Source organism: Peribacillus alkalitolerans (assembly GCF_010882125.1).
In the GTDB taxonomy this organism is placed as follows: Bacteria; Bacillota; Bacilli; order Bacillales; family DSM-1321; genus Bacillus_BN; species Bacillus_BN alkalitolerans.
Window position 1 is genome coordinate 1 of record NZ_JAAGVZ010000009.1, and the last position, 57,671, is coordinate 57,671.

The following is a 57,671-nucleotide window of genomic DNA, read 5'->3' on the forward strand; positions in this document are numbered from 1 at the left end:
GAATACAAAATAAACACGGCATGAGTCCTGTTGAATATAGAACTCATGCCGCGTAAACGGCAGTCTTTTAAAAGTGTCTACTTGACGGGTATACGTTCAAAATCGCTGTTTCTTTTTTTCTTTCACTAATCTTTATTATGTAAAGTAGTGCATTTTAGATGAATGAAGTCTTATGTATTTGGAAAAAATTAATTATGGGGCTTAATAGGAATCAAGCTTTTATTTTTTTCGGATAAACATTACATATAAACCAATAGCAATCAAAACAAATGGCCAAAATTTCAATGCTGTATCCATCCCATTTTCTAGGACTCCCATCATCTTAAAGATTCGATCGTAGAACAGGAGAAGGATAGATACAATGAGGAGTAATATCCCATGGAACATCCCCTTTTTCGTTTTATTTCCGCGCAAGATGAATCCTAGGGCAATAATTAATATGAATACACCGATGTCATTAGGCCAAATTTCTAGCTTTCCGACTACGTGAAAGTGAAGTCCAAATCCGAATAAGATCACCCCAGGTAGAATTGAATCGAACTCTTTACCCATATACGCTTGTAATAGAAAGGCTATTCCTACAATCCCAAGCAAAGTTGGCCAAGAGTAAAATCCATCGAAAAGGGCAATTGAGTTTTGCTGCATGAAAAAATAGAGACCAAATCCTATTAAAATGACTCCAGGAAATATATGTTGGGATTTCATAAATTACCTCCATTAAAATCAATTGTAACTGCTTGCAACATCAATACTTTTTTGGTACGGTACATTAGTGGGTTTGTGTCGAATATTGGTGATTAATTTTTGATTCTTTTATGAATGATTAGGGAAAACATTAACTGTTTCCATGTTAGCATATGAATTCATATTATGTTCATAATTTTTTCAGGTACGAAATATTGTCCATGATATAATAGTCATGTAACTTTTATAGTCAAATTTATTGGGGGGTGCAAAGGATTTATGCATATATTAGCAGTTGGTCTCAACTATAAAACTGCCCCTGTAGAAATTCGTGAACGTTTATCATTTAATGAAACTGAGCTTGCAGATGCAATGCGAGCATTGAATAATAAAAAAAGCATTTTAGAGAATATCATTATTTCGACATGTAACAGAACGGAAATTTACGCGGTTGTCGATCAAATTCATACAGGCCGTTACTATATTAAAGAATTCCTTTCACAATGGTTCAATATTGAAGCAAGTGAATTTTCTCCATTCCTATTCATTTATGAGGGAGATGGGGCGGTTGAACATTTGTTCCAAGTGAGCTGTGGGTTGAATTCAATGGTGCTTGGGGAAACTCAAATCCTTGGTCAAGTTCGCTCAAGTTATTTTCTTGGACAAACTGAACAGACTACCGGTACTGTTTTCAATCACTTATTCAAACAAGCGATTACTTTGGCGAAAAAAGCACATGCTGAAACGGAAATCAATACCAATGCTGTTTCTATCAGCTATGCTGCAGTAGAGTTAGCCAAAAAAATCTTTGGTTCATTGGCGAATAAGAATGTACTTGTTCTAGGAGCTGGAAAAATGGGTGAGCTTGCCATTCAAAACCTCTATAGCAACGGTGCAAAAGATGTCACAGTAATCAACCGTACGTATGAAAAAGCTTTGAACCTTGCTGAACGTTTTTCAGGTAAGGCGAAACAGCTCCAAGAATTGCAATGCGCATTAGTTGAGGCGGATATCCTTATTTCATCGACTGGGTCCAAGGATTATGTCATCACAAAGGAAATGATGACGCACGTCAATAAAATGAGAAAAGGTCGTCCAATCTTCATGGTGGACATCGCAGTACCTCGAGACCTTGATCCTGAATTAGCAAAGTTGGATAGCATTTTCCTTTATGATATTGACGATCTTGAAGGAATTGTGGAAGCGAATCTACAAGAGCGTAAAAAGGCAGCAGAATCTATCTTGATCATGATTGAAGGCGAAATTGTAGAGTTTAATTCATGGCTTAACATGCTCGGTGTAGTCCCAGTTATTTCTGCACTGCGTGAAAAGGCTTTAGCTATCCAATCTGAAACGATGGACAGCCTTGAAAGAAAACTTCCTCATCTTTCTGAACGTGACATGAAAGTCCTGAATAAGCATACAAAGAGTATCGTGAACCAAATGCTAAAGGATCCTATCATGTTTGCTAAGGAGCTTGCTGGCAATCAGCCTGATAGTTCTGAAGCTCTACAGAATTTCATTAAAACTTTTAATATAGAAGAATTGGTGACTAAGCAAACAGCCACCGAAATACAGGAACCAAGTGTATCAAAAGTAGGAATGAAGCCTGTTCAGGCTCATGCGTAAGAGAGGCTTCCTCCTATGCTAGAAATGTACATGACAAGATTGCATGAGTTTACGGTTGTACTGTATGCGGTTAGTGTGCTCTTATACTTTATTGATTTTCTTCATAATGACCGGAGGGCAAACCGCTTTGCCTTCTGGCTGCTTGCGATTGTTTGGGTGCTTCAAACAATCTTTTTGTTTCTTTATGTCAAAAAAACTGGAAGATTCCCAGTCTTGACGATTTTTGAAGGTTTATATTTTTACGCATGGGTATTGATCACACTTTCCTTAGTGATTAATAAATTATTGAGGGTTGATTTTACTGTCTTTTTCACGAATGTTCTGGGCTTCATTGTCATGGCTATACATACATTTGCACCAGTCCAGGTAGAATCTGAAGTTCTTGCCCAAAAACTAGTTTCAGAGTTGCTTTTGATCCATATTACGATGGCTATCCTTTCATACGGAGCATTTTCTCTATCATTCGTATTCTCCCTTCTATATTTATTGCAATATGACTTATTGAAACGGAAAAAATGGGGAAAGCGATTGATTAGGTTGGGTGACTTATCAAAGTTGGAACATATGTCTTATGTATTAACAGTGATAGGAGTGCCGATGCTTATACTAGCATTAATTCTTGGTTTGCAATGGGCCTTCATAAAGGTTCCTGACGTGAGTTGGTTTGATTCAAAAATTGTAGGGTCTTTTATTGTGCTCATTTCATATAGTAGTTATTTATATTTGAAAGTCCGTAAGCAAGTCTATGGAAAGACTCTTGCATATTGGAACATCGCTTCATTTTTTATCGTATTAATAAACTTTTTACTATTTGGAAGCTTGTCAGCTTTCCATTTTTGGAACACTTAGGAGGATCCCATGAGAAAAATTATTGTTGGCTCCAGAAGAAGCAAATTGGCTATAACACAAACAAATTGGGTTATTGACCAATTAAAATCCCTTGGACTCCCTTTTGAATTTGAAGTTAAGGAAATCGTGACAAAAGGCGATCAAATATTGGATGTCACACTTTCCAAAGTGGGAGGTAAAGGTTTATTTGTAAAAGAAATCGAGCAGGCGCTTTTAGATAAAGAAATAGATATGGCTGTACATAGCATGAAAGATATGCCTGCAGTATTGCCTGAGGGATTGACAATAGGTTGTATTCCAGTAAGGGAAGATCACCGAGATGCTTTAATTTCAAAGGATGGAAAAACATTGGATGAGCTTCCTGCAGGTTCGATTATTGGAACTAGTAGTCTTAGACGCAGTTCGCAAATCCTTGCTAGAAGACCGGATTTAGAAATTAAATGGATTCGTGGAAACATTGACACTCGCCTTCAAAAATTAAAGGACGAAGATTATGATGCCATCATTTTAGCAGCTGCTGGATTATCTCGTATGGGATGGAAATCTGAAGTGGTTTCAGAATTTTTAGATCCAGATTTTTGTTTGCCTGCTGTTGGTCAAGGCGCATTATCCATCGAATGTCGTGAGGATGACCATGAACTACTAGAGCAGCTTAGCAAATTTACTTGCAAAAAAACGAAAATTGCTGTTGAAGCTGAACGAGCATTCCTTGATAAAATGGAAGGCGGGTGCCAGGTTCCCATTGCTGGTTTTGCTACAGTAAAAGATACGGTTAATGTTGAATTAACAGCACTTGTAGCCTCACCGGATGGAAAGGTCATCTATAAAGAAATGATATCAGGAATAGACCCGGTAGCAGTTGGTCATGAGGTAGCAGCCCTACTATCAAGTGTAGGCGCAAAAGCGTTGATTGACAAAGTAAAAGAGGAGCTGGATAAATAATGGATGAACATGGCTTTCTCCATCATAAACATGTGTTGATCACAAGAGGAAGCAATCAGTCCAGCGAAATGTCCAGTATGATTAAACAGCACGGAGGGATTCCTTATGTAATCCCTCTCTTGTCGTTTCAAAAATCAGAATCTAATCAAGATAAAATCTCGGCAGTTTTGCAAAGACTCCCGAATTTCGATTGGTTGGTTTTAACAAGTAAAAATGGTGTAGATTTTTTATTCGAATGGTTAGATTGTCTAAATATCCAACCTAAACTACCGAAGATAGCAGTTATTGGGGCAAAGACCCTATTTTATTTACAAACAAAGGGACATGAAGCAGATTTTGTTCCTACTTCATATGTTGCAGAAGTGTTTGTTGAGGAATTTATTACTATTCTACAATCCAATGAACAGGTTTTGATAGCGAAGGGAAATCTAGCACGGGATGTCATCGCCACAGGCATACGTGAAAGTGGTTATCTTTGCGAAGAAATCATCATTTATGATAACGTAATCCCTGAAGGTAGTGAGAAAGCCTTAAAAGATTGTTTAAGTGAAAACAAGATTGATATCATCACTTTTACCAGCTCATCATCGGTCGACCATTTTATGAAAATCGTAAAACGATATCAATTACAAGAATACATACTAGATTCAGCCATCGCTTGCATCGGTCCAATAGCGAAGGCGAGAGCTGATAAACATGGATTAATAGTTGAAATATGTCCAGAAGTGTATACCATTGATGGTATGATTGAAGCTATGAAAAACTATTATTCGAATAACATTTAGGAGGGGCTTGGAATGAGAGACTTACAATTCACACGTCACCGTAGATTACGTCAAAACGCGAATATGAGAGCGCTTGTAAGAGAAACATTTTTACGTACGGAGGATTTAATCTATCCCATCTTTATCGCAGCTGGCGAAAATGTAAAGAATGAAGTTTCTTCTATGCCAGGAGTATATCAATTATCCTTGGATCAATTCATGAATGAAGTGGACGAAGCGGTAGAGCTTGGTATAAAATCTGTCATTCTTTTTGGGGTGCCTTACGACCGTGAAAAAGATGAAACAGGTACTGGTGCCTTTAGTCACAATGGATTAGTACAACAAGGTACAAGATTGGTTAAAGAAAAATATCCTGAATTATTAGTCGTAGCTGATACATGTCTATGCGAATACACGAGCCATGGTCACTGCGGCATTGTTGAAGAGGGGAAAGTCCTTAACGATCCTACACTGGATTTACTTGCTAAAACGGCTGTCAGTCAAGTAGAGGCTGGTGCGGATATCATTGCTCCATCGAATATGATGGATGGATTCGTAGCTGCCATTCGTGCAGGTTTAGATGAAGCGGGATATCATGATGTCCCTATCATGTCTTACGCAGTAAAATATTCATCTGCTTATTACGGACCTTTCCGTGATGCAGCTAATAGTGCTCCCCAATTTGGAGACCGTAAAGCTTATCAAATGGATCCTGCAAATCGAATGGAAGCATTAAGAGAAGCTGAATCCGATATGATGGAAGGTGCCGACTTTCTTATGGTAAAGCCTGCACTTGCTTATATGGATATTATTCGTGATGTGAAAAACAACTTTAATTTACCTGTTGTCGCTTACAATGTTAGTGGAGAGTATTCCATGATTAAAGCGGCTGCCCAGAACGGTTGGATTGATGAGAAGGGCATCGTCATGGAAACATTGACAGGATTAAAACGTGCTGGTGCGGATTTAATCATCACATATTTTGCAAAAGACGTTGCCAAATGGGTGAAAGAGCTGTAATTAATTCTAGGAAGTTTATAAGGAGACGTTGAAATGAGATCTTTCGAAAAGTCAAAGCAAGCGTTTCAGGAAGCAAAGTCATTAATGCCAGGAGGAGTAAATAGTCCTGTCCGTGCCTTTAAATCAGTGAATATGGATCCTATTTTCATGGAAAGCGGCAAGGGATCGAAAATTTATGATATCGATGGCAATGAATACATCGACTACGTTCTTTCTTGGGGGCCTTTAATCTTGGGCCATACGAATGGAGAAGTTGTAGAGGCAATTAAAAAGGTTGCTGAAACAGGTACTAGCTTTGGTGCACCAACCCTGTTGGAAAATGAGCTTGCAAAGCTTGTAATCGAGCGAGTTCCTTCCATTGAAGTGATTCGTATGGTTTCCTCTGGAACAGAAGCTACCATGAGCGCCCTACGATTGGCACGTGGATATACCGGAAGAAATAAGATTCTAAAATTTGAAGGATGCTACCATGGTCATGGTGATTCCTTATTGATCAAAGCTGGTTCTGGAGTGGCGACACTCGGACTACCTGATAGCCCTGGTGTACCAGAAGGTGTGGCAAAGAACACGATAACGGTTGCGTACAATGATTTGGAAAGAGTGAAATATGCTTTCGAGCAATATGGAGATGACATTGCAGGAATCATTGTTGAGCCGGTTGCAGGGAACATGGGTGTTGTTCCTCCTCAACCAGGATTTTTAGAAGGATTGCGTGACATTACGGAGCAGTATGGTGCATTATTAATTTTTGACGAGGTTATGACTGGATTCCGTGTAGGATATAATTGTGCGCAAGGTTATTATGGAATCACACCTGATCTAACTTGCCTAGGCAAGGTTATTGGTGGTGGACTTCCTGTTGGCGCTTACGGTGGAAAAGCTGAAATCATGGAGCAAATTGCTCCTAGTGGTCCTATTTATCAAGCAGGTACACTTTCTGGGAATCCATTAGCCATGGCAGCGGGTTATGCAACTCTAAGTCAACTAAAACCTGAACACTATGAAGAGTTCAATAAAAAGGCAGATCGCCTTGAAGAAGGTATTACAGAAGCTGCACGTAAATATGATGTTCCTGTCTCCTTTAATCGAGCAGGATCTATGATTGGGTTCTTCTTTACAAATGAAGAAGTAATTAATTACGAAAAAGCAAAAACTTCTAACTTGGAATTCTTTGCAGCGTACTATCGTGAAATGGCTGAGCAAGGCATCTTCCTTCCTCCTTCACAATTTGAAGGAATGTTCCTATCCACCGCACATAGCGATGAGGATATTGAGAAAACGATTGCTGCAGTAGAAAAATCATTTGCTACTTTAAAAAGATAATGAACGAAACGTCCTGTAGCCCAGGGCGTTTTTTTTTATGGAAAGGAGTGATAGGAGCGTAGCTCACCACTATAGATGAGACTGGTTTTATCACATGGTTGCTTGAATGAATAACGAAGTTTAAGAATCCTATAATGAACAAGTGTTTTTCAGTCATATTCCTGTCGCATGGTTCATAGAGTTGTAATGGTATAAGTATCGTTTTGAGCCACGAGGGGAGGAAATTATTTTGACGAATGATCAATCGTACTTACGATTTTCATTAGAGGAGTCTGTTTGGTTTCAAAAAGGACAGGAAGTAGGAGAGTTGTTTAGTCTAGCCATAGATCCAAATGTCACCATTGTAGAAAATGATCAGTATGTAAATATAAAAGGGTTTCTAGAACTGTCAGGTGAGTATAGAGGCAGTGGGATTAGTCAAGTTCGGGAGACTGGGGATATATCGCCAAGTAGCTTCCATAAAACGATTCAGAATGTTTTAAGGGATGAACAGGGAATCAGCACTTTCACCCATGCCTTTCCTGTTGATATATCCATTCCGGCCAATAGGATCAGTTCTCTCGATGAAGTAAACGTGATGATTCAAACTTTCGATTATACAATGCCAGAAAATAATTGTTTAAAATTGTCGGCTGATTTATGCATTACTGGTATATACGGTGAGCAACAATTTACCCCAAAACCAGAACCAGAGTCTTATCATCCATTCCAAGCCTTCACTCCAGAAACGCAAGAAGTATTTGCTCATCGAACCTATGAGGAAGAGGATGTTGAAGAGTATGAAAATGAAGAATCAGCCCAGGCTGTTGAGCCGATTCTTTACCGTGAAGAGTATGAAAATGAAGAATCAGTTCAGGTGGTGGAGTCGATTCTTTACCGTGAAGAAGATGAATATGAGCCATTCTCAGCTGAAGCTACGAAACTACCACGTGAAGACGATGATGAGGAAGAATCTTATACAGAGTCTACTTTTGTATATCAAAATGAGAATCTGGAAGAATCCACTCAAAAAGAGGTATTTACTGAGTTTCCAGTCTTCCATTATGAAGAGGAAGAATTGGAAGACGAAGAGCAAGAGTTTCAGGTAAGGCAAGACTACCAGGTTTGGCAGGAGACTCCAACTGCTAATCATCCATACTATCAAGAGGACTATAGCCAAAGGATTGAAGAGGCAGAAGAACAGCGTATTAGCAATCAGGAAACATCAGAGGTAGACGATGTTGAGGTAGAAGAAGTAGAAAGATTTGAAGAAGTAGAAGTAGTAGATGAAGTAGAGGAAATATCTTATCAGGAAAGCCCAAGGGTCAATACATCTTTTTCAGTCCAGCAATACGCTGAAAAAGCTTCTAATGCAGAAGTCGAGAATCAAGCACCAGTTGAAGAAAAGCGGAGTCATTCGGCTAGTGTCTCGCTTACTGACTTTTTCGGTAAAAAGGAAACTCAGGATAAAGCGATACTGAAAGTTTGCATTATTCAGCATGGAGAAAATTTGCATGAAGTAGCAAGTCGATATCAAGTTCCTGTCCAGGTTATCATTAAGAAGAATGATTTAGATGATGAAAATGATATTTATGAAGGTCAAGTCCTCTACATTCCACAAGTTGTAGCCAATCGTAAATAGAATTCGTTAACAGTTTGGGCCTGGCTCAAACTGTTATTTTTTCGAAAATATCAAAGGAATTGGAGGTGTGGGGATGGACCTGAAAAATGAAAAGGAAACACCTGTTGAAGAGATCATGAAATACTACATGTTAGAAGTTAGATATCATGAAAAAATGGGGAATATCGTAAAAATTTATACCGATCAAGGCGTATTTGCTTTGAAAAGCATTGACCCTAAAGTAGGCATGGATTTTATCCGAAATGTTCAGAGATTGTATCAAAGAGGCTATAATCGAATCGTGCCTATATTTATGACTATGGATAATCGATATGGAATTTTGAATAGTGGAAAACTGTTTTATTTGATGCCATGGCTTTTAGATGATAATAATAGCGAACGCAATGAAAAGCATAAGCATATGTTTAGGGAACTAGCAAGGATGCATACGTTGACGTCAAAGGAAATCGAGGTCAAAAAAGAGGACCGAGAAGTGCATTATGAAAAAACACTAGAGCTGTGGAACAAACAAAAGGAATTTCTGGAGGAATTTGTTCAAGCTAGTGAACGTAAATGGTATATGTCTCCTTTTGAGCTTATGTACTGTTCCTATTATAACGACATTTCACAAGCGCTTAACTTTTCAACCAAAAAGTTAGAAGAATGGTACGAAAAGACGAAAGATAATGAAAAGCTCCGGACTGTAGTTACGCATGGCAAGGTGTCAATCTCCCATTTTTTATATGATGACAGGGGATATGGGCATTTTATTAATTTTGAGGATTCAAAAACAGCACCAGCTCATTTCGATTTATTGCCTTTTTTAGTGAGTTCATGCAAGACATATCCCATCCGTCATGATGATGCAATCGATTGGCTATACACGTATTTAAAATACTTTTCATTAAAGGAGGATGAGATGCTGTTGTTCTTAAGCTATCTTGCTCATCCAGGAGCCATGATATCTTCAGTGGAACATTATCATGAAAAACGGAATCAAAAAGCTGAAATCGCTTATTTAAAGAACCTGCAACGCAACTATTGGACTTTGAAAAATGTGGAATATGTCGTGATGAGGATAGACGAGATCGAGAAACAGAAAAAAGCTGCAGCCGCTGCGGCAGCCCAGCAATAAGGGGAATATTAATCTTAACGCTATATCTGCTTGACTTGGGTTTCATGATAGGAAGATGGTTTTTACAAATATGCCTTGGCCAGTTTAAACTAAATTACTAAACTAGATCCAGTCAGAACGAAGGCTAATCGCCAAGAAGATTAATAAACCGAGGAACAGAATATCAAATGCAGTTGGGAAAAAGAATGTACGGATTCCTTGGAAGATGCAAAAAGGAATTACAAACTGATTGCATAGTGCTCTCAAATTACGTAGCCAAGGGGGCATGTTATAAGGGTTGTATCGTTTTTTCAAGGTAGCCACCCGCCTTTATAGGTATTTGTATTATCTTATTGTTATTCTGTGGAAAAGGTGAAAATGACAGAACATTATACTAGTCCGTGTATATACTAATAAAAATTCGGGAAAGATTATTGACGTTAACATCACATTTTTGTACTATAAACGTAACTCTATAAAAGTAAAAGCAAGGATTGGGAAAAGTAGGCTTGAATTCTGATTTCAGAGAGAGGAACCGTTAGCTGGGAGGTTTCTTATTCAAGAGCATGCCGAAGTCACCCATAAGCTGCATTCGTGAACAGATTATTTCAGTAGCGGATGCCGGTGAAAAGCCGTTATTTTCATTAAGCGCCGAATGTATTTTCATTTCATTCGGAAAAAAGGTGGTACCGCGAACAACTCTCTTCGTCCTTTTCACAAGGAAAGAGAGTTTTTTTATTCCACGAAAAAGTGTTTTAGGAGGGCTAAATATGGAGACAGAACAACAGACTACCTCAATGCCAACTAAATACGACCCGAAAGCCATTGAAAAAGGTCGTTATGAATGGTGGTTAAAAGGAAAATTTTTCGAAGCGAAAGATGACGAGCAAAAAGAACCTTATACAATCGTAATCCCGCCACCGAACGTAACAGGAAAGCTGCACCTTGGCCACGCTTGGGATACAACGTTACAGGATATTTTGACTCGTATGAAAAGAATGCAAAGCTATGATGTTCTTTGGTTACCAGGAATGGACCATGCAGGAATCGCTACTCAAGCGAAGGTTGAAGAGAAGCTACGTGCTGAAGGCAAAAGCCGTTACGATTTAGGGCGCGAAGCATTCGTTAAAGAAACGTGGAAATGGAAAGAGGAGTATGCAGGCCATATCCGTGAACAATGGTCAAAAATTGGTCTAGGACTAGACTACTCACGTGAGCGTTTTACGTTAGATGAAGGCCTTTCCAAAGCGGTTAGGGAAGTTTTCGTTTCACTATACAATAAGGGCTTAATCTATCGTGGGGAGTATATCATCAACTGGGATCCTTCCACGAAAACAGCTCTATCTGATATCGAAGTTATTTATAAGGATGTTCAAGGCGCATTCTACCACATGAAATATCCATTGGCTGATGGAACAGGACATATTGAGGTTGCAACGACACGTCCTGAAACGATGCTTGGGGATACAGCGGTTGCAGTTCATCCTGAAGACGAACGCTATAAGCACCTTATTGGCAAAACAGTCATCCTTCCAATAGTTGGTCGTGAGATTCCAATTGTAGGCGATGATTATGTAGATATGGAATTTGGATCAGGAGCAGTGAAAATCACTCCAGCGCATGATCCGAATGACTTTGAAATTGGTAACCGCCATAATCTAGAACGAGTTCTTGTCATGCATGAAGATGGAACAATGAACGGAAAAGCTGGAAAATACGAAGGCATGGATCGTTTTGAATGCCGTAAGCAAATCGTGAAAGATCTTCAAGAACAAGGTGTCTTATTTAAAATTGAAGAGCATATGCATTCAGTTGGACATTCAGAGCGCAGTGGGGCAGTAGTTGAGCCTTACCTATCCACTCAATGGTTCGTAAAAATGCAACCATTGGCAGATGCTGCGATTGAACTTCAAAAACAAGAAGAAAAAGTTAACTTCGTCCCTGAGCGATTTGAAAAAACGTATTTACACTGGATGGAAAATATCCGTGACTGGTGTATTTCCCGTCAATTATGGTGGGGACATCGAATCCCGGCTTGGTATCATAAAGAAACGGGTGAGGTTTATGTAGGGCACGATGCTCCTGCTGATGAGGAGAATTGGAAGCAGGATGAAGATGTACTGGATACTTGGTTCAGTTCAGCGTTATGGCCATTCTCCACAATGGGTTGGCCAGATGTTGAGTCAGCAGACTTTAAGCGTTATTATCCAACAGGCTGCTTAGTAACTGGATACGATATCATTTTCTTCTGGGTTTCCCGTATGATTTTCCAAGGCTTAGAGTTTACTGGTCAACGACCATTCGAAGACGTTCTTATTCATGGACTTGTTCGTGACGCGGAAGGTCGCAAAATGAGTAAATCACTAGGCAATGGTGTTGATCCGATGGATGTTATTGATCAATATGGAGCAGACTCTTTACGTTATTTCTTATCTACTGGAAGCTCTCCAGGCCAAGATTTACGTTTCAGCATGGAGAAGGTAGAAGCGGTTTGGAACTTCTCTAATAAGATTTGGAACGCTTCTCGTTTTGCATTGATGAACATGAACGGCTTGAAATATGAAGAAATCGATTTATCAGGCGAAAAATCAGTTGCTGATAAGTGGATTTTAACTCGATTGAATGAAACAATCGAAAATGTTACTCGACTTGCTGATAAATACGAATTCGGAGAAGTGGGTCGGATTCTTTATAACTTCATTTGGGATGACTTCTGTGATTGGTACATCGAAATGGCGAAGCTTCCATTATACGGTGAAGCTGAAGCGGCTAAGAAAACGACTCGTTCTATCTTGGCTTACGTACTCGATAATACTATGAGATTATTACATCCGTTCATGCCATTCATCACTGAAGAAATTTGGCAGAACTTACCGCACAGTGGAGAATCGATCACAGTTGCAGCTTGGCCAACGGTAAATGCTGAACTATCCGACTCAGAAGCAGCGGAAGAAATGAAGCTATTGGTAGAAATCATTCGTACGGTACGTAATATCCGTGCAGAAGTGAACACACCATTAAGTAAAAAAATCAGCCTAATCCTTAAGACAAAGGATGAAAAAATCGCTGAGATGCTTCAAAAGAACAGTGCTTATATCGAGCGATTCTGTAATCCAGAAGTATTGACGATTGGCACAAAAGTGGAAGAACCAGAGCAAGCAATGACTGCTGTAGTTACAGGAGTTGAATTGATCCTTCCGCTTCAAGGGTTAATCAATATTGAAGAGGAGCTTAAACGTTTAGAAAAAGAACGTGAAAAGCTTGATAAAGAGGTAGAGCGTGTTCAGAAAAAATTGGGTAATGAAGGGTTTGTCAGCAAAGCTCCTGCCCAAGTCATTGATGAAGAACGTGCGAAAGAAAAGGATTACGTTGAAAAACGTGATGCAGTGGCGCGTAGAATAACTGAATTGAAGTCCATGTAAAAATTAGGGTGTGTCAAGGATCGAAATAATAGCGATCTTTGACACATCCTTTTTCTATTCTTTCTATATTTCTCCGATGGAAAACCAATGAGAATTCATATATGATGGGATTCAGAGAAGTCTTTCGATAATAGAACTAATTCAACCATAAAACTATTGCAGGAATAACTTAATCAGGGGCGTAGATGAATCAATTGGCATGACTGATAGCTGCGTCCCCTTTAACAGAGCCTAATACAAAAGGGGAAACTAAATGAAAACAGGATGGCTTATTTATAACGGAAATGTTACGCATTCAAAATTTACAGAGCTTGTTGACTGGCTTGTGAAGAGTGGAGAAGAAGCAGACTTAAAGATAGTAAAAGTGAAGAATAATGAATTGCTTGCGACTTTCGAACATGGACAAGCAGTAATCAAGGGAAAGTATTCGCAGGAACGACCTGATTTTGTGATTTTTTGGGATAAAGATATTCATCTTGCACGTCATTTAGAAAAGATGGGGCTAAAACTATTCAACAGTGCGGACGCGATTGAAATTTGCGATGACAAATCTCTTACTTTCTTAAAACTCGCAAATCATGGCTTGAAAATGCCCAAAACCATACACTCCCCTTTGATGTTTAAAAATCCACCTATTTCTGATGATCATCATTTCGACCTTATCATTGAAGAGCTTGGCTTGCCTTTAATCATGAAGGAGGATCGAGGATCATTTGGTGCACAGGTTTATATGATTCATTCCAGAGAACAGCTAACTGAAAAAACTCAGGAACTTAAAAACTTGGGCGTATCTTTTCTTTATCAAGAATATATAGGTTCTAGCCATGGGAGAGATATCAGATTGAATGTTGTCGGTGATGAAGTAGTAGCTACAATGCACCGAGTTTCCAAAGAGGATTTCCGTGCGAATGTTACAAATGGTGGGAAAATGCAAACATATACCCCTACAAGGGAGCAATGTGAAATTGCTATAGCTTGTTCACAGATTATTGGGACGGATTTTTGCGGAGTCGATTTATTATTTGGTGAAAATGATGAACCAATCGTGTGTGAGGTCAACTCTAATGCGCATTTTAAAAATATTTATGACTGTACTGGAATAGATGTTTCTAAATATATGATTACCTATATTCTTCAACAACTCGAGGAGAAGCTTCCATGTTAAACGGATGGATTGTATATAACCAAGTTGATGCGGATAAAAACTACTTATTCATCGAAGGATTTATCGAACAAGCGGCTGCTATGGATATCCGATTGCTTTTCAAAAGAAAAGAAGATTTCTCGATTGGGTATTGGGATGGGACCCTTCAAATGTTCTATGAAGGAAATGAGGTATCCCACCCTGATTTCGTGATTTCGAGGAACTTGGATGAAACCTTCCGGACTCAGCTTGAATTGATGGGTATCAGGGTGTTCAACTCTGCAACCATTGGCAGAATCGCAAACAATAAGGCTAGAACGCATCAATTGCTAGCAGGCCACGGGATCCCTATGACGGATACGCTTTTTATTAGGAAGGAAGAATGGAACCCGGATATTTTACCTTTTTCCTATCCCCTAATTGTAAAAGATGCTAATGGACGTTCAGGTACAAGTGTCTTTAAAGTGGATAATGATACGGAATTGAAAGAGTCTTTGAAAGCGTTACAAGGAGAAATTTTGATTCAGAGACCTGCATTGGAAGGGAAAGATGTTAGGGTTTTTGTAGTGGGTAAGGACATTGTCTGTGCGATACTTCGTCAGTCCGATTTAGATTTTAGAGCCAATATTTCTCTAGGTGGAAGCTCTTCTGTTTATACCCTAAACGAAAGTGAACAAGAACTCGTTCATAAAATCTTGAACATTTTGGACCTTGATTATGCTGGGATTGACTTTATTTTTGACCATAAGGGTCGTTTCCTCCTTAATGAAATTGAGGATGTAGTAGGGAGCAGAAGCTTATTCGCAAATACTTCGATCAACATTTATGAAATTTATTTGAATCATATCTTAAAAACAATCAATTTAGCAAATAACCAATATCATCGGTTCAATTAAATAGGAGGTGAGGATATGCTGACATATGAACAGGCAACAGCTTGGATAAAAAATAAGTCACCAAGAGGCATAGACCTAGGACTACAACGGGTGGAATGGCTACTTCAAGAACTTGGGAACCCAGAAAGACTAGCTTCCTTTGTCCATATTGGGGGAACGAACGGCAAAGGCTCCACGCTTACATTTCTCCAAAAAATTTTAATAGAGTCAAACACATGTGTTGGAAGCTTTACATCACCCAGCTTAACGAATTATAACGAGCACATTGGTGTGAATGGCATTCCTATTTCCAATGAAGATTTCACCGATCTAGTCAGCATCATCCAACCAGTTTCTGATCGAATGGAACAAGAAACAGGATGGCCACCTGCTACAGAGTTCGAGATCATTACCGTGATGATGTTTTATTACTTTGGTATGGTCAAAGAGGTAGATCTTGTACTAGTGGAAGTCGGTCTTGGTGGTCGTATGGATTCTACGAATGTATTAAATCCTCTCATATCGATCATAACGAATGTGGGACTTGATCATACGAATATTCTAGGAGGGACCGTAGAAGAAATAGCCAAAGAAAAGGCGGGCATCATAAAGGATGATTCGTATTTAATTATCGGTTCTAAGCGGCAAGAGGTAATAGAGATCCTAATGGCTGAAGCGGAAAAAAGGAAAAGCCAGATTCTTGCCTTGAACCAGGATTTTTCTGTTGAGAAACAATCCAATGGTTTTTCTTATTCTTTTAAGGAAGAAAGTATTAAAGTTTTGTCGGTTTCCATGGTAGGGAGTCATCAACTGGAAAATGCGGCTTTGGCCATCACTGCTTCATTGATTCTTCGTGATCGGTTTGATTTTCCCATATCCGAGAATTCAATAAGAACTGGAATTCAGAAGGCAAAATGGAAAGGAAGATTTGAAGTCCTTTCAGACGAGCCTTGTATAATCATAGATGGGGCTCATAATGAGGATGGCATGAACTCATTGGTCGACACATTGAAACAACAATATCCTAATGAAAAGTTTATATTTCTTGCAGCAGCATTACAGGATAAAGATTATTCAAAAATGTTAAGCATCATGAATACTATATCTGACCAATTTATCTTTACACAATTCGTAAATGGTCGCGTCCTATCAGCAGAATCATTGTCACAAGCTAGTAAAGCGGAAAACAAACTCATCATTGAAGATTGGAAAGAAGCCCTTCAATACGGAATCCAAAATGCAAGGAATGGAAATATTCTAGTCATTACAGGGTCTCTCTACTTTTTAAGCCAAGTACGACCAATCATACTAAATAGCCTTGAAATACAAGAATAATTTTAAAAATCAGGAAATATTTTCTATGGAATTAACTGAAATATATGACAAAAGAAGGATTTATTGATAATATTTGTATAGTGTAAATTGTGAAATGTAGGAAGGAGGGTGGGAATATGCAGGTTAGTAAACTAGCAAAAATTATTATTTGGGTACTTTGGATAGTAATTGTACCAGCAGGCATCTGGCTTGCACACTTGTATTTCCCACCACAAATAGCTGGAGATCACTGGATTATCGTCAAATTTTCTATACTGATGTGCTTGCTGTCGTTCTTTCCTCTTGTCATAAATCAAACGCCGATTTTTACTGGACACGCGGTTTCGTTGACGGTATTTCTTTTATATGGGATATCTACAGAGATGATACTTATGCAAATCGCTATAGTAGTGTTAATGCTTAAACTGAAGGTCACAAGACAGGATTTATTTAGAATACCTTTAAACTCTTTGATGTTCTTTGTTGTTTCTTTATCAAGTGGTCTAATATACTATGCACTTGGTGGAACTCATTTTGCTATTGATATAAATAATAATAACGATTTCTTAAAGATAGCGGCTTATCAGTTCTCTTACTTTGTCATTAACCAGGTGATACTGACTACTATAGTAATTTTTTTATATAAAAGAAAACGAAATATTTTTGGGAAAGATTTATTATGGGAAAGTATCAATTCTGTCATCTTATTCCCAATTAGTCTTGTGTTGTTTACGCTATATCTACAACTAGGATCCATTGCTATTTTATTTGTCGGAATTCCTTTGTTTGGTCTTTCTCTCATATTGCGGCTTTATTATTCTTCAGAAAAAATTAATCTGCTTCTTCAAAAAGCAAGTGAGGTCGGCCATCAACTTACAGAGCGACTTAATGTTGATGAAGTATTGGATGTATTTATTAATCAAATATCAGAGATATTCCAAGTCGATGTCGCTTATATTCTTGATGTAGATCAACAAAAGCAGGAGCTCTATGTATTGCGCTCTATTAATTTTGACCAAGTAAAATTCAGACCTTTAAAACCATTTGAAGGAATTAGCGGAACGGTCTGGAAATCGGAACAAGCGGTATTATATTCAAAACGTAAAGAGTGGAAGCATCTTTCACAAGGAGATTTACTCGATTCCATCGAAAGTGTGGTAGCAGTACCGATATTGCGGAATTCGGAGGTTCGAGGGGTGCTATTACTAGGTAGTCGACAACAAAGAGCATATGAAACTTCACAGTTGAACATTGTGGATATTTTGTGTTCTTATTTGGCTATTGCTGTAGAGAATGCAAAACACCATCAAATTGCAAAGCAAAAAAGTGAACGCTGCGCTTTGACAGGTCTTTATAACTTTGGCTATTTTGAGAGTAAACTAACCCAAAACTTCATGAATTTACAAGAAGCCCAAAATAAAAAAATATCTATCATCCTATTGGATATTGACCATTTTAAGTCGATAAATGACAATTACGGCCATCAAAGCGGGAATGATATCCTTTGCCAAATTGCCAAGCGTTTAACGGATTATGTCGGTGACCGAGGGTTAGTAGCAAGATATGGCGGAGAAGAGTTCGTCATAATGGTAGAGAATTTCAATGATAACGAAGTGTTTAAAATGGCTGAGGAAATTCGTAAATTACTTGCTACACGTCCATTTACAGTAACCTCAGATTTAGAGAGAACGAGATCGAAAATTCTCGTAAATATCACTGCGAGTATTGGGGTGTCAACGGCACCAAACGATGCAGATGATGCGATGTCACTTATGAGACATGCAGATCGTGCGATGTATACGGGTGCGAAAAGAACAGGACGTAACAAGGTAGCACAGTATATTAAATAAGCAAAAGGCCAATTTACGGTTTTTTGCTTTTTTGTATTAGTAGACTTTTAGATTGATTGTGTCCAAATCAAGAATTGCTATCAAATATTCGTTACTTTCGACTTATAATCATATAAAATAGTCTTTAGAGACTATAACTTTAATGGGGTGACGTCAATGATGCTAGGTCTCACAATGATAATATCTTTTCTGCTTATTGCCGTCTTGTTAATCCTATTACCATTAGGATTGTCTAATAAAGGCAAGTTGCTTACATTGGCGGTCTGTGCATTACTAGGCTTTATGGGCTATGTAGGGATGAATGTGTTTCCACTATGGCAAATTGTAATAATCCAAATTTCTTTAGCGTTTCTGCTATCTTACATATTTGATAAGAGATTACAAGATTCTTTATATGCTGAAAACCAAGATGAAGAGGAAAATCTACCAGAACAAGATATTCCAAAGCCATTATTTTCAATGAATGAATTAGAAGAAAAAGCAAAAGGGTTTGAAACGGTCGACCAGTATTATTCTACTGTTCTTATCCCGTCGTATGAGAAAAAAGATCATATAAAGAATGAAGAACAAGAAATTGATACAGAAATTACACCAACGCTAGAACAAATCTCAGCTTCAGAGGAAAATTTAGAATCGGATTTAATTTTTGAAGATTTCAGAGAAGAACAGACTGAGGAACTTCCTGAAATAGAGAGGGATTTTATTATAGAACTTCCATTAATCGAAGAGCATTTAGTAGAGGAACAGGTGGGTAGTATTGAGGAAAAGGAGCTGTCTGAACTTGGCTTCGATGGCGCCGATGATGCTGAAGCACTGATGATGGCTAGAATGAGGTCATTTGAGAGTGTAGGGCATACTACTAATGCTCCTGAGAGAATTCTCACCGACGAAGATTCCATTGAAGAAATTGAATTGTCTCATAAAGTGGAAAGTAAGATCGAAAAAAGTAATCATTCCATTGAGCTATTCGATGACTTGGAAGAATTATATAAGAGTCGTAAGCAAACTTAGAAAGGAGCAGTGGAAATGGAGCAAAAAGCAGCTATATCTCTTCGCCTATTTTTCATCATACTTTTTTGCACATTGTTTATCACTGCCTTTTCTAGAATAGGTGTGTTTGCGTATGAAACGGTATTCCAACCTAAGCTTCTGTTTACCGAAAATACATACATCGGTCCAGTTTCTGTAGCTAATCTTGAACAAGATCAAGCCATACAAAAAGTAATTGAAGAAACATCAACATGGAGTTCTTCACCCAAGGTTGAGATTTCGTTTTCAGATAAAAGCATTCCATTGCCTAATGAGCTATTCTACTTTCAAATTGATGAATCTGTTTTAGCTGCCGGGGAAGGGATGACCAATCCACTTTTCGTTACAGTGAAAGAACAAGAATTGAAAGAGCAATTATTGTTACTAACGGACGAAACGATAGCAGAGAAAATTGATGTGAAACGTTTAAAAATAGAGATTGAAAAGACGGTTGGTACGTTATTACAAAAAGCAATCGTACCTTTCAAATTGTCCGAATATATCAGTGAGGATACCTTAACGCAAAATGTAGTTCTTTCTGAAGTGAAAAAAGAGATCAAGGATAAAAGTCAGTCTGAGCTCTGGCTAAGAAAGCATAGAGAGATTGTCATTCCTGCTAAAACCAATTTTTCTTTACTTAATTATTTACAGCAAACCAAGGAATCTGGTTTTTCCAATGAATTTTTGACCGTTATCGCATCAAGTATGTATCAATCCATTTTACCGACCAATTTACAAATCGTAGAAAGACATACCAGTAAGGAAATTCCTGAAGGTGTGCAGCTAGGTTTTGAAGCAAAAATCCTAAAGGATGACATGGATTTCATCATTTTTAATCCAAATGATAAAGAATTTGTAATCAGTTTCCTTCCACTAGAGACCGGATTGGCCATCCAAGTAAAGGGTATGAAAGCAGGTCTATCCTACAAAGTGCGGCTCGAAAATGAAAAATCCTACGAACCGAAAAAAATCATACGTTACGTAGCAAACCTTAACTCGATAAAACCTGAACAAAAGGTTAAAGGGAAAAAGGGGTACTCGATTTCAATCTACCGTGACATTTTCGATCAAAAGGGAGAGCGCCTTGAAACGGTGTTAATTGCAGATGATTTTTATTTGCCTGTGAATGAGGTAGTTTTTGAGGAGATTGGTAGGGCAGAGTTAGGAGCTAGCGAAGGTATAGAGCAACAAATCGATAATAATACACCTGAAAATGAGGATGAAGTAATTGATACTGATTCTAGCGAAGACTAAATGTACATATTCTCTTGAAAATCGAATCTGAAATAGATGGGAATGGATTTAGGATGGAAACCAAAATAAATGAAAATGGGTTTACTTTAATAGAGCTTTTGGTTTCTTTTACGATTCTAGGGATTATTTTCGTTTTCTTTTTTTCCTATTTTACAAACGCCTTTCAGTACAATAATAGGACCTCAAATACAATGAAGGTTGTAAATGTAGTCAGAGAGCAACAAGCATTAATCAAGCAAGAACCTTACAAATCTGAAATACAAAAATTTTTGACTAATGTTAATCCGCAAATTGACGCTTCAGACTTGCTTAAATCAAATTATCCAAGCCTAAATTTAAAAAATAACATTGAAGTCGTTAACAGAAAAGAATTGCAAGGGACAAACCAGATTGATGTTCCTTATTATAAATTCACTTTCAAAGACTCAAGCTATTCAATTGTCATGTATATTAAGCAACAAGCGGACCTAATTCCACAAGCGGTGTCTTCTATTTTGTATAAAGTGTACATTTTTGTTAACCAGAATAATAAGCTTTCATCGGACACATACACTTTTTTCGAATTTAAAAAATAGGGAGAATGAAGAACATGTTCCGGGAAGAAAAAGGTCTAACATTAATAGAATTATTAATTTCATTTGCAATCTTAGGAATCCTTATTACCATTACAAGTTCGGCATTAATCAATAGTATGAATTATTCAAAAAAGGCAACAAGTAATGTATTACTCCAACAAGAAGCGAATTACATTTTGAGTGAATTGACGAATTATCATGAAACAACCAAAAAATATACGGTAGAAATGGATAGAAATCCTAAAGCCAATTTTATTAAAATTACCGATCAAAATGGTGTTACAAATACAATCTCGAATCCCCAGTTTAATTATTCAATAACTTTAATTGGTACTAGCTCCTCTCAACCATTGCAGTTTGAGGTGAATCAGAACGCAGTTAATAAGATATTGCATATCAGGTTATTAATTGAAGATAACCAAGATTCAAGTAATCAATTTGAAGTAAAAACGATACTTTCAAAAATGTAAGCCCTTGGAGGGTAAAATGAGTGTAAGAGATAATAAGGGTATAACTTTAGTAGGGGTACTACTAATTATAGTTATTATTAGTCTGTTGGGGATGACACTTGCTAGTTTAATAGTTAATAATATGCAACAAATTAAAAAATCCGAAAAAGACATTCAAGTTAATGATGTTGCAGAGATGGGCATTCAATACCAGGCGATCAGCTTTTCAGATTTTTATACTTTAAAGGTTCATGAAATAACAACTGCTGTCAAAGAACAAATAAAAACAGATTTTAATACGAACGTACTTAAAAGCAATGAGCAGTATGAAGAAATGATAGGTAGCCAGCTTTTAAATGCGATCAAACAAAATACTCTATTTTATTCAAGCACTCCCAATAAATTATTACTAACAAAAAATGTGGATGTAATGGATGAAAGAAAATTTGATATATTCTTTGAAAATCCTGGAACAGACTTAAAGTGTGTAACGTGTGGTAGCACAGAAGCGGGCGAAGTCATTAAAATTGCATTTATTAGTAAAGGTAGCTCTAAAACCTATAGTGGTAATAAAACTATTAAATCCACTCTTAATATGAAAATTGGCGCATTGACCATAAATCCGGGTGGGGGGTCAGGTGGAGGTACAGGTGGTGGGAATACCCAACCACCTCAGTACGAAACAATTGTTACAAAACCAGTTAATTTACCAACCTGTACAGATACAAACTCATTTGGAACCAAAGATTGTGCTTATCAAGGTACCATTACAATCAATAATCCTCAAGATATTACAAATGTAGACATAATAATAAACGGGTCTCTAATCGCTTATAAGCCCTTAAATAAAGGGGTTGAAAACTCAACATTATATGTTACCGGTGATACTGACTTTTATGATCCTATCAATGGTATCCATGATTCAAATATATTTATTGGTGGGGATGCCCAATTTAAAAATATCAACCAGGGAATCAATAACACTACTATAGTTATTATGGGAAGAGCGGATTTCAATGTTGATGGCAATATCAATGGAATGTTCAATTCTACCATCTATGTTAGAGGTGATGCGGATTTTCATGATAAGCATATAAACAGTTTCAGTAGCAATGCTAAAATTTGTGTTGGAGGAAAAGTATCAGGAGTTCCTAGTAATACGAATTACAACATTTATTCTCCAACAATAAATAACGCTAAATTTATTGAAAAATGCGGAAGAACCGGTGGTCTTGATGATTCTGGTATTGGAATTGATTGGGATATAGACACATCTGATATTACGTACGAGTATAATTAAGCATCATTAATCTATTTAAGTATTGGGTTGAACATAAAAGTTTATTGAAGGGGTGAAAAATCATGATTAATAAGAGGAAACGACTTGGTGATTTGTTGGTTGAAGCTAATATCATTAACGAATTACAGCTTCAAGATACTTTGCATTCAAAAAAAGATGGTCAAAAATTGGGCGATGCCTTACTAGAACGAGGGTATATTAGTGAACAACAATTAATAGAAGTCTTGGAATTCCAACTAGGCATTCCTCATATTAGTCTTTTTCGTTACCCGGTCGATTCCAATCTTTTGAGCTTAATTTCTAAAGATTTTGCGATACGGAATATTTTGATTCCTATAAAAAAAGAAGGAAATCAACTAATTGTTGCAATGAACGATCCAATGGATTACTTCGCATTGGATGATATGAGGTTATCCACTGGATTCCAAATATCGCCTGCCATCGCAACAAAAGATGAAATCCTTTCTGCTATCCATAAGTATTACAATATGAAGGAAACATTTGATGATGTGGATACAAATCAGATGAATGACGGCGATTTGGGCGGAGATGAAGCACCGGCCGTACGTCTAGTAAACCAGCTATTATCTTCTGGTGTCCAATTAAAAGCTAGCGATATCCATATTGACCCTCTAGAAGAGAAAATGATAGTCAGGTATCGTGTAGATGGAATTTTACGTACAGAACGCGTTCTTTCAAAAAATATTTATAGTTTATTAATTGCACGTATTAAAATCATGGCAAATCTGAATGTTACTGAAACTAGATTACCTCAGGACGGGCGAATTAAGATTGAAGTAAATCATACAACTGTCGACCTAAGGATATCTTTATTGCCAACGGTTTACGGAGAAAAAGTGGTTATCCGTATTTTAGATTTATCCAGTGTGATGATTAGCCTGTCTCAACTTGGGTTCAATAAGGTAAATCTTCAAAAATTCGTGTCGATGATTGAACGACCATCGGGAATGATTTTGATTACCGGACCAACGGGGTCTGGGAAAACCTCAACTTTATATGCCGCAATGAATCATTTGAATACAGACAAAGTAAATATCATTACAGTCGAGGATCCAGTAGAATACCAGATTTCGGGCATTAATCAAGTACAGGTTAATCCTTCAGTAGGTTTGACATTTTCAAAAGGATTACGATCAATATTAAGGCAAGATCCGAACATCATCATGGTTGGCGAAATTCGGGATAGCGAAACTGCAGAAATCGCTGTTCGTGCTTCTTTGACCGGTCACCTATTGTTTAGTACTTTACATACAAATAGTGCTCTTACTACTATTCCAAGATTACTAGATATGGATATTGAGCCTTATCTAGTAGTGTCTTCCTTAGCTGGGGTGGTCGCGCAGCGTTTGATACGTAAAGTTTGTAAAGAATGTGCTACTGAATATGAACCTTCTATAATGGAAAAGGAAGTTTTTCATAAACGAGGCATCAAGGTTGACAAACTTTTTAGAGGAAATGGCTGTCCAAACTGTCAAAATAGTGGATACAAAGGTAGGCTTGCGATTCATGAAGTTCTAGTGGTTGATGAGAACATTAGAACGATGATGACGAATAATAAACCACTTGGTGACATTAAAAGCTACGCCATGAAAACAGGCATGATTTTCTTGATTGATGATGGATTATTAAAGGCAAAGAATGGACTGACAACAGTGGAGGAAGTACTGAGAGTCGCACTTCAGGAGTAGGGGGAACATCATATGAAAGAACGTTTAGACTATATATTAACTGCAGCATTTGAATTAGGTACTTCAGATATTCACATGACTGTTGGTGTACCTCCTATCATGAGACTTCATGGTGAATTGAAGCAATATGGGAAAGACAAGCTATTGCCAGCTGATACCGAAGCCATGGCAAAAGCCATCATTCCTGAAAACCTGTGGGAGGCATTCAAAGAAAAGGGTGAACTGGATTTTTCTTATGGCATTCCAGGGGTTTCTCGTTTCCGTGTCAATGCATATCATCAGCGTTCCTGTATAAGTCTAGCCATTCGTGTAGTTCCCACTAAAATTCCAACACTTGAGGAACTTCAGCTTCCTGACATATTAAAGCAAGTTGCTGAAAAGCATCAAGGACTCGTTTTGGTCACAGGACCTACTGGAAGCGGGAAATCTACAACTCTAGCATCGATGATCGATTATATTAATAAGAAATTAAAACGACATATCATCACTTTGGAAGATCCAATCGAATATTTGCATAAGCACGGGTCTAGTGTAATAGATCAACGTGAGGTAGGCTTTGATACGAAGAATTTTGCTAATGGGTTAAGAGCGTGCCTCAGGCAGGACCCTGATATTATCTTAGTCGGTGAGATGCGTGACTTAGAGACGATTTCTACCGCCATTACTGCTGCAGAAACAGGTCACTTAGTATTGGGTACGTTACATACAACAGATGCACCCGCTACGATTGACCGTATTATTGACGTATTCCCACCGAACCAGCAGCCACAGGTACGTGTTCAACTTGCTTCCGTATTGAATTCAATTGTATCTCAAAGACTTCTTCCAACCGTTAATAAGAATGGTAGAGTGGCAGCTGTTGAAATCATGATTAATAATTCAGCTGTTAGGAACTTAATCCGAAACGAAAAAATTCATCAAATCCATAGTGTCATGCAAACGAGCCGCGCACAAGGTATGCAAACACTCGAAATGGCCGTTCAGAAACTTTTGGAGTCAGAAAAGATTGATGCAGTTACCGCTGGCCCGTACGTTGGGGAAGGTGTCCATTAATGCCAGTATTTCGATATTCAGGCAGGGATCGAAGAGGAAGAGTAAGAAGAGGAAAAATTACATCCGATAACCGGAAAGAGGCTGTCTCCAAAATAAAAGAGATGGGTATCGCGGTTACTTCCATTGAAGAATTAAAGGGAATTTTGTATAAAGAAATCCATATAGGCGTCAACAAGGTCAAACATCAGGACCTAGTCATCTATGTGCGACAATTTTCCACTCTCTTGAAGGCTGGGATTTCGGTTGTTGAAGCCAATCATATTTTATCAAGGCAAACTTCTAGTAAGTTATTAAAAAAGGCTTTAGAAGATATTGTTAATAGTTTAGAGGAAGGAAAGCCCTATTCCGATGCAGCTGAAATGCATCGTAAGATTTTTCCGCCGTTGTTTATCAACATGATGAGGGCTGGGGAAGCGGGCGGAAATCTAGATGAAATCCTAGAACGGATGGCTGTGTATTTTGAAAAGCAACACAATACCCGACAAAAGGTAAAGTCAGCCATGATGTATCCAGCGACAGTTGGGATTATTTCGATTGTTATCGTAGTGTTTCTTTTATCTACCGTCGTACCAGCATTTGCAGATATGTTTCATTCATTTGGTGGAGAACTGCCCTTAATAACTAGAATAGTTCTTGGATTGGGGAATTTTTTTAAGAGTTTTTGGTGGATTTTTCTATTGTTGGTAATAGCCATTTCCCTTGGAATTCGATATATCCGATCAAATAAAAAGACGAAATATTATTTTGATTTTGTATTATTGAAGGTCCCAGTGTTCGGTAAGTTGTTGCAAAAAGCAAGTATAGCGAGGATGACACGGACATTAAGTTCGCTCTTTTCAAGCTCAGTTCCTATCCTTCAGTCTTTGACCATTGTAGAAAGAATCATTGGCAATGAGGTGTTGGCTAGGGTTATAAGAAGCAGCAGGAACTCCATTGAAAAGGGTCAATCGATTGCAGTACCAATGGAAAAGCACTGGGCGTTTCCTCCAATGGTCACTCATATGATTGCTATAGGAGAAAAGTCGGGAACGATGGATTTAATGTTGGACAAGGTTGCCGATTTTTACGAAACCGAGGTCGACAATGCAACTGACCAAATTAAAGCATTAATGGAACCTATGATGATCGTATTCTTGTCCATGGTTGTAGGTGTGATTGTAGCTGCAATTGCCGTACCGATGTTCAGTATTTTTGAGACAATCCAATAATAAAAAATTTACAAAAATAACAAATTAATATTTGAAATCCATTACTTTTTTCCTATATAATAAGAATATAAGATACTGCTAGAATAATAAATTGGAAGCAATGATAGTCCTTTCGTAATTGGGCACTTGAAAGGACAGTAGCGAGTAGTGCAACCCGCCAATTTTACCTTTAATGTTGAACTGTTGTTCGGATTAGAAGTAAAAATTGGCATTTTTAGTTTACATAGAAAAATTTGATTAAGGTTACCCAGGTGTAAACCTACCCAAATAAAAAACAAATTATTTACCGAGGAGAGAACGTTATGTTGAAGCGATTTAAGAAATTCGTTAAGAATCAAAAAGGTTTAACGCTTGTGGAATTATTGGCTGTTATTGTTATTTTGGGGATTATTGCGGCGATTGCTGTGCCAAGTATTGGTGGGATTATTGAAAATAGTAAGACGGATGCTCATATTGCAAATGCAAAACAATTAGTCGCTGCAGCAAAATTAGCTGAAGCCTCAAATCTAACTACAGAAGCAATTAGTCATACATTAGCTGGAGGTACTTCTTCCACGTCTTCTCCAGGTTATAAACTTAGTACATTGGTTTCCAATAAGTATATTACTGATATTACAGATCCTGACCAAAAAACTTCTGTATATTTAGGTGATTCCTACGTATTAAAATATAATAATAAATATTATATTTTTTTAGATGGAAATGTTAAAAATGTGGGAGCAGTAACATTACCTGTTGAAATGAATAGTATTGAAAGAACAAATGTTAATTAATCCATAATTTCTATATGAATTTATTCAGGTGAACATACGATTGAAAAGATATCCTGTTGAAGGTTTTGTCGTGGTTATAATAATTTTTATATTTTTTCTTGGAAGCTGGTTTCTAGTTAAGCCAGCTTTCAAACATATAGGAGAAGGAGTTCATCAATTAAATGGTGAGCTGTACATAAAGGCAACAAAAAATTATCTACTCATTGAGAACGTTCAAATAAAAGATCCAAGTTTAGTAGAGTTAACGTTAAGACAGTTGAAAGAAGCGGGCTATGTAGGAACTAGGAAAGAAATGGGTTTAAACCTTGAAATCTTTTCTCCCCCTCAGCATCCCTATTCCGACGATTCCAGAATCGTTATTATGAAATCAAATGGTCAACCTCAATTTTTTATCAGACTTTGCCCATACAGAGTTAAAGTATGTACTAGGGATTCCGAAACCCTTCTAGACACCATACCAAAATAAACCATACTCCTTTTCACAAGGAGTTCTTTTTTTACATATCCAACAGAAGTAATAGTTTAGTATAATATTAGATACAAAGTTGGAGAAGGATAATTTTATGCTATTAATCTATATCTATATTTTCATGCTAGGTGGTATATTAGGTTCATTTTATAACGTTGTCGGATTGCGTGTTCCACTAAATCAATCAATCGTTAAACCACGATCTCACTGCCCATCCTGTAAAAGAACTTTGACTCCAGTTGATTTAGTTCCAATTTTCTCTTACTTATTTCTAGGGGGAAAGTGCCGGGGCTGCGGGCAGAAAATCTCTATTAATTACCCATTAATGGAGCTAAGCACTGCATTCCTTTTTACTCTTGCATTCTATGAAATAGGTTTCCAATGGGAATTACTAGTCGCGTGGACATTTATATCATTATTGATCATTATCCTTGTGTCTGATATTGCTTACATGTTAATACCAGACAAGGTTTTGCTTTTCTTTCTTCCTATATTGATAGTCGAGCGGATTTTCTTACCGTTAAATCCTTGGTGGGACCCAATCGTTGGAGCATTTTTTGGTTTTGGTCTGCTCTTTTTCATCGCTGTAATCAGTAAAGGGGGAATGGGTGGGGGAGATATTAAGCTATATTTCTTGATAGGAATTGTGCTTGGATTCAAGCTCTCTCTATTGTCATTTTTTATTGCGACGCTTATTGGCGCCCTTTATGGAGTTGCCATCATTCTTGTAGGCAAATTCAAGAAAAGGCAACCGATTCCATTCGGACCATTTATTGTAGTAGGCTCATTAATGGCGTATTTTTATGGTGAATCTATTATTAGTTGGTACATACATACTTTTTACTCGTTTTAAAAAGGAGAGAGGCGAATGGGGTCGTTAATAAGAAGCAATCATCATAGAGTTCACTTTGTTATTAAAGACCGTTATATTCGCTTTGTTGAAAGTGGAAAGAACAACAGTTTTCTCTCATATGGACAAAAATGCTTGCCTGAAGGAGTCATTGTCGAGGGTCAAATCAAACAAAAAGAAATTTTTGCAATGATCTTGGATGAAATTGTCGACGAATACAATTTGAAAGGGAGCAAGATTACTTTTTGTGTTCCAGATTCTTTTGTGGTTATTAGAAAAGTTTTAGTTCCTTTCGAAGTGGTTGAAGATGAACTAAAGGGTTACTTATATATGCAACTAGGTGACACCTTGCATCTACCATTTGAGGATCCCATTTTCGAAGCGATTGATATTGGCAAAAAGTCAGGACAGAGAGAAATATTGTTAATTGCTACTAAGGAATCTATTATTCATGAGTTTACGGATTTGTTCAAAGAATGTTCCTTAAAGCCTGTTGTTGCCGATTTATCGATTCTCTCACTCTATAGATTGTATTACAACTTAGGTCAATCTGAAGTGGACGAGCACGCTTTAATCGTACAAATTGGGATCGATACCATCCAATTATCTGTATTTAATAATCATCGACCTGAATTTGTAAGGCTGACTAAGTTGCCGGTAAATGAAAGTCAAATCGAATCTTTTAAAGCCCGTAGTGGCCAGGAATACTTTATTTGGAAAGATGAAGAAAACGGGCTTGATTCATTGGCCCGTGATACTATAAATGAGTTAGAACGTTTTATGACCTTTTATAAATTTAATTTGACCAAAGGTAGAAACGAAATTACTAAGCTGGTCTTGACAGGAGATCACCCTGGAATGGAGTATCTTGAAAAAAGAATAGTGGGATCGTTTGATGTACCTATCCAGTCTTTATTGAAGCCATTGTTCCAGACGAAAAAAGGAAACAATATCCCTCCTGTCTTCACAGATTGTATTGGACTTGCTCTAAAGTAGGTGTCGAGAATGTTAGTGGATATTAATTTAATGCCCCAAAAAGAAAAGAGAAGATCGTTCCAGCTTCTTGGCATACTCATGCTATTCTTCATCGTGGCAGCAGTTGCAGTTTACTCTTGGTTCACTTATGAGCAGCAAGTGGAAAAGGAGGTCAGACTCCAGCAACAGCTCTCATCGTTGGAGAAGCTTGCGAATATTCAACAAGAAAAACAGTTGCAAAGCGCTGACCAAAGTTCTACGAGTGAATTAGAAACTGCAGTAGACTGGGCAGAGAATTATCCGGTCTCGACATTTTTATTACTGAGACATTTGGCATCTTTACTTCCAGAGCGAGGATTTTTGTTGAATTTTTCGTATCAAGATAGTGGTGATGCTCAACTAACGATTCAATTTGATTCTTCAAGAGAATCGGCCTTTTATTTAAAACGTCTTGAAGATTCTAAGTTAATTAAAGAAGCAACACTATTAAGCATTGTAACGGAGACAGTTGGGCAAGAAGAAGAATCTCAACCTATCATAAAAAACGATGTGTTGCCTAGATATATCACCCAATATACCGTTAAAGTGGACCTTGAGGCATTAAAACTAGCTGAAAGAGAAGGAGAGGTGAAGCCATAATGGATTCCCGTAAAAAGTTCCTTACTTTCATTGTCATCATCATTGGCCTTGGTACATTGGGTTTTGGATATGCTTTCTGGTTTCATTTTCTACCATTAAAAGAACGAATTTCGTCTTTGAGCACCATGATTTCAGCTCAAGAAGAAAAGTTAGGGGAAAGTGGATCTCCAAATACTGAGAAAACTGGCGAGATCATTACTCAAACGACAGAGTTACAAAAGAAACTGCCAGTGGCACCTTTAGTCGACCAGTTCATTCTGGAATTGGAACGAGCGGAAGTAGAATCTGGTAGCCTAATTACAAGTTTTAATTTTGGACAAAATCAATCAGAAGTGACATCAGAATCTGAAAATAATTTAGCTACTGAAATAGGTAATGCTATCGGTTCTTCACAATCTAACTCAACAACTACTGATACTAACGTCGATGAAAACGGCAAACCAATTGAAACAATGCCCGCTGTTCCATTACCTGAAGGTGTAGAACAGTTGACGGTATCCATGACCGTTGAGTCTCCTTCCTATTTTGAATTGGAAGCTTTTATAAAGGCGATTGAAGAACTGCCTCGTATTACAAAAATTGATAATCTTACTTTTACAGGACAACGTGAAGTGAGGGAAGCAACGGTACCCGTTACAAAGTTAACGTATAGTGTTACGGTTTCAACCTTCTATTTCCCGAAATTAGAAGATTTGAAGAGTCAATTGCCGAAATACGAAAAACCTGCCCCTTCAGAAAAGATTAACCCACTTGTGCCAGTCGAGGTATTGCCTAGTACTGAATCATCGAACGATCAATCAGATTCAAAACCTAGTGAAAATGAAGCTTCATCAGAAGATTCGACAATTAAACAAGGCGATAATGAATCTGAGGATGCGATTAAAGACTATGAAGTTGTAGAAAAGAACGGTAATTCCTATAAGGTATACAAACATAGAGTAGAATCTGGAGACACGTTTTTTAGTCTTGCTATGAATTACTATAGCGACCCAGAAGAGCAAAAGACGATTAAGTCCTGGAATGGAATAAGTAGACTTCTGGCTGATCAAACAATTGAGATTCCAGTCCCGTACAATCCTTGACGATATTTGACGAAAGCTATTGATAACAAGACGACAAAAGTCTTGTTATTTTTTTTTTCACCTATGGTAGGATGAAACAAACCCCGTCGAAAGGAGGCATTTTAGGGAATGGACAAGTCAAAACCATCTACCATCACTATTAAAATCAATGGAAGAAATCGTTCTTTTATGGAAGAAAAAAAACCTGAAATAAAGGATGAAGAGCAACCACCTCTCCAGGAAGTCATACAATCCCAACTTGAATCTGCAGCTTCGACCCAGGCGGAAGAGGAAAGCTTTGATTGGATACTACCTACTCCCGAAGATGATATTTCTAAAAAAGAATCTATTTTTGTCACGCCAAAGAAAAGTAATAAGGGTGTGACGATTACAACCATTGGCTGGAACAAAAAGAAAAATCCTGCAGGACTTATAAAATCTTTATTCGTTGCCATCGTATTTGCTGTAGCGCTAGGGATTAGTTTTGGCTGGATTGTTTTAAATACGATGACGGCAAAAAAGGAAGAGAGTGTAGTTACTAATGTACCGCCGAGTACACAGACGGAAACTGAGCAATCAGAAACCTCAAAGGTTCCACTTCCTTCCATTCAAGCATTTGTCGTGCAAGGTGGCGTTTTCAGCACCATGGAAGCTGCAACAGCACAACAAGAAGCGTTTAAGTCGCAAAAACTGAGTACGGAAATATTTCAACTGGATGGAAAGTTTTATGTTTTACTAGGTGCGGGAAATACATTAGAAGGAACCAAGAGTATTTCAGGGTATTATAAAGGTTTAGGGATAGACGCATTCTGGAAGCAAATCACGATAGATGCCCCGAAAGAGATGCTAGTCAATAAATCAGATTTGGAAACTATGACCAAGAGTATCCAATATTATAATAGCCTGACTGCTCTTTATGCATTAGCCATGACAGGTGATAAGTCAGCAGAAATTAGTGGAGATGCAAGCGTCCAAGAACATCTTCAATCGAATATGACTAAGCTAGAAAAAGAATCGATGCAGCTGGCTATAAAGGAGCTTCTAGAAAGTCAATCGATGCTTGCTGATTTTGCAAAGAACGGTAAAGTCGAAGTGCTTGTAAAAGGCCAAGTGCATTTATTGAACTTCTTAAAACTCTACCAGAACGGCTGATGTCGAAACACGTTTATTTACCGGGAAATGATTCGACATTGTGAAAATCTGAGGGATCCGATGAGGGTCTCTTTTCTTTATGCATAAAGAGTATGATAATGTGTTAATGAACATAAATTGAATGAAGACTAATACTTTTTTTCAGTCAGACATGAGAATTACATTTTTAATGAAGGCTTTCATTGTACATGTCCCTCTTATTTGATACGATACTAATGTATCTCCCAATTTGAACATGTTAGGCATGGTGATGATGTATGCAATCTATAATTTTGGCTTCTTCTTCTCCTCGAAGACAAGAACTTCTATCTCTTCTTCAAATCCCCTTTAGAGTTCACTCCAGTGATATTGATGAGCATATTCCACATGATATGGAAGCTGAAGAAGCAGTCGTACAGCTTGCTGAAAGAAAAGCAAAAGCGGTTGCAGTGCAATTCTTGGATGACATTATTATAGGAAGTGACACTGTAGTTGTTTGTGATGGCAATATTTTAGGGAAACCAAGAGATCGTGAGGATGCTTTTGCCATGCTTCGACAACTTTCAGGGCGAGAGCATCGAGTTTTGACAGGTGTTGCACTAGTGAAAGGCGACAAAGTGAAAAGTTTTTATAAAGAAACGGAAGTGACGTTTTGGGAGCTGACTGACAGTGACATCACGTCGTATTTAGATAGTGGGGAACCCTTTGACAAGGCAGGATCCTACGGTATTCAAGGATTTGGTTCACTATTCGTAAAGAAAATCAACGGTGATTATTTCAGTGTCGTAGGCTTGCCGGTTTCCAGGTTATCTAGAGAACTTAAGCACTTCCAAGACTAAGTCGGTTCATGCTTCCTTTCGTCCTTTTAAGGGAAAGGAAGGTTCTATGACCACTAAAATGTTAATAAGAGATTTTCCGAAGGATGAACGGCCGCGGGAACGATTCCTTCAAGATGGTGCACAAAGCTTATCAAACCAGGAATTGTTAGCATTACTGTTAAGGACCGGCACGAAAGATGAGTCGGTCATGCAGCTATCTAATAAGCTGATCTCCTATTTTGAAGGTTTACGTTTATTGAAGGATGCATCAGTTGAAGAAATCATCAGCATCCGAGGGATAGGCGAGGCAAAGGCGATACAGATTTTGGCTGCAGTCGAATTAGGGAGACGAATCAGCAATTTCACAGACCAAGACAGGTATGTGATTCGTTCTCCGGAAGATTGTGCAAATTATTGTATGAACGATATGCGTTTTTTAACACAGGAGCATTTTGTCTGCCTTTACCTCAATACGAAAAATCAAGTCCTCCATAAACAAACCATTTTTATCGGTAGCTTGAATTCAAGTATCGTACATCCTCGAGAGGTCTATAAAGAGGCATTCCGGAGAAGTGCTGCTAGCATCATTTGTGTCCATAATCACCCTTCTGGCGATCCTACCCCAAGCCGTGAGGATATTGAGGTGACGAAAAGACTTTCCGAATGCGGGAAAATCATTGGGATTGATATTTTAGACCACGTGATTATCGGTGACAAAAAATATGTCAGTCTAAAAGAAAAAGGGTATTTGTAACACTATCAAAATTTTTGACGTTACTATATAATATAATTTATGATTTTTTTTTAGAAAGAAATCATCACACTTAATTTAACGCTCTGTTCAACTGCCCATAAGCGGAATAAAAGGGCCTCAAAATCGTACAAGATAATAGATTATTATTACTTCGTATACAATGCATTTATGTTCAGAAAGGGAGATATTAGAATGTTGGGAATCGGTGCAAAAGATCTTGGAATTGATTTAGGTACAGCTAATACGCTTGTATATTTAAAAGGAAAAGGAATCGCAGTTCGCGAACCTTCTGTCGTTGCTCTTCAAACAGACACAAAGCAAATTGTAGCGGTTGGAAACGATGCGAAAAATATGATTGGTCGTACTCCAGGGAATGTTGTAGCCCTACGCCCTATGAAGGACGGAGTTATTGCTGATTATGAAACGACTGCGACCATGATGAAATATTATATCAATCAAGCTCAACCAAAAGGCTATTTCTCAAGAAAGCCTTATGTTATGGTGTGTGTACCATCAGGAATTACGGCAGTAGAAGAACGGGCTGTAATTGATGCGACTCGTCAAGCTGGAGCTAGAGATGCTTATACGATTGAAGAGCCATTTGCCGCAGCAATCGGAGCAAACCTACCTGTTTGGGAGCCTACAGGTAGCATGGTTGTTGATATTGGCGGAGGTACAACTGAAGTGGCAATTATCTCTTTAGGAGGGATTGTTACTAGCCAATCAATTCGAATTGCTGGTGATGAAATGGATGAAGCCATCGTCAATTATATTCGTAAAACGTATAATCTGATGATTGGGGAGCGAACGGCTGAAACAATCAAAATGGAAGTTGGTTCAGCAGGAGATCCAGACGGAATTGAAAACATGGAAATCCGTGGTCGTGATTTGTTGACAGGTTTACCTAAAACGATTGAAATTTCGGCAGAAGAGATTTCAAAAGCATTAAATGATACGGTTTATGCGATTGTCGATTCGGTTAAAAATACATTAGAAAAAACTCCACCTGAACTGGCTGCTGACATTATGGATCGCGGTATCGTCTTGACTGGTGGGGGTGCTCTATTGCGCAATATGGACAAGGTCATCAGCCAAGAAACTAAAATGCCTGTATTAATTGCAGAAAATCCATTGGATTGTGTTGCGATTGGAACGGGTAAAGCATTAGATCACATTCATTTATTCAGAGCGCGTGCGAAGGATTACCGTTAATTTCAACTTAGTAAATATTATCGAGGTGTAAATCATGCCACAGTTTTTTAATAAGAAACTAATCCTACTTTTGGTTAGCATAATCATCCTCGTGGCATTGATTGGGTTTTCATTAAGAGAACGCGACCGTTTGAGCTGGCCGGAGCAATTCATTAAGGATGCTACCGGTCTTGCTCAACAAATTTTCCATACACCTGTGGCTTATATCACAGGGACAATTGAAAATTTTCGTGATCTTCAAAATACATATGATGAGAATAAGAAATTGAAAGCTCGATTAGACGAGTATGTAAAGCTAAAAACTGAAGTACAGGATTTAGAGAAGGAAAACAAGGAGCTTAGGGAAATCCTTGATAAAAAAGACAGCCTCCACGATTTTACCCCTATTCAGGCTACAGTGATTGGCAGAAACCCAGATCGCTGGTATTATGAGCTTGTCACGATCAATAAAGGGAAAATTCATGGTGTTGAGAAAAACATGGCTGTTATTACTGCAAAAGGTTTAATTGGTAGGGTTAAGTATGCCAATCAGTTCACTTCTTCTGTTCAATTATTAAGCGCTCAAGACCCTAAAAATAGGATTTCTGCTTACATACAAGGCGAGAAAGATATTTTTGGACTTATCGAAGGATATGACCAGAAGAAACAAATGCTCAAACTCAAAAGAATTCCTTTCAATGAAAAGGTCAAAAAGGGTTCCCATGTTTTGACTTCAGGTTTAGGTGGAATTTTCCCTGCTGGTCTTGTGATTGGTACAGTGGAAGAGGTTGAGACGGATCAATACGGTTTGACTCAAGTTGCCTATCTGAAGCCAGCTGCTGAATTTTATGATATAGCAAACGTGATGGTGGTCGACCGAAAAGTGAAATCCGCCAAGTCTTTATTACAAGAAGATGAAATGATAGAGTCATCGGAGGATGAGAATTTGTGAGAAAACTTATCCTTCCTCTCATAGCTGGCTTTATCTTCATTTCCGAAAGTCTTTTTGTGAATCTTTTTTTAGGAGATCTGTTAAAGAGTGAGAATATTTTTGTACCTCGCTTTATCATGATTTTCCTTGTGTTTTTAGCTGTATATGGGACAAGAAGAACAGCCTTGGTCTATGCCCTTATCCTAGGTATAATGTTCGACGTCGTTTATACTGAGGTTTTGGGGATTTATTTATTTGCATTCCCTATCATCACTTTCCTTTTATCTAGCTTAATGAGGGTACTACAAAACAATATATTGATTGTCTCCATCATGACTGTGCTAAGCATAGCTATTTTGGAACTGGCGATTTTCCAAATGAATTTAATTATTGGAGTCGCATCGATGTCGTATCATGAATTTGCAACAGTGAGACTTCTACCAACATTAGCCTTGAATGCGGCAGCAGTTGTTATATTTTCTTATCCATTGAAAAAACAAATCGAAAAACTTCAGCTTGAAGGAGTGCGAGATTAACCCCTTCAGGCTGAAATCCTACTTTAGTTATATGGAAAAAAAGGAATTGGCTTTTCGTATGTAGAATTATTCATTCATTGAGGTGACAATGGCGTTATGAGTATTAGAAGTTCTCAAACTGTTATGATAAAAGGCACGAAGGAAGGCCTGACGCTCCATCTCGATGATCACTGCTCGTTTTTTGAGATTAAAAGAGACCTCGAAGAAAAGCTCTCGGCAAAATATAAATTCCAAAAGCATGACCCACATATTTCTGTTCGAGTACATACAGGAAACCGTTTGCTTACTCCAGAACAGGAAGAAGAAATTAAGAGTGTGATCCAACAGAAAGAAAAGCTGATCATTGAGGACTTTGACTCCAATGTCATACCTTTCGAAGAGGCAAAAAGATGGAAGGAAGAGAGCAGTATTGAAACCATTGCTTCCATCGTTCGATCTGGACAGGTTCTCGAAGTAAAAGGTGATCTATTGTTGATTGGGGATGTAAATCCTGGAGGAACGGTCAAAGCTGGTGGGAATATCTTTATTATTGGTATGCTGAAGGGTGCAGCGCATGCAGGATGTAATGGAAATGCAGAGTCTGTCATCGCAGCTTCTGTCATGAAGGCTTCGCAGCTTCGAATCGCCGAAAGTGTCTCGTTGATGCAAGATGATTCACAAGAGGCATCTTATGAAATGCAATGTGCTTATTTGAGTGAGAAGAATGATATTGTTATAGATAAGTTACAAGTATTAAAGAAAGTAAGACCTATTTTAAATAGATTAGAAGGGGGACTCTAATCGTGGGCGAGGCTATAGTAATTACATCTGGCAAGGGAGGAGTCGGTAAAACGACTACCTCTGCTAACCTTGGGACATCGTTAGCAATCCTTGGGAAAAAAGTTTGTTTAGTAGACACTGACATCGGCCTTCGTAATTTAGACGTTGTCATGGGTCTTGAAAACCGTATTATCTATGATTTGGTGGATGTGATTGAAGGACGATGCAAAATTCATCAAGCTCTTGTGAAAGATAAGCGGTTTGAAGGTTTATTGTATCTATTACCGGCTGCCCAAACGAGCGATAAAAATGCTGTCACTCCAGAACAAATGAAAAAACTGATTGACGAGCTAAAGCAAGATTATGACTATATCATTATCGATTGTCCAGCAGGAATCGAACAAGGATTTAAAAATGCAGTAGCGGGAGCGGATAAAGCTATTGTAGTCACCACACCGGAAGTATCAGCTGTTCGAGATGCTGACCGCATTATCGGATTGTTAGAGAAAGAGGAGAACGTCGAAGCTCCTAAACTAGTCATCAATCGTATTCGTAGCCATATGTTAAAAAGCGGAGAAATGCTGGATATTGATGAAATCACTACTCATTTATCCATTGATTTGATTGGGATCGTAGCGGATGATGACCAGGTGATCAGAGCTTCGAACCAAGGGGAACCAATTGCTTTGGATCCTAACAACCGTGCATCCGTCGCATATCGAAACATTGCAAGAAGAATTTTAGGGGAATCTGTGCCATTGAAAGCATTAGAGGACGAGCCTAAAGGAATGTTTGCAAAAATTAAAAAGATGTTTGGCGTTAAATCATGACTTTTAGAGCATCCAACCATGTTGGGTGTTTTTTTAGTATAAATGATAACTATAGCAACTAATCAAAAGCTTCTTTCAATAATAAATTCAGAACATAAAAACAAATCTTTGACATAAAACCTACTGGTATAGCAGGATTACAATTAATTAACTGAATATTCTATGGTTTTGTTAAGCAAACGGATAATAAACAGGTTGATTGGAGCGGAAGCGAGATCCTTGAGTGTAAATCAATCACTCCATTGTAAGCAACAAAGTAAACGAAAACAGCCAAAAATTAAGATTTATTGCTGTAGAAGAGGGGATGTAGAATCCCCTCTTCTTTTCATTTCAAAGAGAATGCAGATCATTCTATGTACAACAATATTCTGAAATGTATAATAAAGGAAAGAACATAGTAGGAGAACAGGGATGAAATCACAAAACCACTTATCTGAATTGGTGATCTTAAAAGAAATAGCTGAAACATTAAATAAAGGTACTGATATTAAGGTGGTATTAAATGATGTTCTGTCCAAATTGCTAGAAATCACAGGTTTTGCTACCGGTTGGATTTTTTTGCTCGATGAACATGAAAATTATGAGCTGGTCGCTTCAGTAAATTTACCACCTGCGCTCTTGAATGAGACGTACACCCCCATGATTAAAGGGAATTGCTGGTGTTTAGACCGGTATAAAGATGGAAGATTGGATAAAGCAGTAAATATTATCGGATGTAAAAGACTGGAGGATGCGATTGAGAACCAATGGGGTGAAACGTTTGGGCTCACCCATCATGCTTCGGTTCCTTTGAAATCAGGGGATGAAAAATTCGGGATTTTAAATATTGCATCACCGAGCAAAGAAATATTCAAGAATGAAGAATTGGCTCTATTAGAGTCGATCGCTTTGCAAATCGGTAATACGATCAAACGAATAAATTTGACGGAGAGGCATAGTGCTTTAGCGCTTGTAGAAGAACGCAATCGATTGGCCCAGGATTTACACGATTCCGTGAATCAATTACTGTTCTCTATTAATCTTATGGCTAAAGTGGGTCCGTCACTTCAAGAGGAAGGACAGATTAAATCCACTTTTTCTGACATTCAAAATCTTGCGATGGAGGCACAGGCTGAAATGAGGGCTCTAATTTGGCAATTGCGTCCGAAGGAGCTGGAAAAAGGAATAGTCTGTGCTTTAAGTGGATACGGACAAATGCTCGGACTCAATGTTCAAAGCAAAGTCAAAGGTACTTCATTATTACCTGCGCATGTAGAAGAAACATTGTTCCGAATCGCACAAGAAGCTTTCAATAATTGTAATAAGCACTCCGGTCAAAATGAGGTGTTTTTATCTATTGAAATGAAAAAAGAACAAGTTTATATGAATATTTCAGATCATGGGAAAGGATTTGAATATCAGCCAGATTTAGAGCTTCCTAGTTGGGGATTGAAGAATATGAAACAAAGAGTTCTGTCCTTGAATGGAAGTTTCCATTTACAGAGTGTACGGGGCAAAGGGACGACCATTGAAACAGTCATTCCATTTTAGGGGGAATTCAAATTGACTATAAAAATCGTAATTGCGGATGATCACCATATTGTAAGGAAAGGTTTGGTCCTATTCCTACAGACACAAGAAGGCTTCACTGTTGTTGGGGAAGCCGACAATGGGCAAGCTGCCGTTGAAAAAGCGGCTGCACTAAAACCAGATTTAATGTTAATGGACTTATCGATGCCTATATTAGATGGGATTGAAGCTACTAAATTAATCCATCACCAAAATCCAAACATTAAAATCTTAATTCTTACAAGCTTTGCCGATCAGCATCACGTCATTCCTGCCCTTGAAGCAGGGGCAAGTGGCTATCAGTTAAAGGATAGTGATCCTGATAAACTGGTCCATGCGATAAAAGCAATGATGAAAGGAGAAAGTGGGCTTGATCCGTCTGTCACAGCACAATTGCTAACCCATCTCCAAGGAAAAAAATCCGAGCGGGATCCAGTTGCTGAATTGACATCTCGTGAAATTGAAGTGTTACGTGAAATCGCTTCCGGGAAGAGTAATAAAGAAATAGCTTCGGATTTATTTATCACAGAAAAAACGGTTAAAACCCATGTTTCTAATATCCTTTCCAAGTTAAATTTACATGACCGGACACAGGCAGCCCTTTTTGCAGTGAAGCAAGGCATTCATAAAGTGTAACTCTACAACTATAGTCGTAGAGTTTTTCTTTTTTCTATCGGTCTAATATCTGAAATGAGGTTCTGTCCATTGAATGAGGTTGCAAACCGTAACTCTCCCTATACTAAAAGTATAAAATAACAAGGAGAGAACGGATATGAAATTGTTGATAATAAATGGAAGTCCTAGAAAAACGGGGCGGACTCGGTTAGCGGTTAAAAGCATCTCGGAAAAATATAGTATGGAAAGTATTGATTTAAGCGAAGTAGTCTTACCTTTATTCAATGGAGATGTATCACAGAAACAAGATCTTGCAGTTCTAAAATTACAAAATGCAGTGAAATCTGCAGACGGAATCATTTTTGCTTCACCGGAGTATCACGGTGCGATGAGCGGAGCATTGAAGAACGCACTGGATTTTCTGGGGAGTGAATACTTTGCCAATAAACCTGTGTCACTTATTGCCGTTGCAGGAGGAGGTAAGGGTGGTATCAATGCATTAAACAATATGCGTACAACTGGTCGATCACTATATGCGAATGTGTTACCAAAACAGATAGTGCTGGATCCAACAGACTTTGATTATTACAACCAACAACTCGTGAATGATGCCCTGGACAATATCGATCGACTTATGACTGAGTTGAAAATGTATACTGATTTCTTCCTTCTACAAGAGGAAAAGGAGGAAGTCCAGTGAACTCACTCTATAAGGATTTTCGCTTTCGCAGCATTCTTGTAGCAAACATAGCGTCATCGATTGGTTCTGGAATTACAATGATCGCCATTCCTTGGTTGTTAGTAACATCAGAAAATGGCTCTTCCCTATTTGGATATATAACGTTAATCATGACAATGGTTAATTTTGTGATTACGCCATCGATTGGGCTCCTAATTGATAAGTGGTCACGAAAAAGCATCCTCCTTGCAGGTGAAATTTTCGGTTTTATAATGTTGGTTGCTTTCGCGGGGAGTGGTTTGGTAGGTGGGGCGTATGAAACATGGCATTTAATCGTTCTGTATTTTACGGGCAGTCTTTACTATACTCTCTTTTATCCTACGATGTTTGCTTTTAACCAAGAGATATTTGAAAAGAGGCAATATAAAGCTTTAAACGGGATGATGGAGGTTCAAGGGCAATTATCAAGTATGATTGCAGGAGCGGTAGCAAGCTTCCTTATGATCAAAGTGGAGCTACAATGGATCTTGCTTCTGGACGCGTTCACTTATCTGATTGCTATTTATTACTTTATCAGAATTCCTTATCAGAGATTAATGCAAGAGAAAAACAAGGAAGACTTTTCCGGAAAAATGACTGCAGGTTTTAGATTCATGTCAAAAAAACCTACCATGTTCCTGTTTCTCATCGCATCCGTCATGCCCTTTATTGGGGTCATGATGACAAATTATCTTTTCCCAGTCTATTTATCTGAAGTTCTGAAAGCAGATGCGTCAGTGTATGGAATGGAAAGCATGATCTATGGTATGGGTGCCATGATTGCTGGCATGCTAATTCCGCTAGTTGCCAAAAAAATTGGCAATGAAAAAACAATGGTATTGACTGTCTTTTGCTATACACTTTTCATTTCACTGATCATATGGGTAAGTCTGCCGATTTATCTTGGATTCATGTTTTTCATTGCAATTGGAAACTCAGGCGTCAGGGTAGCAAGGAATTCGTTTATGATGGATCATATCCCTAATGAAATCATTGGAAGGATCGATAGTCTTTTCAGGGCAATTGGGCTTGCCTTTAGAATAATCTTATTAATTGTATTTACAAATTTAGCAGCGACAGGAGTCGTCTTGAGCTTTGGAATTCTTAGTATCATGATGATTTTGGCTTCTGTGACGATATTTTTCTCTTGGAAACGATTATGGCGAGATGAGAATGTGGGAGTCCTAGGACAATCCACAACGATATAGATTTAAAGAAAAAGGGTTCTGAAAAAAGCAGAAGCCTTTTTCATGTTTTTGCACCTACCCATTCTTAAACTAGATTTTCCGTTTTTCAAGAATAGGTTGGACAAGTCGCTCATACATTGATACAAAGTATCGATAAAAGGAGCCCGGGATAGGTGATGATGAGTAATCGAAGAAAGGAAATACAGAACCGAATTACCAAACGTAAAAAGATGAAAGACAGTCGTTCCCGTGATTGGAACACCATCTATGAAAATGATCGTGGAAGAACGAGCTCATACACAAGCTATGAGATGTCGGATGATAGTCATCCACTGTTTAAAAAGGAATTAATATTATTTAAGGTCCTTGCTGCCGCATTGCTCCTCATTGGTACTGCCGTGCTATTCAAACATCCTTCAGAGAAACTAGATAAGCCGAGGGAGTTAGTGGAAAAATCTCTTACTTTTGAATTGCAATTTGCAGCGATTACAGATTGGTATGAAGAAACCTTCGGCAAACCGATTGCTTTTTTACCTGAGCAAAAACAGAAAGAAAGTTTAGAAGCTAGCAAAGAGGAGAGTGAAGGGACGGTCTCTTATGCTGTACCTGCATCAGGGAAGATCTCACAAAGCTTTGAGGTCAACGGAGAAGGTATTATGATTGAGACTGGAAAAGATTCTAAAGTGGAAGCGATGAATGAAGGAATTGTCATTTTCGCAGGTGTAAAGGACAATCTCGGACAAACGATTATCATTCAGCATAGCAATAAAACCGAATCTTGGTATGGTCATCTCCAAAAGATTGATGTGAAGCTTTATGAGTTTGTGGAAAAAGGAAAAGAACTTGGAACTGTATCAGGTAGTGAAGATAGTGAAAAGGGTGAATTCTATTTCGCGATTAAATCAGGTGATTCATTCATCGATCCGAACCAGGTGATATCGTTTGATGATTAAATATATGGGTTTGTTTCCTAAAGTCAGGATTCATCCGACTCTCTGGATTGTTGCAGGCTTATCGGTTATGACTGCGCACTTTGTTCATATTCTTATGCTGTTTTTGATTTTGTTCATACACGAGATGGGTCATGCTGCGGCTGCTCACTATTATAAGTGGAGGATTAAAGCGATTTCCATATTGCCTTTTGGAGGTGCGATGGAAACGGAAGAACATGGGAATCGTCCTTTGAAGGAAGATTTGATTGTTACTCTTGCAGGGCCGATTCAACATGTATGGTTATTGCTGGTTGCCCTATTTACAAATAAAATGGGTCTATTACCACACGACTTATTCCAGATATTCTTGTATTTGAACCTGGGAGTATTATTCTTTAATTTATTACCGATTTGGCCTTTGGATGGAGGGAAGCTATTGCTACTTACTCTTTCTAAAAGGAAGTCGTATATGAAGAGTCAAGAGAGGACGTTACAGCTTTCTGTGCTGTTTTGCGTTGCATTCGCATTACTGATCTTATTTATTTCCCCATTAAACTTGAGTGCATGGATTATGATGGGATTCATCCTTTTTTCGATTTGGATGGAATGGAAGCAAAGACACTATTCGTTCATACGTTTTTTACTTGAAAGGCACTACGGAAAAAATGATGAAATATTTGCTCTTTCTCCTATTGAAGCGGATGAAAACATGAAAATCTATAAGGTGCTAGAACAATTCCAGCGGGGCAGCAAGCACCCAATTATCATCATGAAAAATGGCAAAGAGCGGGGAATGTTAGATGAAACCGAACTGCTCCATGCATATTTTTCTGAAAAACAGATTCATGGGAAAGTTGGAGACTTGTTGTATTCCTATTAATAACACTAGATGTAGTTGAAACTATTTTATCTGAAGCAGTTATGGTATCCTTTCTTCAAACATGAAGAGAGGTTTTTTGTTTGTTAGAAAAAAAATTGATAGTTCATAGTGGAATTCGGGAAAAACGATTTGCTTTACTGATTCAAAATAAATTGGAAGCTTTCGAGAATTGGATGGACGACAATCAAAGCCTAGTAGGAAATATATATATTGGCAGAGTGGAAAAAGTAGTCCCAGGGATGGACGCAGCTTTCGTCAATTTTGGCAGAGAGAAGAATGGATTTTTGCATAAAGAGCAGCTTCTTTCCTTTCGTTGTGCGAGCGATCCATCCAAACCGATTACATCCTTCATCCATCAAGGAGAAAAAATCATGGTCCAGGCTGTGTCGGATGAAATCGATGGAAAAGGGGCAAAACTGACAGGGATTATCGAGCTTTCAACCGATAGGCTAGTTTATATGTATGGCCATTCTCATTGTTCCGTATCCAAGAAAATGTCTGAAGAAGAACAGGTAAGATGGAGAGAGACGGCAGCGAGGTTCCGCAGTTCAGATGAAGGCCTTCTGATAAGAACAGGAATGTCAGGCAATCAAGAACAGACTTTTATTAAAGAACTAGAGCAACTAAGGGCGAATTATCATCAACTTTCTATGCGGCTTCAGAATGCGAAAATCGGTGATGTTTTGCATAAGAAAAATGATTTTCCAGATCGTTTGAAAGAAGCTTTGACAAAAGAGAAAAATGGTGAGTTATGGGTGGACAACCATGATTTATTTCAACAATTGAAAGAATGGTTGGTTCTACACGATACACTAGACTGGTCCATTTACTATTACAGGGAAAAAGAGAATATTTTTCACTCCTTTAATGTGGAGTCCCAACTTGAAAAACTTAAAAAAAGTATTGTTTGGCTCGACCATGGAGCTTATATCATTATTGAAGAAACAGAAGCTTTGGCTATTATCGATGTGAATACAGGTAAATTTACAGGTAAGCAGGATAAAGAATCAACAATCAAGCAAACGAATACTATGGCAGCTAAAGAAATAATGAGACAGATTAGATTACGTAACATTAGTGGAATTATACTTGTGGACTTCATTAATATGAAATCCAAACAAAATCAACAGGCAATTCTTAATACCATGAAAGAAGAACAACAGTCGGATGACCGTCATGTTCATCTTGTTGGATTTACCGAATTAGGCTTACTTCAGCTAACAAGAAAAAGGTTACAACCACCACTAACCAAACAGCTCATGATGGATTGTTATACCTGTAATGGACTTGGGAGTGTGGAAAGTCCTCAGACCATCGCATTCAAGCTAGAAAGAGAGCTGAGACAATTCCAAAACCATGAAGGGGATTATGTGGCCGTCGAAGCCACTGACGATGTCATAAGGCTTTATGAAGGGGAAAACAGTGTATTTAAACATGATCTTGAAAAGCTTATAAGGAAAGACATACATTTCAAAGCAATAGAAGCAGGAAAGCCTTCGTATGTAATTCGAGAATTTGGATCTTGGAGCTGAGTTAATAAAGGTGTTTTTGTACTTTTTGTGTCTAGTTGCAGCGACTAGCCCCGACGCACAGGACGTGCTAGTGCCGACAAGCCACAGGACGTGGCGGTAATTAGCTGAGGTTCCTTTCAGCTTCCACATTTCTAGTTGACACTCGAATGAGTTCATGTTAGGATTTTAATGTTATGTTTGTAGCGCACCCGTGCTACAACCGCACAGATCAGGTATTTAAGCTTTTGCTTTTTCGCAAAGCGCCTGTGATTGGCGAGTCTTAGACATTAGAGGAGGTGCAAGTATGTACGCAATTATCGAAACTGGCGGAAAGCAAATCAGAGTAACTGAAGGCGATGTAATCTACGTTGAAAAATTAGAAGTGGAAGCAGGCGAAACAGTTACATTTGACAAAGTTTTATTCGTTGGAGGCGACAACGTTAAAGTTGGTAGCCCACTAGTGGACGGTGTATCTGTTACTGGTACTGTTGAGAAGCATGGTCGTCAAAAGAAGATCATCGTTTTCAAATACAAAGCGAAGAAAAACAACCGTAAAAAGCAAGGTCATCGTCAACCTTACACTAAAGTTGTTATCGGCAAGATCAACGCTTAAGGGTATGATTGAATGATTACTATCAAAATGGATTATCGCCCTGATGGAAGGATTTCGTCCTTCACATTAAGCGGACATGCCAATTTTGCGAAACATGGGCAGGATATTGTTTGTGCTGGTGTATCAGCAGTATCCTTTGGAGCTGTAAATAGTATTTTCGCACTTACCGATGTTCAGCCGAAGATCGATCAAGGCGGAGATGGTGGTTATCTTCATTGTGAAATTCCTGAGGATCTTCCAAAGGATTCACAAGAAAGAGTTCAGCTCATATTGGAATCGATGCTCGTTTCCCTTCAAACAATTGAACGTGATTATGGAAAATACATGAAAATTACCCTCAGCAAATAGGAGGTGGAACATATGTTAAGATTAGATCTTCAGTTCTTCGCTTCCAAAAAGGGAGTAGGTTCTACAAAGAACGGACGTGACTCCATGGCTAAGCGCTTAGGTGCTAAAGCAGGAGATGGACAGTTCGTATCAGGCGGCTCAATCCTTTACCGTCAACGCGGTACAAAGATTTATCCGGGTGAAAACGTAGGCCGTGGCGGAGATGATACTTTATTTGCTAAAGTTGATGGCGTTGTTCGTTTCGAACGTTTCGGCCGTGACCGCAAAAAAGTTAGCGTATATCCAGCTGCACAAGAAGCTTAATGTTGCAACTTAGAAAACTCTAACCGTTTGGTTAGAGTTTTCTTATTATATAATATAGAAAATGAGGAACTATCGAAACCCTTCTTTAATTAGATGGAACTTATTCTTATAGGTAAATCGTTCATTTTATACTTAAACTGTATTAGTAACGTTTGTTGCTTTTTAGTGTGAATTTACTTTTACTATCTGAGTTGATTGTAGCGGAAAGCAACGGATAAACTAAAAAACAATAATCTAAGAGTAAAGAGACTATACTTATACTATATATTTCTTGGGAGTTTTTTAATGGAAAAAAAACAGTGGACAACAATTGATCTGTTGCGCTATTCCCGTCATGATTGGCTTAATAAAATGCAGTTGATCAAAGGAAACCTTGATTTGAATAAACCGGATCGGGCAAGGCTTATCATGGAAGAAATCATCCTAGAGGCCAATAATGAAGCACGTCTATCCAGTTTGGACATGCCGAATATGGCAGAATTGCTACTGACGGCTAATTGGATGGAATATTCTTATTCAGTGGAATTTGAAGTTATTGGGATTGATCATGGCTGTCAATCGGCTGACGAAAACATTTCAAGATGGACAAGCAGGTTCCTCAACAAATTATCGACCTCACTTAGCCTACTCCATGAAAACACATTGAAAATTACCATTATGCAAATAGAAGGAAAAATCCGTTTTTCCTTTGACATACAGGGAAAGATAGAAAAGAATAATGAATTACTGTTGCATTTGAACCAAGACCAACATGAAAATCTAGAAATAGAGATAGAAGAAACCAATGAAACAGAGTTGGTATTCCATGTCTGGGCTGAAGGCAAAAACAATGATAAAGTCGAAAACACAGCACAAGATGAAAGCAAGGACGTGAGTAAATTATGATGTTTGTCGATCAGGTAAAGATATATGTTAAAGGCGGAGATGGTGGAAACGGAATGGTTGCCTTCCGCAGAGAAAAGTATGTTCCAAACGGTGGACCCGCTGGCGGAGACGGTGGAAAAGGTGCTAACGTCATTTTTGAAGTGGAAGAAGGACTTCGTACATTAATCGATTTCCGTTATCAAAGACATTTCAAGGCACCTAGAGGTGAACATGGTATGTCCAAAGGACAACACGGAAAGAACTCTCAGGACATGATCGTAAAGGTTCCACCAGGTACTGTCGTGAAGGATGAGGACACGAACGAAATTATCGCTGACCTAGTCGTTCATGGGCAACGTGCAGTCATCGCAAGAGGAGGGCGAGGTGGTAGAGGAAATAGCCGTTTTGCTACACCTTCGAATCCAGCTCCAGAGATTGCCGAGAACGGAGAGCCAGGGCAAGAAAGATACATCATCCTTGAATTGAAGGTATTGGCTGATGTAGGATTAGTAGGTTTCCCAAGCGTAGGGAAATCCACACTACTATCAATTGTTTCTGCTGCCAAGCCAAAGATTGCAGAATACCATTTTACTACAATTGTACCAAACTTAGGTGTAGTTGAGACAGAAGATAGCAGAAGCTTTGTTATGGCTGACTTACCAGGTTTGATTGAGGGTGCTCACCAAGGTGTTGGGCTAGGACATCAATTCCTTCGTCATATCGAAAGAACACGTGTCATCGTCCATGTCATTGATATGTCTGGATTGGAAGGCAGAGATCCGTATGATGATTACCTCACGATCAATAAAGAGTTAAAAGAGTATAATCTGCGTTTAACTGAAAGACCACAGATTATCGCTGCTAACAAAATGGACATGCCAGATTCAGAGGAAAATTTGAAAGCGTTCCAGGAAAAGCTAGGAGCAGATGTAAAGGTCTTCCCGATTTCTTCTTTAACTAGAGAAGGGGTACGTGACATGTTATTTGCAGTAGCTGATACATTAGAAGATACACCAACATTCCCTCTTGAACATGAAGTTGAAGAAACAGCTGGAGTTCACCATGTAATGTACAAACATGAGACGGCTCCTGAAGAATACTTCATCTCTCGTGAACCGGATGGAACATTCGTTGTGACAGGTGAAAAAATTGAAAAACTATTTAAGATGACTGATTTCAGTCGTGATGAGTCAATCAAGCGTTTCGCCCGCCAGCTTCGTTCATTCGGTGTGGATGATGCACTTCGTGAAAGAGGAGCACAAAACGGTGACACGGTAAGGCTTCTTGATTACGAATTTGAGTTTGTAGAATAATCTTTTATAAAGAATTCTTTTCTTTTGGTAAATAAAGACTCATTGAGGTGAGTTCAATTTGAAAAAAACAGATAAAAAGTTTTACCTTGTTCGAGAGGATGTATTGCCAGAAGCCATGCAAAAAACCTTGGAAGCGAAGGCAATGATTGAAAGAGGTAAAGCGGAATCCGTTTGGGAAGCTGTTCAGAAGGTTGATTTAAGTAGGAGTGCTTTTTATAAGTACCGTGATACGGTGTTTCCTTTCCATACCATTGTAAAGGAAAAAATCATCACTCTATTTTTCCATCTAGAAGATCGGTCAGGGACTTTGTCAGAGCTGCTATCCATTGTGGCAAAGACAGGTTGTAATATCCTTACCATCCATCAAACAATTCCGCTTCAAGGAAGGGCAAACGTGACCCTTTCCTTAAATGTGAGCGAAATGAAAACGGATATGGATTCACTGCTCTCAAGCCTCAGGAAGCTCGAATTTGTAGATAAAGTGGAAGTGCTTAGTTCGGGTGCATAGTAATAGAAGTAAGGCCTGGTGAACAACTTGTTTACCAGGCCTTTTTAGGCTGTTTTCGAAAAGTTTGCTGCTTTTAAAAAGGTAATTTTACTTTAACATTCTGAGTTGATTGTAGCGGAGGGCACTTGACTCCTCGAAAATGCATTCGCATTTCTTTCGTGTGGTGTTTATTCGAGGAGGCCCCCATCCCTCCCAGCGGAAAGCAAGTATCTCTCGTTTCAAACAACAGACAAACGATATAGTCATTAATAACAATCTGTGAAAAGAGCCTTAATGGAAAAGGGCACATGGAGAAAAATTAGATATTGATAATAGTCAGAAAATAGTCTAAGATTAACAGTAATTTTTTACGAACAGTTAATTGGAAGAGGAGACAGCGACGTTGAAAAAAATTGCATTTCTAGGCCCTACTGCCACGTTTACAGATTTAGCGGTTACAACAGTATTTCCAGAATGGCATAAACAACCTATGCTTACTATCCCGGAGTGTCTTGATGCGGTGTATAACGATGAATCGGACTATGCTGTAGTCCCTCTTGAGAACGCTATAGAAGGGTCCGTGAATATAACACTGGATTATTTAATCCATGAAATCCAACTTCCTATTATAGGAGAAATCATTGCGCCTATCCGTCAGCATTTAATGGTACATCCTAAACATGTTAACAGATGGAGAGAAGTAAAAGGAATTTATTCACATTCCCACGCCCTTGCTCAATGCCATAAATTCCTACATAGAGAATTTAAAGGAATACCTTGTGAAAATGTAACCTCCACTGCCGCTGCCGCTAAAATGATTAAAGAAACAAGTGATCAAGTGTTAGCTGCCATTGCGAATGAATTAGCTGCAAAGGAATATGGACTAGACATTGTAAAGGATAATATCCACGATTATGATCACAACCATACTCGCTTTATAGTCGTTGGGAAGGAAAATCTCCAGTTTCCGAAAAACGATTCAGTATTTAGAGGAATGAAAACATCTTTAATGATTGTCTTACCTGATGATCACGCTGGGGCGCTTCATCAAGTTCTTTCGGCCTTTTCATGGAGAAAACTGAACCTATCCAAGATTGAATCTCGTCCAATGAAAACGGGTTTGGGTAATTATTTTTTTATAGTGGATTTAGAACAAGAAATGGATGATGTATTGATACCTGGAGCCATTCAGGAACTTGAAGCTTTAGGAAGTAAGGTAAGCCTACTTGGAAGTTACCCAAGTTATTCTTTTAATTAAGCTTTGTTAAAGCTAGTTGTTGATTTATCTACTTAGTTGATTGTAGTGGAAGGCGCTCGACTCCTGCGGGAGCAGCGGGACAGGTGAGACCCCACAGATGCTGCCCCGCCCCGCGGAAAGCGAGTGCCTGGAACGGAAATCAACAGCCCGTTTAACAGAGCCTTTAATAAAAAAAGGCTGACTCTTAATAAAGTCAGCCAGACACACTTTAGTTTTCCATTAATAAATTTGCTTGGCGTAGAACTTCCTCTGCTTCAGTCAATAACTTTTCATTGGAAGCGGATAAAGTGTGTAAGTGGACACCATTCGTAAGTTCAGACAGGTATGTTGCATTGGTGCTATTCACTTTCTCCATGAAATTTTTCACTTCTTTTCGGTTGCTGACCATGATGGATGCGGTTAAATCACCATAAACGGGATGTTCGATTTTTACATCTTTAACAGTAATGCCCAGGTCGACAAGTAAATTCAGTTCTTCCTCCGCCTGTTCTGGTTTATGGATGCATGCCACAATTTTTTCATGGATTTCTCGGTTTTCCATTGGTTGAATATAAATGTAACCTTGGCTAGTAGCTAGAATAGGTTCATTTCGTGCCTTAAGGAGGGTTATGTCACCGACGATGACTTGTCTGCTAACGTTTGTCCTCTTGGCCAATTCGCTACCAGTTAAAGGCTGCCCGCTTTCTTTTAATAATTCAAGCAGGACCTCCCTTCTCTCATCACCTAATAATTTGATTTTGTCAGTCATATTGTAGAGATTCCTCCTCGTATCTTGCTTTATTCATAATAAACCGTTTGAATTGGTTTCACGCACTTTGTTATGGCGATAATGAGTTTTCTTACATCGTCTTCGTTCGTATCTTCGCCGAATGAAATCCTCACAAACCCCTTGGCTTCATTCTCTGAAAGGTTTATCGCAACCATTGTTTTCGATGGTGATTGCATTCCCACTTGACAGGCACTTCCAGTTGAAACAGCAAAGCCAGCACGATTTAATTCCATCATAACAAATTGTCCCTGCATACCGGAAAAAATTAATCCAACAATTCCAGGTAGTTGATGCTTACTGGATAAAGCTTTGATTTCTTGAAAGTTTACACCATCATTACTTAACCCTTCCAATAATAAATTGCGTAAAGTCCAAGCACTACTATGGATTTCTTTAACCTTTAGTAAACGTTCTGCAGCAGCAGCAAACGCTACCACACCAGGAACATTGACTGTGCCTGAACGGAATCCAAATTCGTGATTGACCCCATGCAAAGGTGGTTGTAGCAAATGGATTTTTGGAAAAATAATCGCTCCAACCCCCATTGGACCATAAATTTTATGGCTTGAAATAGAAAAACTATCCGCACATTTCGATATTTTCGCTAGTGAAAGCTTGCCAAATGATTGTACGCAATCCACATGAAGATAAGCATTGTGACCCTGTAAGATACTATGGATGGCTTCGATAGGTTGAATAACCCCTATTTCAGGATTTACATGCTGCACAATGACTAATGCTGTTTCTTCCCGTATTAAATCATTTAATGCATCCAAATCAATGATCCCATCTTTGAGATGAGGAACGTATTCGATTTCAAAACCACGACATTCAAGACTATTAATAAATTGAGTGATCGAGGAATGCTCAGTTTTTGATAATAAAATATGGTTTTGATTTTTTGGAGTATTTGAAAGTAATGTTTCTAGTGCCAATCGATTGCTTTCTGTTCCTCCACTAGTGAAGATAATCTTTTCGGAAGGAAGCAAAAAATGAGATGCAATCGATTTCCTTGCATGGTCTATTAGTTGTTTAGCTTCTCCCCCAGCATCATGAAGACTACTTGGGTTCCCGTAGTAATTTTTGGAAACTTTTAAATACGTATCAAGCACAGTTGGGTGGATTGGCGTAGTAGCAGCGTAATCGAAATAAATCATGATATCACATCCATTTGTAAGGATAAAAAAATAGCAAAGTAAAAAACTCTTGTCAATAGTTTAATAATGTGTAAATATAAGTGTCAAGACACCTGTAACAACAGGAGGAAGACCAATGTTTACCAATGACATTATTATAATAGGTAGTGGAATTGCTGCGCTACAAACAGCAATAGAATCAAGCAAGTCAAAGAATGTGAGAATCATCACAAAGACAAAGTTAAAGGATAGTAATTCTTATCTGGCACAGGGTGGTGTCGCAGCTGCCTTTTCGGAACATGACTCACCTGCACTTCATGGAAAAGATACAGTTGATGCTGGCAGAAACTACAATGATCAAGCGGCAGTAAACAGGCTTGTTGAAAAGGGACCATCTGCTATTCGTCAACTGATTGAAGATGGCATGTGTTTTGATAAGGATGAAATCGGAAACATCTCTTTAGGAATGGAAGGTGCCCATAGTGTAAGAAGGATTCTCCATTTTAATGGGGATGCGACTGGCAAGGGCATCATCAACCATTTATTAGATAAATTGTTTCGAACTAATATTATCATTTCAGAATGTGAAACGGCTATAGAATTATTAGTCAATAAAGAAGGACATTGCGTAGGAGTGATGACGGTTGATGAGGAAGGACGTTACCATCGATATTTTGCTCCTCATGTCGTAATCGCCACTGGTGGATGTGGTGCCCTATATGAATATACCTCTAACTCTCCGAATGCAACAGGAGATGGGATTGCTTTAGCGATTCGTGCAGGGGCAGTGGTCAGAGATATGGAATTCATCCAGTTCCACCCTACCCTGTTATACAGTCATGGAAGCGCATCAGGACTTATCTCAGAGGCGGTCCGAGGCGAAGGTGCCATTTTAGTAAATGAATATGGAATGAAAATCATGGAAGGGCAACATGTCTTGAAAGACTTGGCCCCTCGCCATGTTGTATCGCAAACCATTTTTTCACATTTAGAAACAGGCGATCGTGTTTATTTAGATATATCCATGATCCAAGATTTTGAGATCCGATTCCCGTCCATAGCAAATTATTGTATGAATAACGGAATTGACTTAACTAAAGGAAGAATCCCGGTCGCTCCGGGAAGTCATTTTCTAATGGGAGGTATCGCAATTGATGCGATTGGTCAAACCTCCATACCAGGACTGTATGCGGTAGGTGAGGCGTCCTGTTCAGGGTTGCACGGCGCCAATCGTCTAGCAAGTAATTCATTATTAGAAGGATTGGTTTATGGCAAAGAATTGGGAAAATATTTGAGTTCTCAAACTCTCACATTGCAATCAACAGATTACGAATACGAGGATGAAAGAGAGAATCCACCATTACAATTGCCAAACGAATCGGAAATCAAAAAAATGATGATGTGTTATGTGGGGATTGTTAGGGATGAAAAAGGGTTAAGAACAATTAAAGAATGGTTAGAAAGCTATGACTTAGCATCAATTCTATACATCAGTCTACAAGGACAAACTCTAGAAAAATGTAAAGTAATCATGATGTTAATCAATGCTTGGATCATTACGGAATCCGCTCTTCTTCGAACTGAAAGTAGAGGAGGACATTTTAGAAGTGATTTTCCATTCGAAAACGATTATAAATGGAGAAATCGTACCAATTGGTTTACAAGAAATCATTTAATTTCAACTAAAAAGGGGACTGCTTTGTATGAACAAGCTGAAGCTAAAACAAATGCTGGAAGCTTTTTTTATTGAAGATATTGGGGAAAGCGACATTACAAGTGAATCATTATTTGAAAAACATAATCTTGGAAAACTACAGTTTCTTGCAAAAGAGAACGGAGTCTTTTGTGGAAAGTTGGTCATAGAAGTTGGCTTTTCCATGTTGGATTCAAATATTAATATCGATGTGCTTGTGAATGATGGTGAAATGATTGAAAAAGGTCAGTTGTTAGCAGTGATGGAAGGAAGAATGAGCGATTTGTTGACTGGTGAACGCGTCGTGTTGAACCTCGTTCAAAGGATGAGTGGCATTGCTACAGCTGCTAAAAAGGCATCGTCTATATTGGAAGGGACAGAAACAAGGGCTTGTGATACAAGGAAAACAACTCCAGGGTTACGCATGCTAGAAAAATATGCAGTTAGAACAGGTGGGGCATTCAATCACCGGATTGGACTTTATGATGCGGTCATGATCAAGGATAATCATATAGATTTCGCAGGGGGAATAGCCAATGCTGTTTCCTTAGTCAAAAGTAAGATTGGACACACGGTAAAAGTTGAAGTGGAAACTGAAACGAGGGAACAAGTATTGGAAGCTGTTGAAGCAGGTGCTGACATTATCATGTTTGACAATCGAAGTCCTGTAGAAATCAAAGAATTACTAAAGCTTGTACCATCCCATATCATTACAGAAGCATCTGGTGGGATCAATTTAACAAATTTAGCTTCGTACCGTGATTGCGGTGTCGATTATATATCCCTTGGTAGTTTGACGCACTCTGTGAAATCACTCGATATTAGCGCCAAAGTATTCAATCAAGAAACGGTAAAACTGTAAGGGGGAAATACACATGAGCATTCTTGAACAAGTATTAGGCACTGCGATGCTGCCTGAAAAATATAAAGCAATGACCGATGAAGAAATGCACTTGAAAATATCTGAGATAAAACAAAGACTGGGAAAATCATTGTTTATCCCAGGGCATCATTATCAACGGGAAGAAGTGGTCATCCATTCTGATTCTACAGGAGATTCCCTTCAGCTGGCTCAAGTTTCAGCAGATAATAAAGAAGCAAAATATATCGTATTTTGTGGAGTTCATTTTATGGCGGAGACTGCAGATATCCTGACAAACGATGATCAACTCGTTATATTACCTGACATGAGAGCGGGTTGTTCTATGGCTGACATGGCGGATATTCATCAAACTGAATCCGCCTGGGAGAAATTGTCGATGTTGTTTGGAGATACTATCATTCCGTTGACGTATGTAAACTCCACTGCGGCAATTAAAGCTTTTGTCGGGAGGAATGGTGGAGCAACTGTGACATCTTCAAATGCTAAGGAGATGGTGAGCTGGGCATTTACAGAGAAAGAGAGAATACTGTTCCTTCCCGACCAGCATTTAGGCAGAAACACTGCTTATGATCTAGGAGTACCACTAGATCAAATGGCCGTTTGGGATCCAATCAATGAAGTATTAGATTATCAAGGTGATTTACAAAATATCAAGGTCATCCTTTGGAAAGGCCATTGTTCGGTTCATGAAAATTTCACAGTCAAAAATATCGAGTATGTCCGTGAACACTATCCGGAAATGAATATACTAGTTCACCCTGAATGTAGCAGGGAGGTAGTGGAAAAGTCAGATTATGATGGTTCGACTGCTTACATTATCAAGATGATTGAGCAAGCCGAACCTGGATCCCAATGGGCTATCGGAACGGAAATGAACCTTGTAAAACGATTGATGGACCGACATCCTGATAAGAAAATTATTTCTTTGAATCCATACATGTGTCCGTGCCTGACTATGAATCGGATTGATCTTCCACACCTATTATGGTCATTGGAAAGTATCGAAGCTGGTGAACCCATCAATATCATCCAAGTCGATCAAGAAGTGGCCCAATACGCAATACTAGCACTGGAAAGAATGTTGCAAAGAGCATAATATATCTGAAACAAACCTATTTGGAAAAAAATAGGTTTGTTTTTTTGCTTTAAAGATTAGCTGCAAAGATAAAAAACGACATAGTTGCCAAAGTTAGGAATAAAGTATTAGTGCAACCACGGCTCTTTCTTCGCCTTAAGGTTCTCCAATTGGAGGGTTTTCTAAGGTAGGGATAGACCCTTTTTTCAAGCATGTCCTTACATCCAGTTCCCTTGTCATAAATGGATTCAATGCAAAAAGCAGAGGGGTCAGAACCCATTTCTCAATAAAAAGAATTATGGGGGGACATCATATTTTGATTGAATGGTGCATAAGTTTTGATGAAAAATGTTAGCACTTTGCCCAACGCTTCATAGTATATAAGGACATATGCATAGGAGGGAAATCAGAGTGAAAATTCATATCGTCCAAAAAGGGGATACCCTGTGGAAATTAGCCAAACATTATGGCGTGAATTTTGAAGAATTAAAGAAACTAAATTCACAACTTAGCAATCCAGATATGATAATGCCGGGAATGAAAATCAAAATCCCTAATCCACACGGCTCTACATCAAAAGAAGTGGCTGGTGCCAATTTAGCAAAAATTAAATACGGTGTTAAAAAAGAAGCTCCTATAGCTAAGGAAGCTCCTATCGTAAAAGAAAAACCGATTATGAAAGAAGCTCCTATCATGAAGGAACAACCAATCGTG

At 38.4% G+C, this 57,671-nt stretch carries 57 protein-coding genes, 1 riboswitch and 2 other annotated features (1 of these 60 running past the window's edge); of the genes, 53 read left to right on the forward strand and 4 right to left on the reverse strand.

Translation table 11 applies throughout. From position 1 onward, the window contains the following. Window positions 1-219: 219 nt before the first annotated feature. The gene (locus G3O09_RS12115) at window positions 220-705 is read right to left on the reverse strand and encodes a LiaI-LiaF-like domain-containing protein (RefSeq protein WP_163101758.1); all 486 of its coding nucleotides are present in this window, start codon (window positions 703-705) and stop codon (window positions 220-222) included. Between the two features lie 258 nt (window positions 706-963). On the opposite strand from G3O09_RS12115, the gene hemA reads away from it, so the two are divergent. The 8 genes from hemA (at window position 964) to ysxE (ending at window position 9,946) form a co-directional block, all read left to right on the forward strand. Next, entirely contained in the window at window positions 964-2,313 is a 1,350-nt protein-coding gene (hemA, locus tag G3O09_RS12120; RefSeq protein WP_163101759.1) for a glutamyl-tRNA reductase, read from the forward strand. A gap of 15 nt (window positions 2,314-2,328) precedes the next feature. Beyond that, entirely contained in the window at window positions 2,329-3,162 is an 834-nt protein-coding gene (locus tag G3O09_RS12125; protein WP_163101760.1) for a cytochrome C assembly family protein, read from the forward strand. A gap of 9 nt (window positions 3,163-3,171) precedes the next feature. Then, window positions 3,172-4,104, forward strand: a complete 933-nt coding sequence (hemC, locus tag G3O09_RS12130) for a hydroxymethylbilane synthase (protein ID WP_163101761.1) — start codon at window positions 3,172-3,174, stop codon at window positions 4,102-4,104. Beyond that, complete coding sequence (locus G3O09_RS12135) at window positions 4,104-4,889, forward strand: uroporphyrinogen-III synthase (RefSeq protein ID WP_163101762.1); 786 nt, start codon at window positions 4,104-4,106, stop codon at window positions 4,887-4,889. Before hemC ends, G3O09_RS12135 begins: the two co-directional genes overlap by 1 nt. A gap of 12 nt (window positions 4,890-4,901) precedes the next feature. Next, window positions 4,902-5,888: a porphobilinogen synthase gene (hemB, locus tag G3O09_RS12140; protein WP_163101763.1), complete on the forward strand. Its 987-nt coding sequence runs from the start codon at window positions 4,902-4,904 to the stop codon at window positions 5,886-5,888. Window positions 5,889-5,921: 33 nt separating this feature from the next. Beyond that, the gene (gene hemL / locus G3O09_RS12145) at window positions 5,922-7,211 is read left to right on the forward strand and encodes a glutamate-1-semialdehyde 2,1-aminomutase (protein WP_163101764.1); all 1,290 of its coding nucleotides are present in this window, start codon (window positions 5,922-5,924) and stop codon (window positions 7,209-7,211) included. Window positions 7,212-7,440: 229 nt separating this feature from the next. After that, window positions 7,441-8,832, forward strand: a complete 1,392-nt coding sequence (locus G3O09_RS12150; protein WP_163101765.1) for a LysM peptidoglycan-binding domain-containing protein — start codon at window positions 7,441-7,443, stop codon at window positions 8,830-8,832. Between the two features lie 73 nt (window positions 8,833-8,905). Then, window positions 8,906-9,946, forward strand: a complete 1,041-nt coding sequence (ysxE, locus tag G3O09_RS12155) for a spore coat protein YsxE (protein ID WP_163101766.1) — start codon at window positions 8,906-8,908, stop codon at window positions 9,944-9,946. A gap of 102 nt (window positions 9,947-10,048) precedes the next feature. Here ysxE and G3O09_RS12160 read toward each other — a convergent pair whose 3' ends face one another. Continuing rightward, complete coding sequence (locus tag G3O09_RS12160) at window positions 10,049-10,240, reverse strand: hypothetical protein (RefSeq protein ID WP_163101767.1); 192 nt, start codon at window positions 10,238-10,240, stop codon at window positions 10,049-10,051. A 166-nt stretch (window positions 10,241-10,406) separates the two neighbouring features. Then, window positions 10,407-10,641: a binding site (T-box leader), on the forward strand. A 54-nt stretch (window positions 10,642-10,695) separates the two neighbouring features. Between G3O09_RS12160 and G3O09_RS12165 the strand changes: the two genes are divergently transcribed. From G3O09_RS12165 to pheA, 41 genes are all read left to right on the forward strand, one after another. Continuing rightward, window positions 10,696-13,347, forward strand: coding sequence for a valine--tRNA ligase (locus tag G3O09_RS12165; protein WP_163101768.1), 2,652 nt, complete (start codon window positions 10,696-10,698; stop codon window positions 13,345-13,347). Window positions 13,348-13,600: 253 nt separating this feature from the next. Beyond that, window positions 13,601-14,512 (forward strand): RimK family alpha-L-glutamate ligase, encoded by a 912-nt coding sequence (locus G3O09_RS12170; protein ID WP_163101769.1) that lies wholly within the window; start codon window positions 13,601-13,603, stop codon window positions 14,510-14,512. Next, the gene (locus G3O09_RS12175; protein WP_163101770.1) at window positions 14,506-15,387 is read left to right on the forward strand and encodes an ATP-grasp domain-containing protein; all 882 of its coding nucleotides are present in this window, start codon (window positions 14,506-14,508) and stop codon (window positions 15,385-15,387) included. The genes G3O09_RS12170 and G3O09_RS12175 overlap by 7 nt, the downstream gene beginning before the upstream one ends. Window positions 15,388-15,402: 15 nt before the next feature. Beyond that, complete coding sequence (locus tag G3O09_RS12180) at window positions 15,403-16,701, forward strand: bifunctional folylpolyglutamate synthase/dihydrofolate synthase (protein WP_163101771.1); 1,299 nt, start codon at window positions 15,403-15,405, stop codon at window positions 16,699-16,701. Window positions 16,702-16,817: 116 nt separating this feature from the next. Then, window positions 16,818-18,530, forward strand: a complete 1,713-nt coding sequence (locus tag G3O09_RS12185) for a GGDEF domain-containing protein (protein WP_163101772.1) — start codon at window positions 16,818-16,820, stop codon at window positions 18,528-18,530. Window positions 18,531-18,686: 156 nt separating this feature from the next. Continuing rightward, window positions 18,687-19,541: a hypothetical protein gene (locus G3O09_RS12190; RefSeq protein WP_163101773.1), complete on the forward strand. Its 855-nt coding sequence runs from the start codon at window positions 18,687-18,689 to the stop codon at window positions 19,539-19,541. Window positions 19,542-19,556: 15 nt separating this feature from the next. After that, complete coding sequence (locus G3O09_RS12195) at window positions 19,557-20,813, forward strand: VanW family protein (protein WP_163101774.1); 1,257 nt, start codon at window positions 19,557-19,559, stop codon at window positions 20,811-20,813. Window positions 20,814-20,866: 53 nt separating this feature from the next. Continuing rightward, complete coding sequence (locus G3O09_RS12200) at window positions 20,867-21,388, forward strand: type II secretion system protein (RefSeq protein ID WP_163101775.1); 522 nt, start codon at window positions 20,867-20,869, stop codon at window positions 21,386-21,388. A 5-nt stretch (window positions 21,389-21,393) separates the two neighbouring features. Further along, complete coding sequence (locus G3O09_RS12205; protein WP_163101776.1) at window positions 21,394-21,858, forward strand: type II secretion system protein; 465 nt, start codon at window positions 21,394-21,396, stop codon at window positions 21,856-21,858. A 16-nt stretch (window positions 21,859-21,874) separates the two neighbouring features. Next, the gene (locus tag G3O09_RS12210; protein WP_163101777.1) at window positions 21,875-23,137 is read left to right on the forward strand and encodes a hypothetical protein; all 1,263 of its coding nucleotides are present in this window, start codon (window positions 21,875-21,877) and stop codon (window positions 23,135-23,137) included. A gap of 62 nt (window positions 23,138-23,199) precedes the next feature. After that, window positions 23,200-24,846, forward strand: a complete 1,647-nt coding sequence (locus G3O09_RS12215) for a GspE/PulE family protein (RefSeq protein WP_163101778.1) — start codon at window positions 23,200-23,202, stop codon at window positions 24,844-24,846. A 12-nt stretch (window positions 24,847-24,858) separates the two neighbouring features. Next, window positions 24,859-25,899 (forward strand): type IV pilus twitching motility protein PilT, encoded by a 1,041-nt coding sequence (locus tag G3O09_RS12220; RefSeq protein WP_163101779.1) that lies wholly within the window; start codon window positions 24,859-24,861, stop codon window positions 25,897-25,899. Continuing rightward, complete coding sequence (locus G3O09_RS12225; protein WP_163101780.1) at window positions 25,899-27,107, forward strand: type II secretion system F family protein; 1,209 nt, start codon at window positions 25,899-25,901, stop codon at window positions 27,105-27,107. The genes G3O09_RS12220 and G3O09_RS12225 overlap by 1 nt, the downstream gene beginning before the upstream one ends. A gap of 84 nt (window positions 27,108-27,191) precedes the next feature. Further along, a riboswitch (cyclic di-GMP riboswitch) is annotated at window positions 27,192-27,275 on the forward strand. A gap of 134 nt (window positions 27,276-27,409) precedes the next feature. After that, on the forward strand, window positions 27,410-27,880 hold the full coding sequence (locus G3O09_RS12230) for a type II secretion system protein (RefSeq protein ID WP_163101781.1): 471 nt from the start codon (window positions 27,410-27,412) through the stop codon (window positions 27,878-27,880). A gap of 40 nt (window positions 27,881-27,920) precedes the next feature. Next, on the forward strand, window positions 27,921-28,346 hold the full coding sequence (locus G3O09_RS12235; protein ID WP_163101782.1) for a hypothetical protein: 426 nt from the start codon (window positions 27,921-27,923) through the stop codon (window positions 28,344-28,346). Between the two features lie 97 nt (window positions 28,347-28,443). After that, window positions 28,444-29,202, forward strand: coding sequence for a prepilin peptidase (locus G3O09_RS12240; RefSeq protein WP_163101783.1), 759 nt, complete (start codon window positions 28,444-28,446; stop codon window positions 29,200-29,202). 15 nt (window positions 29,203-29,217) lie between these two features. Beyond that, entirely contained in the window at window positions 29,218-30,195 is a 978-nt protein-coding gene (gene pilM, locus G3O09_RS12245; protein ID WP_163101784.1) for a type IV pilus biogenesis protein PilM, read from the forward strand. A gap of 9 nt (window positions 30,196-30,204) precedes the next feature. Next, window positions 30,205-30,813, forward strand: coding sequence for a hypothetical protein (locus G3O09_RS12250; protein WP_163101785.1), 609 nt, complete (start codon window positions 30,205-30,207; stop codon window positions 30,811-30,813). Continuing rightward, window positions 30,813-31,895, forward strand: coding sequence for a LysM peptidoglycan-binding domain-containing protein (locus G3O09_RS12255; protein WP_163101786.1), 1,083 nt, complete (start codon window positions 30,813-30,815; stop codon window positions 31,893-31,895). The genes G3O09_RS12250 and G3O09_RS12255 overlap by 1 nt, the downstream gene beginning before the upstream one ends. A gap of 108 nt (window positions 31,896-32,003) precedes the next feature. Further along, window positions 32,004-33,026, forward strand: coding sequence for a hypothetical protein (locus G3O09_RS12260; protein WP_163101787.1), 1,023 nt, complete (start codon window positions 32,004-32,006; stop codon window positions 33,024-33,026). 257 nt (window positions 33,027-33,283) lie between these two features. Further along, window positions 33,284-33,844 carry a Maf family protein gene (locus G3O09_RS12265; RefSeq protein ID WP_163101788.1) on the forward strand — a complete coding sequence of 187 codons (561 nt, stop codon included), beginning with the start codon at window positions 33,284-33,286 and terminating at the stop codon, window positions 33,842-33,844. 46 nt (window positions 33,845-33,890) lie between these two features. Next, entirely contained in the window at window positions 33,891-34,577 is a 687-nt protein-coding gene (gene radC, locus G3O09_RS12270; RefSeq protein ID WP_163101789.1) for a RadC family protein, read from the forward strand. Window positions 34,578-34,769: 192 nt separating this feature from the next. Then, a complete protein-coding gene (locus G3O09_RS12275) occupies window positions 34,770-35,789 on the forward strand; it encodes a rod shape-determining protein (RefSeq protein WP_163101790.1) in 1,020 nt (339 codons plus the stop codon). 34 nt (window positions 35,790-35,823) lie between these two features. Beyond that, a complete protein-coding gene (mreC, locus tag G3O09_RS12280) occupies window positions 35,824-36,720 on the forward strand; it encodes a rod shape-determining protein MreC (RefSeq protein ID WP_163101791.1) in 897 nt (298 codons plus the stop codon). Continuing rightward, window positions 36,717-37,235 carry a rod shape-determining protein MreD gene (gene mreD, locus G3O09_RS12285; protein WP_163101792.1) on the forward strand — a complete coding sequence of 173 codons (519 nt, stop codon included), beginning with the start codon at window positions 36,717-36,719 and terminating at the stop codon, window positions 37,233-37,235. The genes mreC and mreD overlap by 4 nt, the downstream gene beginning before the upstream one ends. 102 nt (window positions 37,236-37,337) lie before the next feature. Further along, a complete protein-coding gene (minC, locus tag G3O09_RS12290) occupies window positions 37,338-38,015 on the forward strand; it encodes a septum site-determining protein MinC (RefSeq protein ID WP_163101935.1) in 678 nt (225 codons plus the stop codon). A gap of 2 nt (window positions 38,016-38,017) precedes the next feature. Beyond that, window positions 38,018-38,824 carry a septum site-determining protein MinD gene (gene minD / locus G3O09_RS12295; protein WP_163101793.1) on the forward strand — a complete coding sequence of 269 codons (807 nt, stop codon included), beginning with the start codon at window positions 38,018-38,020 and terminating at the stop codon, window positions 38,822-38,824. A 411-nt stretch (window positions 38,825-39,235) separates the two neighbouring features. Further along, window positions 39,236-40,354, forward strand: coding sequence for a GAF domain-containing sensor histidine kinase (locus G3O09_RS12300; protein ID WP_163101794.1), 1,119 nt, complete (start codon window positions 39,236-39,238; stop codon window positions 40,352-40,354). A 12-nt stretch (window positions 40,355-40,366) separates the two neighbouring features. Then, on the forward strand, window positions 40,367-41,008 hold the full coding sequence (locus G3O09_RS12305) for a response regulator (RefSeq protein WP_163101795.1): 642 nt from the start codon (window positions 40,367-40,369) through the stop codon (window positions 41,006-41,008). Window positions 41,009-41,144: 136 nt separating this feature from the next. Further along, complete coding sequence (locus tag G3O09_RS12310) at window positions 41,145-41,687, forward strand: NADPH-dependent FMN reductase (protein ID WP_163101796.1); 543 nt, start codon at window positions 41,145-41,147, stop codon at window positions 41,685-41,687. Next, window positions 41,684-42,913: an MFS transporter gene (locus G3O09_RS12315; protein ID WP_163101797.1), complete on the forward strand. Its 1,230-nt coding sequence runs from the start codon at window positions 41,684-41,686 to the stop codon at window positions 42,911-42,913. The genes G3O09_RS12310 and G3O09_RS12315 overlap by 4 nt, the downstream gene beginning before the upstream one ends. A gap of 158 nt (window positions 42,914-43,071) precedes the next feature. Beyond that, window positions 43,072-43,845: a M23 family metallopeptidase gene (locus G3O09_RS12320; RefSeq protein WP_163101936.1), complete on the forward strand. Its 774-nt coding sequence runs from the start codon at window positions 43,072-43,074 to the stop codon at window positions 43,843-43,845. Beyond that, window positions 43,838-44,704 carry a M50 family metallopeptidase gene (locus G3O09_RS12325; protein WP_163101798.1) on the forward strand — a complete coding sequence of 289 codons (867 nt, stop codon included), beginning with the start codon at window positions 43,838-43,840 and terminating at the stop codon, window positions 44,702-44,704. Before G3O09_RS12320 ends, G3O09_RS12325 begins: the two co-directional genes overlap by 8 nt. An 80-nt stretch (window positions 44,705-44,784) precedes the next feature. Then, a complete protein-coding gene (locus G3O09_RS12330) occupies window positions 44,785-46,236 on the forward strand; it encodes an Rne/Rng family ribonuclease (RefSeq protein WP_163101799.1) in 1,452 nt (483 codons plus the stop codon). Window positions 46,237-46,423: 187 nt separating this feature from the next. Beyond that, window positions 46,424-46,506: a sequence feature (ribosomal protein L21 leader region), on the forward strand. Window positions 46,507-46,519: 13 nt separating this feature from the next. Beyond that, entirely contained in the window at window positions 46,520-46,828 is a 309-nt protein-coding gene (rplU, locus tag G3O09_RS12335) for a 50S ribosomal protein L21 (RefSeq protein ID WP_163101800.1), read from the forward strand. Between the two features lie 12 nt (window positions 46,829-46,840). Next, window positions 46,841-47,176, forward strand: a complete 336-nt coding sequence (locus G3O09_RS12340; protein WP_163101801.1) for a ribosomal-processing cysteine protease Prp — start codon at window positions 46,841-46,843, stop codon at window positions 47,174-47,176. Window positions 47,177-47,188: 12 nt separating this feature from the next. Next, the gene (gene rpmA / locus G3O09_RS12345) at window positions 47,189-47,479 is read left to right on the forward strand and encodes a 50S ribosomal protein L27 (RefSeq protein WP_163101802.1); all 291 of its coding nucleotides are present in this window, start codon (window positions 47,189-47,191) and stop codon (window positions 47,477-47,479) included. Window positions 47,480-47,764: 285 nt separating this feature from the next. Further along, entirely contained in the window at window positions 47,765-48,364 is a 600-nt protein-coding gene (locus tag G3O09_RS12350; RefSeq protein WP_163101803.1) for a Spo0B C-terminal domain-containing protein, read from the forward strand. Then, a complete protein-coding gene (gene obgE / locus G3O09_RS12355; RefSeq protein WP_163101937.1) occupies window positions 48,364-49,656 on the forward strand; it encodes a GTPase ObgE in 1,293 nt (430 codons plus the stop codon). Before G3O09_RS12350 ends, obgE begins: the two co-directional genes overlap by 1 nt. Before the next feature lie 58 nt (window positions 49,657-49,714). Continuing rightward, entirely contained in the window at window positions 49,715-50,164 is a 450-nt protein-coding gene (locus G3O09_RS12360) for an ACT domain-containing protein (RefSeq protein ID WP_163101804.1), read from the forward strand. 382 nt (window positions 50,165-50,546) lie between these two features. After that, complete coding sequence (pheA, locus tag G3O09_RS12365) at window positions 50,547-51,401, forward strand: prephenate dehydratase (RefSeq protein WP_163101805.1); 855 nt, start codon at window positions 50,547-50,549, stop codon at window positions 51,399-51,401. Window positions 51,402-51,609: 208 nt separating this feature from the next. On the opposite strand, the gene G3O09_RS12370 is transcribed toward pheA, so the two are convergent. Then, window positions 51,610-52,149: a transcription repressor NadR gene (locus tag G3O09_RS12370; protein ID WP_163101806.1), complete on the reverse strand. Its 540-nt coding sequence runs from the start codon at window positions 52,147-52,149 to the stop codon at window positions 51,610-51,612. A 29-nt stretch (window positions 52,150-52,178) separates the two neighbouring features. After that, complete coding sequence (locus tag G3O09_RS12375; RefSeq protein ID WP_163101807.1) at window positions 52,179-53,327, reverse strand: cysteine desulfurase family protein; 1,149 nt, start codon at window positions 53,325-53,327, stop codon at window positions 52,179-52,181. 115 nt (window positions 53,328-53,442) lie between these two features. Here G3O09_RS12375 and nadB point away from each other — a divergent pair, with 115 nt between their 5' ends. The 4 genes from nadB to safA all read left to right on the forward strand — a co-directional run. Next, window positions 53,443-55,056 (forward strand): L-aspartate oxidase, encoded by a 1,614-nt coding sequence (gene nadB / locus G3O09_RS12380; protein ID WP_163101808.1) that lies wholly within the window; start codon window positions 53,443-53,445, stop codon window positions 55,054-55,056. Next, window positions 55,010-55,861 (forward strand): carboxylating nicotinate-nucleotide diphosphorylase, encoded by an 852-nt coding sequence (nadC, locus tag G3O09_RS12385; protein ID WP_163101809.1) that lies wholly within the window; start codon window positions 55,010-55,012, stop codon window positions 55,859-55,861. The genes nadB and nadC overlap by 47 nt, the downstream gene beginning before the upstream one ends. A gap of 13 nt (window positions 55,862-55,874) precedes the next feature. After that, window positions 55,875-56,978 (forward strand): quinolinate synthase NadA, encoded by a 1,104-nt coding sequence (nadA, locus tag G3O09_RS12390; protein ID WP_163101810.1) that lies wholly within the window; start codon window positions 55,875-55,877, stop codon window positions 56,976-56,978. A gap of 390 nt (window positions 56,979-57,368) precedes the next feature. After that, window positions 57,369-57,671: the start of a SafA/ExsA family spore coat assembly protein gene (safA, locus tag G3O09_RS12395; RefSeq protein ID WP_163101811.1), read on the forward strand. The gene runs 1,854 nt beyond the window's last position; only the first 303 of its 2,157 coding nucleotides appear in the window; its start codon is at window positions 57,369-57,371; the stop codon falls past the right edge of the window.

What these genes read in the sequence shown, in the direction of transcription:
- G3O09_RS12115 (WP_163101758.1), bottom strand. Translation starts at nt 705, where the DNA reads ATGAAATCCCAACATATATTTCCTGGAGTCATTTTAATAGGATTTGGT.
- hemA (WP_163101759.1), top strand. Translation starts at nt 964, where the DNA reads ATGCATATATTAGCAGTTGGTCTCAACTATAAAACTGCCCCTGTAGAA.
- G3O09_RS12125 (WP_163101760.1), top strand. Translation starts at nt 2,329, where the DNA reads ATGCTAGAAATGTACATGACAAGATTGCATGAGTTTACGGTTGTACTG.
- hemC (WP_163101761.1), top strand. Translation starts at nt 3,172, where the DNA reads ATGAGAAAAATTATTGTTGGCTCCAGAAGAAGCAAATTGGCTATAACA.
- G3O09_RS12135 (WP_163101762.1), top strand. Translation starts at nt 4,104, where the DNA reads ATGGATGAACATGGCTTTCTCCATCATAAACATGTGTTGATCACAAGA.
- hemB (WP_163101763.1), top strand. Translation starts at nt 4,902, where the DNA reads ATGAGAGACTTACAATTCACACGTCACCGTAGATTACGTCAAAACGCG.
- hemL (WP_163101764.1), top strand. Translation starts at nt 5,922, where the DNA reads ATGAGATCTTTCGAAAAGTCAAAGCAAGCGTTTCAGGAAGCAAAGTCA.
- ysxE (WP_163101766.1), top strand. Translation starts at nt 8,906, where the DNA reads ATGGACCTGAAAAATGAAAAGGAAACACCTGTTGAAGAGATCATGAAA.
- G3O09_RS12165 (WP_163101768.1), top strand. Translation starts at nt 10,696, where the DNA reads ATGGAGACAGAACAACAGACTACCTCAATGCCAACTAAATACGACCCG.
- G3O09_RS12170 (WP_163101769.1), top strand. Translation starts at nt 13,601, where the DNA reads ATGAAAACAGGATGGCTTATTTATAACGGAAATGTTACGCATTCAAAA.
- G3O09_RS12175 (WP_163101770.1), top strand. Translation starts at nt 14,506, where the DNA reads ATGTTAAACGGATGGATTGTATATAACCAAGTTGATGCGGATAAAAAC.
- G3O09_RS12180 (WP_163101771.1), top strand. Translation starts at nt 15,403, where the DNA reads ATGCTGACATATGAACAGGCAACAGCTTGGATAAAAAATAAGTCACCA.
- G3O09_RS12185 (WP_163101772.1), top strand. Translation starts at nt 16,818, where the DNA reads ATGCAGGTTAGTAAACTAGCAAAAATTATTATTTGGGTACTTTGGATA.
- G3O09_RS12190 (WP_163101773.1), top strand. Translation starts at nt 18,687, where the DNA reads ATGATGCTAGGTCTCACAATGATAATATCTTTTCTGCTTATTGCCGTC.
- G3O09_RS12195 (WP_163101774.1), top strand. Translation starts at nt 19,557, where the DNA reads ATGGAGCAAAAAGCAGCTATATCTCTTCGCCTATTTTTCATCATACTT.
- G3O09_RS12200 (WP_163101775.1), top strand. Translation starts at nt 20,867, where the DNA reads ATGGAAACCAAAATAAATGAAAATGGGTTTACTTTAATAGAGCTTTTG.
- G3O09_RS12205 (WP_163101776.1), top strand. Translation starts at nt 21,394, where the DNA reads ATGAAGAACATGTTCCGGGAAGAAAAAGGTCTAACATTAATAGAATTA.
- G3O09_RS12210 (WP_163101777.1), top strand. Translation starts at nt 21,875, where the DNA reads ATGAGTGTAAGAGATAATAAGGGTATAACTTTAGTAGGGGTACTACTA.
- G3O09_RS12215 (WP_163101778.1), top strand. Translation starts at nt 23,200, where the DNA reads ATGATTAATAAGAGGAAACGACTTGGTGATTTGTTGGTTGAAGCTAAT.
- G3O09_RS12220 (WP_163101779.1), top strand. Translation starts at nt 24,859, where the DNA reads ATGAAAGAACGTTTAGACTATATATTAACTGCAGCATTTGAATTAGGT.
- G3O09_RS12225 (WP_163101780.1), top strand. Translation starts at nt 25,899, where the DNA reads ATGCCAGTATTTCGATATTCAGGCAGGGATCGAAGAGGAAGAGTAAGA.
- G3O09_RS12230 (WP_163101781.1), top strand. Translation starts at nt 27,410, where the DNA reads ATGTTGAAGCGATTTAAGAAATTCGTTAAGAATCAAAAAGGTTTAACG.
- G3O09_RS12240 (WP_163101783.1), top strand. Translation starts at nt 28,444, where the DNA reads ATGCTATTAATCTATATCTATATTTTCATGCTAGGTGGTATATTAGGT.
- pilM (WP_163101784.1), top strand. Translation starts at nt 29,218, where the DNA reads ATGGGGTCGTTAATAAGAAGCAATCATCATAGAGTTCACTTTGTTATT.
- G3O09_RS12250 (WP_163101785.1), top strand. Translation starts at nt 30,205, where the DNA reads ATGTTAGTGGATATTAATTTAATGCCCCAAAAAGAAAAGAGAAGATCG.
- G3O09_RS12255 (WP_163101786.1), top strand. Translation starts at nt 30,813, where the DNA reads ATGGATTCCCGTAAAAAGTTCCTTACTTTCATTGTCATCATCATTGGC.
- G3O09_RS12260 (WP_163101787.1), top strand. Translation starts at nt 32,004, where the DNA reads ATGGACAAGTCAAAACCATCTACCATCACTATTAAAATCAATGGAAGA.
- G3O09_RS12265 (WP_163101788.1), top strand. Translation starts at nt 33,284, where the DNA reads ATGCAATCTATAATTTTGGCTTCTTCTTCTCCTCGAAGACAAGAACTT.
- radC (WP_163101789.1), top strand. Translation starts at nt 33,891, where the DNA reads ATGACCACTAAAATGTTAATAAGAGATTTTCCGAAGGATGAACGGCCG.
- G3O09_RS12275 (WP_163101790.1), top strand. Translation starts at nt 34,770, where the DNA reads ATGTTGGGAATCGGTGCAAAAGATCTTGGAATTGATTTAGGTACAGCT.
- mreC (WP_163101791.1), top strand. Translation starts at nt 35,824, where the DNA reads ATGCCACAGTTTTTTAATAAGAAACTAATCCTACTTTTGGTTAGCATA.
- G3O09_RS12300 (WP_163101794.1), top strand. Translation starts at nt 39,236, where the DNA reads ATGAAATCACAAAACCACTTATCTGAATTGGTGATCTTAAAAGAAATA.
- G3O09_RS12310 (WP_163101796.1), top strand. Translation starts at nt 41,145, where the DNA reads ATGAAATTGTTGATAATAAATGGAAGTCCTAGAAAAACGGGGCGGACT.
- G3O09_RS12320 (WP_163101936.1), top strand. Translation starts at nt 43,072, where the DNA reads ATGAGTAATCGAAGAAAGGAAATACAGAACCGAATTACCAAACGTAAA.
- G3O09_RS12325 (WP_163101798.1), top strand. Translation starts at nt 43,838, where the DNA reads ATGATTAAATATATGGGTTTGTTTCCTAAAGTCAGGATTCATCCGACT.
- rplU (WP_163101800.1), top strand. Translation starts at nt 46,520, where the DNA reads ATGTACGCAATTATCGAAACTGGCGGAAAGCAAATCAGAGTAACTGAA.
- G3O09_RS12340 (WP_163101801.1), top strand. Translation starts at nt 46,841, where the DNA reads ATGATTACTATCAAAATGGATTATCGCCCTGATGGAAGGATTTCGTCC.
- rpmA (WP_163101802.1), top strand. Translation starts at nt 47,189, where the DNA reads ATGTTAAGATTAGATCTTCAGTTCTTCGCTTCCAAAAAGGGAGTAGGT.
- G3O09_RS12350 (WP_163101803.1), top strand. Translation starts at nt 47,765, where the DNA reads ATGGAAAAAAAACAGTGGACAACAATTGATCTGTTGCGCTATTCCCGT.
- obgE (WP_163101937.1), top strand. Translation starts at nt 48,364, where the DNA reads ATGTTTGTCGATCAGGTAAAGATATATGTTAAAGGCGGAGATGGTGGA.
- G3O09_RS12370 (WP_163101806.1), bottom strand. Translation starts at nt 52,149, where the DNA reads ATGACTGACAAAATCAAATTATTAGGTGATGAGAGAAGGGAGGTCCTG.
- G3O09_RS12375 (WP_163101807.1), bottom strand. Translation starts at nt 53,327, where the DNA reads ATGATTTATTTCGATTACGCTGCTACTACGCCAATCCACCCAACTGTG.
- nadB (WP_163101808.1), top strand. Translation starts at nt 53,443, where the DNA reads ATGTTTACCAATGACATTATTATAATAGGTAGTGGAATTGCTGCGCTA.
- nadC (WP_163101809.1), top strand. Translation starts at nt 55,010, where the DNA reads ATGAACAAGCTGAAGCTAAAACAAATGCTGGAAGCTTTTTTTATTGAA.
- nadA (WP_163101810.1), top strand. Translation starts at nt 55,875, where the DNA reads ATGAGCATTCTTGAACAAGTATTAGGCACTGCGATGCTGCCTGAAAAA.